Genomic DNA, 57,671 nt, shown 5'->3' with positions numbered 1-57,671 from the left:
GCCCATTTCCTGCATTTTTGCAGTGAGAGCCTCCATATGTTTGGGGATTACATTGTCAATCAATACATTTCCACGGGTTGCCGCAGCAGCAATCATATATGTGCCCGCTTGTATACGGTCAGGTATGATGGAATGACGGCAGCCATGCAGCTCCGACACACCTTCAATTCGAATCGTTTCCGTACCGGCACCTTTAATAATAGCCCCCATCGAGTTTAAAAGAGTTGCTACATCTATAATCTCAGGCTCTTTAGCCGCATTTTCGATAATTGTGGCGCCTTTGGCACGTGCAGCCGCCAGCATAATATTAATGGTAGCGCCTACGCTGCTAACATCCAAATAAATCTTAGTTCCGCGCAGTTCTTTGGCGTGCAAATGAATAGCGCCGTGCTCGTTCGTAACCGTGGCACCCAGCGCTTCGAAACCTTTGATATGCTGATCAATGGGCCGGGGTTCGAAATTGCACCCTCCTGGCAAACCGATGATCGCTTCCTTGAATCTGCCCAGCATGGCTCCCATCATATAATAAGAGGCTCGTAATTTCTTAACAGGCCCATTCGGCATAGGAATGGATTTAATGGAGGAAGGATCTATTTTCATCTGGCTACCTTCCCAGGTAACCGTTGCACCAAGTTCCTCCAGTATTTCGGAATACACCGCCACATCACTCAACAGTGGCAAATTGTCCAAAATGACTTCCGACTCTGCCAGAATGGCTGCGGGAATCAAGGCGATGGCACTGTTTTTGGCACCGCTGATGGAAACTGTACCTTGAAGCGGCCGTCCACCGGTGATCATCAATTTTTCCATAAGCTTGAGGGTCCCCCTACGTGTTTTGCAGTCGGTCAAACAATAATCTCAAATCATAAACTTTTAACTTTTTTAGTGGTGAAAATGGAAAGACACCGGCTAAGCGGTGTGCTTTCCATACCAAACTATTCAACTGTACAGATTTAAATATTTTGTGCAGCAGAACTACAGCTACAACTAAGAAATACATCTAGCCTGTGCAGACGCACGACCAGTTTGATTCATTATTACGCTTTGTTGTTGGAACCGAACTCACGAATTTTACCGATAACGGTTTGTTTAATCGCTTCACGACCTGGAGCGATGAATGTACGTGGGTCATAAGCATCCGGTTTCTCAGCAAGCACTTCACGAACCACTTTCGCAAATACGATTTGGTTCTCAGTGTTTACATTGATTTTGGAAGTTCCCAAAGAGATTGCTTTTTTAATGTCATGTGTTGGGATACCAGTACCACCGTGCAGAACGAGTGGAAGTTTGATTGCATTGCAGATCTCTTCCATTTCTTTGAATCCGAGGTTTGGCTCGCCTTTGTAAGGTCCGTGTACGGAACCCAGTGCAGGTGCCAGTGTATCGATACCTGTTTCGTTAACGATACGCAGACAGTCGTCCAGCTTAGCGTACATTACGTCGCCGACAACATCATCCTCTTGACCGCCAACCATTCCAACTTCAGCTTCAACAGAAACGCCTTTGGAATGAGCATATTCAACCACTTTTTTCGTTGTAGCAATGTTTGTGTCGATCGGGCTGTGGGAATCGTCAATCATAACGGATGTGAAACCAGCGTCGATAGCTTCTTTACATTTTTCAAAGCTGGAACCGTGGTCCAAATGGATCGCAACTGGAACGGTGATTTTCATGTCATGAATAAGACCTTCTACCATTTTAACAACAGTGTAGAATCCGCCCATGTGACGTGCTGCGCCTTCAGAAACGCCCAAGATTACTGGGGATTTTTCTTCTTCAGCAGCGCCCAAAATAGCTTGAGTCCACTCCAGGTTATTAATGTTGTATTGACCTACTGCATATTTTCCTTCGAGTGCTTTGTTCAACATGTCTTTCATAGATACCAATGGCATGGTTACAGTCCTCCTAAAGGTGTTTGGGTTTGTCTATATTTTAGCCGACATCACATACGGGCTTATTATACCACAACCCATGTTAAATACTAAACAAGCTTTTGCATATCAACACATACAAAAATCACGTTAGGACGCCGTTTTTTCATAGAATTGTATAAGGAGAGGATTTACTTTCAGTATTTCCCATAATCACAAACAAAAAACCCTGTTGTGTTAACAGAGTTCTCAACCATAGTGACTCACCTAATCACCTCTGAGTTGTTTGTTCACAGCGATCCGCATTTCGTCAATATCAAAGGGCTTGGTAAAATGCATTAGCGCACCTAGCTCCGTCGCCTCTTTAATCATGTCCAGTTCTCCATATGCTGTCATCATAATAACCTTGATATCAGGATTCATGGTTTTTAGATGCTTCAGAATTTCGAGTCCGTCCATACCTGGAATTTTCATATCGAGCAGAACCAGATCAGGTGGTTCCTTCTCAACAATTTCAAGTGCAATTTTCCCGTTCGCCGCCTGAAAGGTCTCATAACCTTCACTTCCGAACACTTCCATCAGTAAAATCCGTATTCCATTCTGGTCATCGACGATTAATACTTTCTTCTTTTCCAATGTTTTAACCTCCTAAGATCTTAAAACGAGGATCATGCAGCTATTGCCATAACAGCGTCCGATGACGTACAATATCCGTCCCATACCTAAAACTATATTCGCTCCTGCAAAAAGAAAATCCTGCTCTTATACATAATTGTGGAATATTCTTTCATAATCAGGAAGCATGGGATAAAAAAAGACCTCCCTGAGGAGGTCTTACAAGCCATAGCATTAACCTTGAAGCTGCAATGCTGCCTTTACAAATTCACGGAACAAAGGCTGTGGACGATTCGGACGGGAAGTAAATTCTGGATGGAATTGTACCGCCAGGAACCACGGATGCTCAGGGAGCTCCACAATTTCCACCAAGCGTCCATCCGGTGAAGTACCGGAAATACGAAGACCCGCTTTTTCAATAACTTCACGATATTCGTTATTGAATTCGTACCGATGACGGTGTCTTTCGTACACCAGCTCGTCGTTGTAGCAAGCCGAAGCCAGGGAACCTTCCACCAGTTTGCATGGATACAAGCCAAGACGCATCGTACCGCCCAAATCTTCGATGTCTTTTTGGTCAGGAAGCAAATCGATGACAGGATAATCAGTAGCCGGGTTAATTTCCGAGCTGTTGGCTCCTTCGAGACCAGCCAGGGAACGGGCAACCTCAATGACAGATACCTGCATACCCAGACAAATGCCGAAGAACGGAATTTTTTGCTCCCGTGCATAACGAATGGTACTAATTTTGCCTTCAATTCCGCGATCGCCGAAGCCACCCGGTACGAGAATGCCGCCAATGCCGCCCAGCATGTCAGCTACGTTCTCGTCCGTCACTTCTTCAGCGTTCACCCAACGAATTTTTACGTCTGCATTCGCATCAAATCCAGCGTGGGAAAGCGATTCAACCACACTTAAGTACGCATCATGTAACGCAACATATTTACCAACAATGGCAATCTCAACCGTTTTATCCAGCTTGCTGATTCGATCAACTAACCCTTCCCATTCGGTCATATCTGGTGCAGGTGTTGTCAGCTTGAGGTGGTTAACTACGATTTCGTCCAAGCCTTCTTCACGCAGGTTCAACGGAACCTCGTAGAGGGTTGAAGCATCGCGGCATTCTACCACTGCATTCGCATCAATATCGCAGAACAATGCAATTTTAGCCTTCATATCGGAGGACAGTTCATGCTCTGTACGGCAAACAATGACATTCGGTTGGATACCGATACTGCGCAGTTCTTTTACACTGTGCTGAGTTGGTTTGGTTTTAACCTCACCAGCAGCTTTAATATAAGGAATGAGTGTTACGTGAATGTACATCACATTCTCGCGCCCAACTTCGCTTTTGAGCTGACGAATAGCTTCCAAAAATGGCAAGCTTTCAATATCACCCACAGTACCGCCGATTTCTGTAATAATTACGTCCGAACCTGCTTCACGGCCTGCACGATACACGCGTTCCTTGATTTCGTTCGTAATATGAGGGATAACCTGCACCGTACCGCCCAAATATTCTCCGCGACGCTCTTTGCTGATTACGCTGGAATATACCTTGCCTGTTGTGACATTGCTGTTCTTGGACAGATTAATATCAATAAAGCGCTCATAGTGTCCCAAGTCAAGGTCCGTTTCCGCACCATCATCCGTTACAAACACTTCACCGTGCTGGTAAGGACTCATCGTACCCGGATCGACATTCAGGTAAGGATCAAATTTTTGGATCGTTACCTTCAGTCCCCTGTTCTTCAAAAGCCTCCCCAGTGAAGCTGCCGTAATCCCTTTGCCCAAGGAAGACACAACCCCGCCTGTCACAAAAATATACTTTGTCACTGTTCAAAACCCTCCTAGATAAGATGCAAAATTCAGGCGACATTATGATGTTATCGTAACCCGTTTGCACGGATTATCATCCATGAAGAAGGCAGCGGAATCATTTTCCATGTCCGCCGCCCTTAGCCCTCTTTCATGAGTGAAAACACCCCTATAAAAAACAAAAAAGCACTCCCGTAGTACGGGGCACTTTTATACAAAAAGCAAACATATAAGTGAATCAATCATAAGCCCAAGCAATAGTTTACCCCGTGTCCAATCCGCTGTCAAGGAAGTTATCCGTGTTAATTTGTCCATTGAACCAGATTGGAGAGAATCCACCTGAAAGCTTTAAATCAGAAGAGGTTTTCAAGAAAACGGTCATGAAAAAGGGGAGAACGCATCTCCCCTTGCAGCCTGTTCCTAACGAAGCGAATCGTCGTCTTCCGTCGACTCATCGTCGTTTTCATCTTCTGAATCTTCCTCATCACTGAGGTCTTCATCGTCTATAACTACGTCTTCATCACTATCATCATCATCTTCTTCTCCGTCGAACAGCTCATCTTCGCCATCCTCGTCTTCGCTATCTGCATCGAAGTCGTCATCAGAGTTGTATGTTTCTTCTTCCTCATGATAGTCATCTTCGTCGTCATCGTCTTCGTCGTTAATAATACGAGGACGCTTGGCGCCTGTCAGGGCATCTTCGGATTTATCTACCGGATACCAACGTTTCAAGCCCCACAGATTCGTACCGACACAGGCAAAACGCCCGTCAATGTTGATTTCAGTATATAGCTGAGCAATAACGTCATTAATTTCTTCGTCGGAAAAGCCACGCAATTTGGCGACTTCCTTCATCAGGTCACGGTAATAATACGGAGTATTGGCTGCTTTCAATACCATAAATGCCAAATCCACCATTGGAGTCTCGTGGACTTTCTCCGGGTCAATCTTCAAGTTGAGTGGGGTACTCACCTAGGGACACTTCCTCTCACACGTAATTCACAAGAACATGTTTCAGAGCATACACGATACATGCAATACTAACATATCCATTATCAAAACTAAGTAAAACCTATTTGGAAGCAAATTGCAAGTTAAAGATGGGTATCGTCATAATTTCCAGGAATATCCCTCTAAACAAGACGGCATACATAAAAAGACGGGGTTCCCCCCGTCTTCGACTGTACCCGCTCCGGGAGAACCCCCCAAAGTTGTTGCACAAGAGCTTATGCCCTCCATGTATCGTATGTGTCCACAGCCACTTTGACACGACAAGCAGGCCTATTTCCATAAAAAAGGGGCAGGTTTCCCATGCCGCAGTTGACGCTTGCTCATACAATACCTCAGCATGGCTCATCGGAGGGGGACCGTCTCAAATGGACTATCCGGATTTTTTGCAGCGTTTGCATGAGGGTATTTCGGAGCCGTCCGGCAGTGGACGGAACAAACAGATCATCACGTTCGATAAGCCTCACCAATACCGGGAATGCCTGTCCTATCTCAGGAAGCTGAAACCCGAGCTTGCGGGATTACGGCAAGTACAACCGGCCCGACTAATCCGCGCTTTAATCGCTCCGCTTTCAGGGGGAGACAGGCTGGGCAAATATCACAACGGTGTCACCGTTGAAGAAGATACCCGCATGAAGGTCCACGCTGAAACTGCTCATATACCAAAAGCAGAAAAGAACCTTTCCATGCCATGGGGAGTCAAACAGGTACGTGCATACAAGGCTTGGCCTTCCTCGACAGGGAATCGGGTCAGAATCGGTGTGATCGACACAGGAGCGGATTTTCAACATCCTGATCTTCGTCATTCTCTCGCCAGAGGTATTAATTTGCTTAACCGAACCATGCTACCCTATGACGATAACGGCCATGGTACTCATATTGCTGGAACTATCGCGGCGTCCAACTATGACGAAGGTAGGGTCGGCGTAGCACCACGGGCTTTAATTCATCCCGTAAAAGCTTTTGATCATAATGGAGCCGCCTACGTCTCCGATATCATCCTTGGTATCGACTGGTGTGTATTAAATCGTGTCGATATCATCAATATGAGCTTTGGTATGAAGTCGCGCAGCAAGGCACTACTTGATATGGTGAATAAAGCATATCATAACGGCATTGTGATTGTAGCGTCCTCGGGAAATGAGGGTAAGCGCCGAAGTATTGACTATCCAGCCCGCTATTCTCAGACGATTTCAGTGGGGGCTACCGACAAATACAGACGCATCGCGCCTTTCAGCAACCGGGGGCAATTTGTAGACGTGTACGCACCTGGCGAAAAGATCACATCCTCCTGGATCCATGGCAAGCATCACGAAATGAGCGGTACCTCTATGGCTACTTCCCATGTGACCGGAAGCATCGCACTTCTCCTTTCACTGAGGCCGGAACTGGGGCCTGGAGAAATCAAGGCGTTGCTTAAGCGTACCGCCACACCGCTCCGTCTGCGTAAAAGCGCCGGACGGAGCTCTATCTCGACCAAACTTGGAGAAGTCGATGCCTTCCGATTGATGCAGGAGGGCACAAAGTGAATGATATTGTGATGCTAAACCTCTAGTGTAGCGCCCGGCTCCAGAGAGTGAACTTTTCTGGCAGGACCTTCACATCCACTATTTCCTTCTCTTATCAACTCATCTCGTACCAGGTCGGTCTGCAGCTTCGGCGCATGAACGAGTACAACCTGTTTGCTAGGCAGCTCCTTCAGCATTTGCCGCACATCTGATAGTCCCTGATGCACCTTATAAATCAAATGCCGAGCTACGCAGCTGTCATTTTCATCCGCACGTTCCAACAGATGTTTGCCAAAAGAACCATGTGGAGCATGCCCGGTCAATATAACACTGTTGCTAATGCTTTCTCCGCTATCTTCACTCTCTCCCATGTTGCGATTATCCGATAGAAACTGATAGTACCAGCGCGCCTGTGGAGAATCCATCATGCCGTCTCTTGTTATGATAATAGCCGTTGGGTTCTGTTCCAGCAGACTCACTCGTTCCGCAGCATCACGAGGCACGAAGACCCTGTCACTGTTTAGCACATGTTTTATTCGCGCCGGGGCTTCCGGACGCAGCCATTCTTTCCAGCGGTTTAACTGTTTCAATCCCTGCCATATGTCGTGCTCTACAATTATTGCCTGTTCAGGGAATTGCTCGCTAGCCCATACGATCAGGTCCTGTCCTCTGCCAAAGGCAGGCACCGGCAACAACACATGACCTCCAGACCATAATATCCGCTCCATCTCGACCCTCAGCCGCTCCAGCTTAACAGGCTGCGGGTCTATATCCATGCCATAGGCATTGTCCATAATGGATATGTCCGCTAGATTGGGCTCTGACTTCCATTCAGGTAGGTCATGCAGCCGCTCCCCAACACCCAAGTCTGGCGCATCGGCAGCAAGAAGTTCAGATTCGCGGCTGTAATCTCCAGAAAAAAACAACCGCTTCCCTTCCATTTCTACCACATACCACACTGCACCAGCCAAATGTCCACTGCGTCCCCACATGATTCTCACACCCGGACAAGCCTCAAGCCATTCTCCTGCTGGCGCTTCATCTTCTAGATAGCGATAAGCAATGGATTGGATATCCTGTTCGTCGTATGGCAAGTCGGCTCCTCTCGATTCAACATAAGTATGCCAGGAGCGAAAATAGGAGCCTAACTGCTCAGCGGTGGCCTTGGTCGTCCAGACCTCCCCCTGGTATCCATACTTGTACAGCAAGGGGAGCGCCATGGAATGATCCTCATGTGCATGAGACAGCAATACAGTGGTCAGTCTCTTCGCCTTTTGCGGCGGAAAAACCGGATATTGTCCGGTTCCTTCCTTCTTCACGCCACAATCCAGCATGACGTGATGCTGCGTTCCTTCAAAAACATAGCAGGAGCGGCCATGTTCGCCCGCTCCTCCCCAAATCCTAAGCTTGGTCATGATCATTTCCACTTTCTTTGCGAGTTTAAGCTTTCGATTAAGATCAGCAGCAGTGTGGTCATTCCGACCGATATGACGGCCATCGCCATCCCAAGTGACACCTGTCCCTGCTCAAATTGTGCAAATATGTAGGTTGCAGATGTCTGAACGGATGGCGGCAAAATCAGCAACGATCCTACCAGCTCGCGTGAAGCGATCGTAAATGTCATCATCCAACCAGCGAGCATTCCCGGTACAATCAGCGGCAGTACAATCCGGCGGAATATGTAAGACGGTCGTCCGCCAAATACCTGTCCCGCCTGAAAAAGCCCCGTGTCCACCTGTGTAAAGGCGCTTTTGACATACTGCACCGTATAAGGAACAAACAAGATAACATACGTCAGAATGACCATGCCGTATGTGTTATACAAAGGGATCGGCATCCACGGCGAGTTCCACCACAAAATCAGGCCGACCACCATAACAATTCCCGGAACCGTATTCGGAAGCAAGCTGAATGCATCAACTGTCCGTTGGATTCTCGTGCGTGAGCCGCCAATGACAAGCGCAAACCAAGTGCCCAGCACCACAGCAAGCGTCGAAGCGCCCAAAGAGAGAAATACGCTGTTCAGGAGCGCCTCCATGCTCTCTGATCCCCAAGACAGCAGTTCCTTGTAAGAGTCGAGCGTCAAATTATCCCAGGCAAGGCCCATTCCCCTCAGCTTCATCGTCGAGGCTGAAAGAATTGAAAAATAAGGAATGCCAATGGACGCAATGAGCAACAATAGAATAAATGCAACACTCAGCCCCGTAGTCCAGCCGGATATACGGAGACGGGACGGACGCGAACCTTTACCACCTACCAGCCTATACGTAAACTTTCGGTTGATCACCGACTGCGCGTACCATATGAGCAGGCAGGCGGTTAACAGCACCGAGGCCATTGACGTCGCTTTGCCAAAGTCTATAGGCCAACTGGAAATATACTTGTGGATTTCCGAAGTCATGACCTCATACCCGATACGTCGCCCAAAGGTAGCGGGGGTACCAAACTCGGCAATCGTTTTAACGAAAATGAGCAACGCGCCCATTCCGTAAGCTGATAGCAGTAGCGGTAAAATAATTCGACGGAATCTGTATAGAAAGCTACCGCCCATTACGGCACCCGCCTCTTCCAGGCTCCCGCCTATCCTCACCAGCGCCCCGCGCAGCAGCAGGTACAGGAATGGAAACAGATGCAGGCTCATGATCATCACCATGCCACCAAGGCTGAAGAAGGACGGCGTTAAGAAATGTAGACCCGGGAACAACTGCTCCAGATATCCGTTTTTTTGCATAAACAAAATCCAGCCCATGGACCCGATATAGGGCGGGGTCATAAACGGAATCAGAAGAACAACATCCAACCAGCGCCAGTGTGCAAGACGAGTGTTGGACATGATCCAGGCTAGCGGAAGTGCAAGTACCGTCGTTCCTGCAATCACGCAGATGCCAAGCCAAATTGAACTGAATAGCACGCCTGCAAATGATGAAGCAGCTAACGTTCGAAAAGGCGCATCCCATTGGAATTTTCCATCAACATACACACTTTGGATAAAGATTTGCAGCAACGGCATCACAATCAGGAAAAGAAGCGCGATCAGAGCCAGCGTCAGACACCACGCTCTGATGTGTTTAACGGATAAGCCTCCCATCGGCTTACTTGAACATTTGCGTGAACTTCTCCGTCACGTCTGATCCGTGCTCGCCCATCCATTCCCAATTGGTCTTCAGCAATGGGATCTCGTCCAGGTTGGCACGCTTGTCGGCTTTGATATCCGTGCGGCCCGGGAGTAAGGAGGCATCTGCTACTAGTTTCTGTGCCTCGTCCGACAACAGATAGTCAATGAATGCCTTCGCATTCTGCTCATGCTGCGTTGACTTGAGAATTGCGGCAGGACGTGGGCTGATGACTGTCCCCTCTGTCGGATAGACGATATCAATCGGCTCACCTTTGGCTTTAGCCTTGTAGGTCATGTAATCGACCGCAGCGACGACTACACCTTTAGCTCCGGTAATCACGGGGTCCAGCGCTTCCTGATTGGCACCAGCCATAGCAACACCGTTAGCCTTGTACTGCTCGAACAACGTCCAGCCTCCATCGCCCTTGGCGCTCAGATATCCTGTCATAAAATCCAACGCTGAGCCGGACAGGGAGGGATCGGGAATATTAACCTGATCCTTGTACTCAGGCTTCGCCAAATCAGCCCATGAAGTTGGTGGTGTTTTCACCAGCTTCGTGTTATACGCAATGCCCAGAGCAGAAGCACTGGTACTGAAGTAGTTGCCTTCCTTATCGGACCAGTCTGGATTTAGCTTGTCTGCGTCCTTGGCATCCGGGTAAGGTAGCGTGAGTCCTTCCTTTTTCAGGCCTTGTACAGACGGAAGCGATGCCAGCACAACCACGTCCGCTACTGGATTCGTCTTCTCGGCTTCCATGCGGGCCAAAATTTTCCCTGTCGTTCCCTGGAACAACTCTACCTTAACTCCGCTCTGCGCCTCATACCCTGCTACCAACTTTTTCGCCAGTCCATCCGGGCCTGCGCTGTAGACCACCAGCTTCTGATCGGTGGATGCCGCCTCCGCTTGTCCTGCTGATCCAGTAACTTGTGCCCCATCCTTGGATGTTGTAGCTGTTCCGCAACCCGCCACAGCGAGTCCAAAAGTCAAGGTTAATGCGAGCATCGTTCCTTTTTTCCATCCTGTACGAAAAACATGCCTATTCATCATCTTGTATATACCCCTTTTCCCTATGCTTCAAGTTGGTGGATGTGTTGCGGTGATACCCAAACGTGCATTTGTTGACCTATGGGCAAGCGGCTGGAATGATATGCAGTCCATTGCTCGCCGTTCTCGGCTAGTATACGAATTTCATAACGATCGCCGACATAGCTGACATGCAGGATCTCTACTGTAAAAGCATGCTGATCTGCTTGCTCCTGTTCCCAACGCACATGTTCAGGACGAAATAGTGTCCGTTCCAACTCCAGCCAGTTGGATTTGCCAATAAACCTCGCCACCTCTGGATGAGCTGGGCAACCGTAGATCACCTCTGGTGTTCCGGTCTGCAAAATATGTCCACTTTTCATAACAACCACTTCATCAGACATGGACATGGCCTCGATCTGATCATGGGTGACATATAGGGCGGTCAGCCCCAGATCGCGCACAAGCGATAGCATCTCAATGCGCATCTCCTCCCGTAGCACCGCATCCAGCGCACTGAGCGGCTCGTCGAACAACACAAGTCGAGGCCGGATAGCAACCGCTCTTGCAAAGGCAACCCGCTGCTGCTGGCCACCGGACAGCTGATGAGGATACCGATCCTCCATCCCTGACAATCTGACCATGTCGAGCGCCTCCAGCACCACTGTCCGCAGTTCCTTGTCTCGTACGCTGGCGAACCCTTTCCCTCGCTTGCCCGCACGCAGGCCGAAGGCCACATTTTCAAACACCGTCATATGCGGCCATAACGCGAAATCCTGAAAGACCATGCCAAAGTGGCGGAGATGGGCGGGAATATCCTTTTTGCGTTCTGCCGAAAAAAGAATTTCCTCTCCCATCGTGATTGTGCCGGTATCCGGTGTCTCCAGACCAGCAATCAAGCGCAAGAGCGTTGTTTTCCCACAGCCGGACGGTCCGAGCAGTGTTGTGAATTTGCCCCGTCGTACTACCAGATTCGTCTCATGCAGCGCGGTTATTTGGCTGAAGGTTTTACTTAATCCGTGAATATATAGATCCTGATTCATCGCATTACCTGCCTGTTCTTCTGACTGACCCCAGTGTAAAACTTGAATTCGCAACCTGTGTTATTGGAAAGTTAAAACAAAATTAATTATTTCAATGAATTGTGTTAACACTCATAGATTTAATCTATATAGAGGGGATTGATGCTGCTACCCATAGTAATAAGGTGATTGTTCGATTAACCTGAAAGCGAGGCATTCTAAGTGAACTTAAGTCTTCTAAAGTTACATATTGTAGAGCTGCTGAATAAGCACCATAAAATTACCACGGTCGCCGAGCTTCTTGGCCTGAAGCAACCCACCGTTACTTTTCATATGAAAAATCTGGAGCGTGAATTCGGAGTAAAGCTGTTTGACACACGTATGGGCAAAATCATCCTGACGGATGCCGGAAATGCACTGCTGCACTATGCCAGCAAAATTAATGCACTGGCTGCTGAAGCTGAGCGAGTCGTCCGCGAGTTCGATACGCTCCAGCGGGGAAGTATACGTATTGGCGCAAGCTATGTACCCGCTACCTACTTGCTTCCTGCTGTGCTGCACCGCTTTGCCCGTGAGCATCCGGGCATTCACATCGCCTTGTCTGTGAAAACAGCGCCCGTGATCAAGGACATGCTCGCTCGCCACGAAATTGACCTCGGCATCATTTCGGCAGAGCCGTTTCAATCCCCAACGCTACTCTCAGAATCCTTGGGCGAAGATGAACTGATACTCATCTGCTCACCCACTCATCCGCTCGCCAACGAAACCGATTTGACGCCCGAGCTTATCGCTTCTTCCTCCTTCGTATTACATGGCAAGGAATCCAGCACACGCCATGTGACCGACAAATGGCTGGAACGTGGGAGTCGGCGACTTCCTTCCTATCTGGAGCTGGATTCACTGGAAGCCATCAAACAGGCGGTTATGCTGGGAGAACACATCTCTTTTGTCTCTCGCATTGCCGTTCAGTCAGAGGTTGAGCGGGGCTTACTGGTTGTAAGACCTATCCCGGGGCAGTCTGTTGAGCGGTACATCTATATGGTCAGCAACAAAGACCGTCATCGCTCGGCGCTCATTCACAGATTCACCGAATATTTGTCATGGAACCAAGATTAAATCTTACCTGTCATATAGAAATTATGTAATTTTTTAACCGGAGTCCCCTTTTGCTTTGACATACGACTGACAATACACCCGTAAAGTGTAGCGTGTAACCTATTCGGACGAACAGGAGAGGATAAAATGAAAACAGGCCTTCGTATCACCAAATTGATGTCGGTAGTAACTCTGAGTGCAGTACTGCTCGTAACAGGATGGAAAGGAGCAGAACCGGTACAAGCCGCCGCCAATGCCACACCAAGCTATGAGGTGAAGCTACTACTGGATACAGCTCAGGTCCTCAATGCGGATGGCTCATTAAAGAGTGGCATCGTGAACGAGTTTCAAATTAGAAACGATGCACAAAGATTAAGCGTCGAGTATTTTGATACAAACTCATTGCAATTAAATGACGAGGGCTGGAACGTGAGATTTCGCAAAAAAGAGGACAAAAAAAATTATGAATTAACCTACAAAAAGCGATATACGGTCACAAATGGAAATATCGACGCGGCGCTCACCCAAGCGAATAAAGAAGGGTTCAGCGCATCTGATGATAATTATGAGGCTGAGGTGGATTGGGGATACAGCAAGCAAACACTAAGCTTCTCCAATGATAAAAAAACAAACGCCTCCAAAGGATTGGCTCTGCCTTCCCCAGATCAAGCATTAAAGCAATTGCAGGATAATCTTCCGGGCAAGCTGCAAAACTGGAAAAACAGCAATTGGGGCAAACAAACCTTGGCAGACTCCAGAGTACGCGGTCCTGTACAGGTCAGTAAATACGAGGGTAGCTTTCAGGGATTGGATACCGACGTTGAAATATGGCCTATTCGCAGCGCAAACGGATCAGGTACAGAGCATATTATCGAAATCTCCTTCAAAACCTCGGATTACAGTGTTGCCGCCAGCAACCGCACCAAGCTGATGAACCTGCTGCAATCCAAAGGATGGCTGGTTCCCGCCGATTCCCTGAAAACGAATTTGGTACTGGAACGCTACTAAGCTAATCCAACATAAAAAGGAACCGAAGCGCCACCCTGTTGAGGGTGATACGAACGGTTCCTTTTATTATTAATTATATGACTACAAGGTCATTACGTTAAAGTTGCTTGCTTACATACGTTCTGGTGCAGACACGCCCACCAGCTTCAGTACGTTGGCAATCGTCGTGCGCACCGCACCAAACAACGCCAAGCGTGCCTGCGTTTGAGCGGCATCCTCTGTGATGACGCGCTCTGCCTTATAGTAGCTGTGGAACAATGAAGCCAGCTCGTAGACATAGCGAATCATACGGTGTGGTGCAAAGTTTGCAGCCGCTACCGACACTTCTTCCGGCAGCTCGCCGATTTTGCGGAGCAGATCGTATTCATGCTCAGCCGTCAGCTTGGACAAGTCGACTTCTGCCAACGGCAGCACAGCAATACCTTGCTCTTCGGCTTGACGATATACGCTGCATGCACGTGCGTGCGCATATTGTACGTAGAATACTGGATTCTCATTGGAAGTGGAAATCGCCAAATCCATGTCAAAATCCAGGTGCGAATCCATGCTGCGCATAGTGAAGAAGTAACGGATCGCGTCTACACCCACTTCTTCCATCAGATCTTCCATCGTCACGGCCTTGCCGGTACGTTTGGACATTTTTACTTTTTCCCCATTTTGGAACAAGCTGACCATTTGGGCAATCAGCACTTTAAGCTTATCTGGATCATTGCCCAGTGCTTCCATTGCTGCCTTCATCCGTGGAATGTAGCCGTGGTGATCCGCTCCCCAAATGTTGATGATCGTGTCATACCCACGAGCATATTTATCGCGATGGTAAGCGATATCTGGGGTTAGGTACGTATATGTACCGTCATTTTTGATCAAGACACGGTCTTTATCGTCACCGTACTTGGTCGTATTCAGCCATGTAGCTCCGTCCTTCTCGTAAATCTCCTCACGGTCACGCAACTCATTCAGCGCTTTAAGCACTTCACCGTTTTCATACAGCGACGTTTCGCTGAACCAGGAGTCAAAAGGTACACGGAACAGCTCCAGGTCGCGCTTAATCTTGTTCAGTTCCTTTTCCAGACCGTAGTCACGGAAATAAGCTGCGCGATCTCCCGGTTCCATGGACAACAGAGAATCGCCCTTTTCGGCCACCAGTTCCTTGGCAAACCCGATGATATCCTCACCATGGTAACCATCCTCCGGCATCTCCGCAGGCTGTCCGAGCTCCTGCAAATAACGCGCTTCAATAGAGCGGCTCATGTTGTAAATCTGGTTGCCCGCATCATTAATGTAGTATTCACGAGTTACTTTGTATCCGGCAAAATCAAGCACGTTGCAGAGAGCATCCCCTACGGCTGCACCACGTGCATGACCTAAGTGAAGGCTACCTGTCGGATTGGCGCTGACAAACTCGATTTGTACCTTTTTGCCTGCACCTTCCTGTATACGCCCGTAATCTGCCCCCTGCTCCTGCACTTGTCCAATGACTGCATACAGGTAGCTCTTGTTCAGGCGAAAGTTAATAAAGCCCGGTCCAGCGATTTCTGCACTTTCAATAGAAGCGGAAGCTAAATCCATATTCGCGATCAAATCTTCAGCGATTTGCCGTGGGTTCTTCTTTGCAATGCGGGTGAGCTGCATCGCAGCGTTGGTAGCCAAATCACCGTGTGACTTGTCCTTTGGCACCTCCAGCGTAATGGTCGGCAGCTCTTCGCGGCTCACGATTCCGGTAGCCAGCACTGCCGCTTCGATTGCTGAAGTCACCTTTTGATTAATAAGTTCCAGTGGATTGCTTGTCATGATTATTGCTCCTCCTGTATATGCAAACTGATGGCAAAATGCCCCGAGAAATCCTCAAATACGTACAGATCATAGGTCCAGCTCACATGTCCGGTGAAACCATCCATCCGAATATCGAGCTTCTGCGTATGCGCAGACATGTTCAGGTTTAAATAAGGCGAGCGGTAAAATCCAGGCAACCTGCGTCCCAGCGCAAACGACTGCTCTGATTGTACCTCACCGTGACGAATCAGTTTTAGCTCATCCGATCCGATTTTAACTGTGTTCCGTGTCGTACCGCCCTCAGGACTTTCTTGCGGCTCATCGTACCTTATATATAGATGCTTCCCACGCACGATCGCTTCTCCGGGAAGTTCCTGTACCACATCTTCTCCGTCATGATGACTATGAAGACGGATTCGGACCTTTGCATTATGTGGCATGTATTCAAACTCCATTCTATTGCTATCCTACTGTACTACTATATCCAGTTCCCGATTGCAATTCAAATGAGTTTTTACAAAAAGATGCTTTCATCCAAAAAATTCAGCTACCTTAAGTCAGCTCCATCGGATGCTTGGCTAAAACTTTCGATGAATCGAGAGGCTAGAGAAGACATGTATTTATCCTTCAGCCAGACAGCTGCCACACGCGTATGCAATTCCTCACACATAATTTCCTTAACGATTAACTGGTTATTGCTTCCGAGTGACAACGCAGACCGCGAAATCATACCGATCCCCAGCCCTTCATTAGCCCAGTGGAGCGTCGTGCGAGCATCATCGTTTTTACAAAAGAAATTTGGCTCAAAGCCATACTTCATACAAGTATCGTGGATCAATTGTTCAAAGCGGCGATATACGATGAGTGGCCTGTTCTTCAACTCAGACAATGAAATGGTCTTCTGTTCGGGGTTCCAGTCATATTCTTCTGTCATCACTGCTATCATCGGCTCAGTGGACGCATATCTACACCCTAAATCGGTAGTATTAAAAGGGGTTCTGACGATACCGACCTCGACAATTCCTTTGTTCAAAAGATCGAGAATCATGAACGTATTTCCCTCATGAATTTCAAATTTTACACCCGCATAGGTTTTATGAAATTCGGAAAGCCTGTCTTTCATCAGCGTTGCCCCAGAGGAGGAGACCGTTCCAATGGTGAGCGTACCTTTCATCCCCATGGCAAAATCGTTTATCTCTCTTGTCGTGGCATCTGTCAGCTCCAAAATCTGCTTGGCCCTGTTCTGTAAAATGATGCCAGCCTCCGTCAATTGGATACTTCGTGAGCCTCGATGCACGAGCTTTACACCAAGCTCTTCCTCCAGCTGCATGAGTTGCTGACTTAAGGGAGGCTGTGCAATTTTCAGCTTTTTGGCTGCCGCTGTAATCTGTCCGGCCTCTGCAATCGCCAAAAAATACTTGAGATGTCTCAATTCCATCATTATGGACCTCCGGTACTGATATATGTAAAACCTATACCTCTAATATATATTAAATATTATTCATATGGTTGGGGATATGCCATAATCAAACTCAGTTATGCTATTGCGGCATGAAGCTAGATACATTATTTAGGTTAGGTGATGGTTTATTTGCTGAAATTTGCTGTTTTTTTGAAACCCTATAAAAAGGAAACGATTCTTGGACCTCTGTTTAAACTAATTGAGGCCATCCTGGAACTATTGCTGCCTACTATGGTTGCTTTAATGATCAATCATGGTGTAGGTAAAGGAGACACCCATTATGTTTGGCAGATGGGTCTTTTGATGTTACTCATGACTATACTGGGCTTTGGCAGTTCATTAGTTTGTCAGTTTTACGCAGCTCGTGCCTCTCAAGGATTCGGAACTACGCTGCGCAATACGATGTTTAAGCATATTTCTTCGTTTTCTTATGCTGATCTCGATAAATTCGGTACACCCTCGCTCATCAACCGGATTACGAATGATGTCAATCAGCTGCAAACAGCTGTAGCGATGTTGATTCGTTTGGTCATTCGTGCTCCTTTTATTTGTATCGGGGCGATTATCATGTCCATGATTCTGGACTTCCGCCTTGCTTTGGTGCTGTTGGCGGCTACACCGATTCTGGCTTTGATTCTGTATGTAGTCATTACGAAGGCTTCTCCCCTGTACCGACTATACCAGAAAAAACTCGATAAAATCGCTCTGGTACTTAGCGAAAATCTTACAGGCGTACGGGTCATACGTGCATTTGCCAAAAGAGGAGCTGAACGAGTAAAGTTCAATGCCGCCTCAGATGACCTGACCCAGACTGCTATTCGTGTCGGACGTATTTCTGCTTTGCTAAGCCCCGCCACCTTGTTGGTGGTGAACGGAGCTATTATTGCTATCCTGTGGATCGGCGGCATCCATATCCAATATGGATCTCTTACACAAGGGGAGATTATTGCCTTTATTAATTATATTACGCAAATTTTACTGGCTCTGATTGTGGTAACCAATTTAATTATTTTGTTCACCAAAGCTGCCACTTCAGCAGCGCGTATTCAGGAGGTCCTAGACACGCAAGCTTCGATTTCCGACACTGCTGCTACTTCTACATCTATAGACAGGGAGGAAGCAAGTGAGCATTGCGCTGTACCAGCCATCTCTTTTGATCATGTTTCCTTTGGATACAATAAGACAGGACAACTGGCACTGAGCGATGTAGTAGTAAACATCTATCCCGGTGAAACGGTCGGCATCATTGGAGGAACAGGTTCTGGGAAATCCACCTTTGTGAATCTTATTCCCCGCTTCTATGATGCGGTAGAGGGTCGTGTGCAGGTTGATGGCATCGACGTTCGGCAATATAAGCTTGAGCAATTGCGGCAGAAAATCGGAATTGTCCCTCAGAAGGCGCTGCTGTTCACTGGTACTATAGCGGATAATATCCGTTGGGGGCATGAACATGCCACCGATGAGGAAGTCGCTCAAGCCGCAGCTATCGCACAAGCGGATGAGTTCATTTCCAACCTGCCGGAAAAATTCGATGCTCCGATCACCCGAGGGGGGCTTAATTTGTCGGGAGGACAAAAGCAGCGACTTACCATTGCCCGAGCTATTGTCGGCAATCCGCAAATTCTCATTTTGGATGACTCCTCAAGCGCACTTGATTTTGCAACCGACGCCGCCCTCCGTAAATCGCTACGGGAAAATAGCACCAGCATGACCGTCCTGTTGGTCTCGCAACGAGTAAGCAGCGTACAGCATACTGATAAAATAATTGTGTTTGATGAGGGACGGATTGTCGGTATCGGCACACATGAACAGTTGATGAGCAGCTCAGATGTATATCAGGAAATTAATCATTCCCAGCTCTCAACGCAGGAGGTAGACCAATGAGTGGCAAGGAAACCTGGAGAAGATTGTTAACCTATGTGGGTCAATATAAAACAACAACATGTTGGGTCATCGTCAGTGCAATTCTCAGCGTGCTTGCCAGTCTGATTGGACCCTACATGATTGGTCAGGCTATCGACCATATGGTGGATAAGGGAGTAGTAGACTTTAAAGGTATTGCGCAGATTCTAGCTGGATTAGGCATTGTATATGTTGTAGGCAGTCTATTTAGCTGGCTGCTCACGTATTTGACGAACCGTATTGCTTTTCAGACCGTAAATGATATGCGGCGGGAGTTATTTGATCATTTTAATATCCTTCCGTTAAGCTTTCATGACACTCATCCACAAGGAGACAGCATTAGTCGTTTTGTGAACGATATGGATGCTGTGTCGGATGGATTGCTGCAAGGCTTTTCCACATTGATTACCGGGATTATTACGATTATAGGCTCCATTGTACTCATGCTGTATATCAGTCCGATCATGACGTTGGTTGTATTGGTGTCTGCCCCGATCACATATGGCGTAGCACGGTTCATTACCACAAGATCGCAGCGTATGTTCCGCGAACAGGCCAAAATTTTAGGAAGCCTGAACGGTTATGTGGAAGAAATGATCGGCGGGCAACGGGTAGTTACCGCTTTTCATTATGAAAACCGCTCGCTTGAGGAATTTTCCGCCAGAAACGAACAATTGTATCAAGCCGGGGTGAAATCGCAGTTTTACGGATCATTGTCCAACCCCTCTACCCGATTGGTGAACAACATGACTTTTTCAGTCACCGCCATGATTGGCTGTATCTCCATTATTTTGGGTGGGATCTCAGTAGGCGGATTGTCGAGCTTTCTGATTTATACCAATTTGTTCGCCAAGCCTTTTAATGAAATTACGGGTGTGCTGACCCAGTTCCAGGCAGCTACGGCTTCTGCTCAGCGCATATTTGCTATTTTGGACTCACCGCCAGAGCAGCCCGAAAAATCGAACGCCGTACAGCTGGAGCGCAGCAAAGGCACGATTCTTTTTGATCATGTCAAATTCTCCTATAACCCGGAACGTACGCTCATTACGAACTTTAGTTTGGAGGTAAAGCCAGGCACTCGTGTGGCTATTGTCGGGCAGACCGGAGCTGGCAAAACCACACTCGTCAATCTGCTCATGCGGTTTTACGATGTGGACAGCGGCTCGATATCCATCGACGGGGTGAATATCAACGACATGAGCCGGGACAGCCTGCGGACTAACTTTGCTATGGTGCTTCAAGATACATGGCTGTTCAGCGGAACCATTCGGGACAATATCGCTTACGGGAAGCCGGAGGCCACGGACGATGAAGTCATCGCGGCTGCAACAGCTGCCAATGCGCATAGCTTCATCAAGCGACTGCCTCATGGCTACGATACGGTCATTAGCGGGTCAGGCGACAGCCTGTCGCAAGGCCAAAAACAGCTGCTTACCATCGCGAGGGTGATCCTGGTCGATCCACCTATGCTGATCCTGGATGAAGCCACCAGCAGCATAGATACCCTGACAGAAGCGCGTATCCAAAAAGCATTTATGAAAATGATTGCCGGACGCACCAGCTTTGTGATCGCCCACAGACTATCAACCATCCGTGAAGCGGATTTGATTTTATACATGAAAAACGGCGATGTCGTCGAAAGTGGTACCCATGAGGGACTGCTTGCCAGCGGTGGCCATTATGCCTCGCTCTATAACAGCCAGTTCACTACAGCTTAACACTGCGGGTTAAGGGGAAAAGTCGGTTGCTCTTATGCAATCGGCTTTTTTTGTTGTGACACAGGAAGAAACAAAGCTCAGATGCCTGCCCCCGTAGCGGTTGGATGGTCCATTTGCTCACTTTCCTGAAAATCCCTGCGGTACAACCAGCCGATCAAGATAGCAATGGTCGTCATAATCGCAGCCAACAAATACACCTGCACCATACCGAAACGGTCTGCATACCAGCCCATAAATAACAAGGACAGACCGAAAGCGAGATTTGTAATCACATCAATTCCCGCCATCACTTTGGGTAGCTGAGCTGCCGGTGCACTGGTTTGCAGCAAAGTGCGGCGAATAATCCCTGCCATTTGAACAGGTAAGCCTGATACAGCAAAAAGAATAAGTGCAGCAACGGGGATTGTATTCAGCGCAAATACAATTGTAATCAGTACATACACCAGCAACGCTCCGAGCATGTATAAAAAGCTGTTCTTTTGCAAGCGCTTGACCAAACCAACGACAATCAATCCACCCAAAATTGTGCCCGAGAAAAAGGACGCATTCATAAAGCCCCACCAGCTCGCATCCCGATGCAGCACTTGGCTGACGTACGCCAAAATAAATACGCCGAGCCAGGAGACTCCCCCAATACTATCCACACTATCGACGATCATCAGAGAACGAATACGACGGTTGTGCCAAATGATTTTCCAGCCTTCCCCAAGCTCTTTCCAATGGGAGCCTTTTTCCTTTCCCTTTGCAGGTTCTACTAGATTTGTTGAGGAATCCGAAGCTTCAAGACTTAATTCCTTCTGATCCAGCGGATCACGGATGAAGGACGTGACAGTTACAGCAACAAGATAACAACAGGATGCGATCACAAGCGTATTCAGGGAACCCAGCCAAGCCACAATAATTCCGCTCAACGCCCAGCCTGCACACTTGACCACCTGATCACTGACCGCTACCATGCCGTTGGCCCGCATTAGTCCTTCACCCGTAGCCAAACGGGGTACAAGCGCATTACGCGCGGGATTTGTCCAGCCATCCAGAAAAGACATACCAAACACCATCACAAAAATAAATAGAAACGACCTCTGCTCAGGTACGATCCACAAATAAAGCAGCAGCAGCGTAAAAATGACAAACTGCCCAAACTGGGAAAATAGCAACACGCGCGTTAGCTGAAATCGGCCAAGGACGATCGGTGCAACGAGCCCACTAAGTACTTGGGCAGACAATCGGAACAACGGAATTAAAATAGTCGTCATTAAGGAATTACTTGAACTAAACACCAATACCACTACACTCAACATGTATATGATATCTGCTACGTTGGAGATTGTCTGAGACCCCCACAGGTAATAAAAAGAGCGTCTGATCAAAAAAGTTTCCCCCTCTTTGGTACATCGCCGATTTATGTATTTCCATAACCAAACCGTCCCTGTTGACATTACAAATCTGTTAAATGTCTGGTTTTTTGTATATTCTACGCACACCCTTAAATTTCCTTCTTTTATCTTAAAAGGAAATCCAGTGTCCAGTATGCTTTTATAGCCTTTTTCAAATCTTATCCAACACAAAAAAGCGCCTATAGCGCTCTTTTCCACCCAAAAACAGGCAGCAAAGACCACTAAGGCGCTTTTTAAAATGTTTACTTCGTTAAATCTTCTACAAACTTAGGTAGTACAAACGCCGCTTTGTGTAGACGCGGACTGTAATATCGGGTGTCCATTTCTGGAATTCGGGTCTCGTCTACTTCGAGCGGATCATACTTCTTACTCCCCAACGTGAATGTCCAAAGACCACTCGGATAGGTCGGAATGTTCGCACCATACACACGCACAATCGGGAAAATTTCCTTCACATCTTTGTTGACCTTCTGAATCAGGTCTGCCTTGAACCACGGGTTATCCGTTTGAGCAACGAAAATGCCGTCTTCCTTCAACGCCTCAAAAATACCTTGGTAAAACCCGCGCTCGAACAGGGGGGCTGCCGGACCTACCGGCTCCGTCGAATCGACCATAATGACGTCGTATTCATTTTTGTGTTCAATAATGTGCATATATCCGTCATTGACTAGCACTTCTACATTAGGCTCGTCCAGCTTTCCTGCGATTTCAGGCAAATATTTTTTGGAATATTCAATCACCTTACCGTCGATCTCAACCAATACAGCCTTTTCCACTTCAGGGTGCTTGATGACCTCACGAATAACGCCGCCATCGCCACCGCCCACAACCAAAACTTTCTTCGGATTCGGATGTGTATTCAAGGCCGGATGTGCTACCATTTCGTGATACACAAATTCATCCTTAACCGTTGTCATCACCATGCCATCCAGAACAAGCATATTGCCGAATTCCTCTGTCTCGATCATAGCCAGATCCTGAAAATCTGTTTTCTCAGAGACGTAGGTTTGTTTGATTTTTGCTGTAATGCCGAAAGAGGGAGTCTGCTTCTCCGTAAACCACAAGTCCATCATTCCAACCTTCTTTCTGATCAAAGTATGTGTCCGGCAATCCGGTAGCATAAACGTTGACTTTCCTTATATCAGCAACACGCAAACGCCGAGTTTGCTATATTTATTGTACCAAACACATTGGAATTTCACACTTTTTGCATTATAAGTGATACCTGAATGGACTGCAAAAGCAATTTGAAGATTTAATCTTGTTTAAAATAGACACGTGTGTGTATCTGATGAATAGACGCTTTCGGATTGACTATACTGAGAACATCAACTATGGAAGGAGGTGGCATGATGACCGATACGACCGGGCGATCCCCCAAGCGTAAACCGCTTTGGCTTCGATGCTTTCAAGGACTGATGTCTCTCACTATTCTGACGGTCATCGCCGCCTGCATCCTGCTAGCCTATTTGTACACGACCAGCCTTCCGCTCGCGGATACGGATCGGAATTCACGACTACTCGATAGTCAGGGGCAAGTCATCGCCACTTTCTCTGCTGGAGGCAAGGAATCCATTCCGGTCCAGCTTGATCACATTTCACCCGATTTGATTGCAGCTACCCTGGCTGTGGAAGATCGGAAGTTTTACGATCATTTTGGCTTTGATTTCAAAGGTCTGGGCCGGGCGGTAATCGTTAATCTGACCCGCTGGGATATGTCGCAAGGGGCCAGCACGCTGACTCAGCAGCTTGCACGTAATCTGTACTTATCTCATGAGAAAACGTGGACGCGCAAAGCCAAGGAGGCCATTTATACCGCACAGCTTGAAATGAAGTACACCAAGAATGAGCTGCTGCAAATGTATTTGAATGAAATTTACTATGGTCACGGCGCCTATGGCATTGAAGCAGCTTCGCAAATGTATTTCGGTAAATCCGCAAAGGATCTGGATTTGGCCGAAAGTGCCCTGTTGGCGGGTATTCCGAAAGGACCGACCTACTATTCACCGTATAATCATATGAAAAATGCAAAGGATCGGCAGAAAATTGTACTGGACTCCATGGCGCTCACTGGCAAGATTACTCCGGCTGAAGCCACCAAGGCCTATGAGGAAATGCTGGCCCTGCGGCCCGAGAGCCAGCGCCGGACAGTGGAAACCGCTCCCTGGTTCCGCGATTACGTTCGCCAGCTGGCGACTCATCAACTTGGGATTAGCGAAGGGGTGCTTGAGCATGGCGGACTGAGTATTTATACCACGCTGGACATGCACATGCAGCAGGCAGCCGAGGCGGCTGTAAACGAAGGCATGAAGAACAGCAACGGACTGGAAACCGCGTTAATCTCCATGGACCCGCGCAACGGACATGTCAAGGCCATGGTCGGCGGAACGAACTATGTCGGGAATCAATATAATCATGCGCTGGCCACAACCCGGCAGCCGGGCTCAGCCTTCAAGCCGATTATGTATCTGAGCGCGCTGGATTCCGGCGAATTGACGAGTACGTCCAAGTTCGAAAGCCGACCGACGTTGTTCCACTACGATGACAACCGCAAGACCTATAAGCCCAAAAATTTTGGAGACAAATACTTGGGCGAAATAGATCTTCGGCGCGCAATTGCGGCGTCCGATAATATTTATGCCGTTAGCACCATTTTGAAGGTGGGAACGGACAAGGTCATGGACCTCGCCAGCAAAATGGGCATTACAAGCGAGCTTAAGCCCGTACCTTCGCTGGCGCTGGGCGTGTCGCCCGTCAGCCCGTTCGAGATGGCCTCGGCCTTCTCGGTCATCGGCAGCGGCGGGCAAAAGGTGGCTCCGGTGGCAGTGCTGCGCATCACCGATGCGGCCGGGCGGTCGCTGTACGAAGCGCCCCAAGCCGCGCCCGTGCAGGTGGTGAAGCCCGCCTCCGCCTATGTCCTTACACGCCTCATGGAAGGCGTGTTCGAAGAAGGCGGCACCGGCAACCGGGTCGCGAAGCTGATTAAGCGCCCGGTTGCCGGCAAGAGCGGCACGACCAACACCGATGCGTGGATGGTCGGCTTTACCCCCGAACTATCCACCGCTGTCTGGGTTGGCTATGACAAGGGCAAGGACATCAGCACACAGGATGCCCGACGGGCGGCTCCGATTTTTGCGCAATATACGGAGAAAGCGCTGGAGAATGTGCCGCCCAAAATCTTTCCTATCCCCGACGGCGTAGTCAGCGCTTATATTGATCCGGCCAGCGGCAAACTGGCTGCACCGGACAGCCCGGATAAGCGGCTGGAGGTATTCGTCAGCGGCACGGAGCCGAAGGAGACGCTGTCGGGGCAAGATAACCCACCGGCATCAACACCAACTGACCAAGCGGAGCGACAAGCCGAAAAGAAATCATGGTGGGGCAATTTTAAACGTTGGTGGATGGATTAATAGCAAAAAAAGACTGGGGGAACGCGATGAGCGCTCTCTCAGTCTTTTTATTTTCGCTTCACTTACCTCATGTACCCATTTACCTCTCTTGACAGTGCCATCAGCCATCATTCCGTTAAGCCCCGCTCTTCCCTAAAGCTGCGCTATTACCAATAACAGCTAAACGACTCAATACGGTTAGTGTCTACACCATAATAAAACCAAAAACGTCCACTCCACCGAAAACCCGCTACGGATGTCCTGCCTACAAAGACAGGGTACATCCAGAAACGCTCTCCGTTCGTCAGCCATACAAACGTGTTGCGGAACAAACAACCAAAGATGGCTCCAGGGTCAACCGCATACGCCGAAACCAGCGGCTTCGGTGGCGTAAATTGCGGTGGTGGGGAAGTTGGTGCTTGAGTTTGCTGCCCACCTTGCGGACCGAATGGCCCCTGCGGCGGTGGTGAGAACGGCTGTGGCGAAAATGGTCCTGGGCCTGGTGGCGGACCTATCGGAGATGGGAAGGAATCCTGCATATCAGGAAATTGTGGAATCGAAGGACTTGACGGCGTGAAAGGACCCGGAGTACCCGGTTGCGTTCCGAAAGGAACTTGTGGCAGTAAAGACATGTGTTTCACTCCTTGTGTTCTAGGCTGATGTATCCTATGCGGGACATCAGCCCGCGGACTGGGCGAATCCCCATATCGCCGCCAAACTCCGCCATTTCGTCCTTTTACATCAAAAATTCTTATTTCCTGATACGATTAACTCCCTTTCTGAACATGCTCCAGCTCAATTTCATGCACCATTTTAATCTCGATTCGTTTCCTTAGCTCATAATACCGTTCCAGTAGTCGGTGCTCAACCCCCAACTGTTCATTCATCCAGCCTATAATAGAGTCATCGTGATGTTCATTAGACCAGCTAAACAAATCGCTATATAGCTGACCAAATGATTCCTCATTGCTGCGAGCGAACCGGATCGGTCGGGCTGTATAGCTTAGCTTTAGTTCCAACATCTCATATAGCACGTCCAAACGGTATTCCAATGTCTGTACATCTTCTTTGGATGTATCGTAGCTTTTTATATCCTGAACAAGCTCCCTAAAGGTTAGTCCTACATGCTGCATAGCAAAATAAGACCACACACAACTGCCTGTAGCCGTTCCATGAGCCTCCCAAAACGGATTCCACAGGATAGATCGAATCGTATCCTTCTGCCCTTCTCCAAACAATGCGATTCCAGCAATAATTCCTGCATTACAGTCTACGGAAGCATGTTGCTCTCCCCAATGTACCAATCGCGGAATCATATCTTCATTCGTACATTTGAAGCTTAACAGAGGTAAGAATTCATTAAACAAATTCTGATCCAGCGCTTTTTCCAATTCAGCCGCCAGTTTCTCACGATACGGTTCGCATGGAAGATGTACCAGTCCCAAACAGGCATCCACAGACACAGCTCCATACGGTCCGTTCACCAAAGCGACGAGATCAGCAGCAGCCTCCACATAACCCAAATAACCTAGCGCATACAGCACACCGTCAGGTATATGTTCTGGGGATGCCTGATTTCGGACGTAACGCTCGTACATATCCTGCGCCAAAGTAACATCCCCGCATCTCATGATCGGCTGGAGGAGCAACCCCCGGATATAATGATGGGGATCTTCTACAAAAAGCCTATATAACTCCCACGCATCCTCCACTGTCCCATATTGGGCAACCACATCCGTATAGGCAGAAATGATGCTGGCATCCAGCTTCTTAGCTGAGCCGAACATATCCATAAGTCTTGTTGTCGCGTCCATCATCCTGTCTTTCTCCTTTCACGTGTGTACGTCTTCATGAAGCACTTCTCTAATGCTGAATATTTCTATTAAAAAAGAGGAAAGATGTTATCATCTACGATACAATCTAGGGAGTTGATCTCATGCATGATTCCAGTCCAAAAATCACAACATTTTTCATGTTCTCCGGTCAAGCAGAAGAAGCCATGCAATATTATACCTCTGTATTTAAGCCGTCTGGTATCATGAGCATTTTTCATCAGGAAGATGGGACCGTGTTACATGCCGTATTCAACCTCAAAGGGCAGACTTTTATGGCTATAGACTATAACCATCAGGACAAACACCCTTTTACCCCAGCTCTATCGCTATTCGTCACTTGTGATTCGGAAGAAGAAATCCATAGCGTGTTTGACCAGCTATCTCAGGAAGGCCGAGTTCTAATGCCCCTTGAAGCCTCTCCCGTAAGCCAACAATTTGGGTGGGTTGAAGATAAATACGGAGTCTCATGGCAATTGAACCTGGCAAAAGACTAAATTTCTTCTCTAAACGATCCAGCAGACTCTAGAAGTCTACGAAAAAACAATAGACCATGCTCCATCTTTTTTTGGTAATATTATATTTAATAGGTGCCAGTAAAAGGATGTGTGTTTATTGTATAGTGCAAATTGTGAACAATGTTTTGGTTTATGCTGTGTAGCCTTGCCTTATGCAAAATCAGCTGATTTTGCTTTTAATAAGGATGGAGGAACCCCTTGTCAAAACCTCAATGCGGATTATCGTTGTGATATTCATAAGAATCTAAGAAACAACGGCTTGCGAGGCTGTACGGTATATGATTGCTTTGGAGCAGGTCAAAAAGTTTCCCAAGTTACATACAAGGGAAAAAGCTGGCGAGACGATCCGGCAATAGCTGAGGAAATGTTCAATATATTTCCCATCATGCAACAGCTTCATGAAATGCTTTATTACCTCAATGAAGCCCTTAACTTAAAAGAAACTCAACCCATCTATACAGACTTACAAAAAGCTATGGCGAAAACCGAGCAGCTTACGGATCAAGATCCAAAATCCCTCATAAATCTTCATGTACCAACCCATAGGGCGTTAGTCAATGATTTACTTTTACAAACAAGTGAGTTAGTACGAGAAAAAGTTAAGAAAAACGTGGAGCACAATAAATATAGTAAAAAAATCAGGAGTAGAGACCTTATCGGGGCCAATTTGAGAGGCGCTAATCTTAGAGGTACCAACCTGAGAGGAGTTTTACTTATTGCTGCTGATCTGCGAGAGGCTGATCTGAGAATGACAGACTTGATCGGTACGGATTTTAGAGATGCTGATTTAAGTGGGGCTAATCTGGAAGGAAGTATCTTTCTTACACAGGCGCAATTAAATTCGGCTAAGGGCAATTGTAAAACCAAACTGCCCCCTTCTCTAAGCATTCCCGGTCATTGGCTGCATTAGAGTTTATTTTATAGTACTCTCCAAGAAAATACGTAATTAAGTAATTAATATCTCAAGACGCAATTTCCTTGATGATCATGTTCGGCATGTTCATTCTGGCATTGCCTACCTACATAAAAAAGAAATAGACCGCCCCGATCCAAGGTAACGGTCTATTGTTGGACCCTACTGCCGACTGCTCTTTAAGCAGTGGTTGTATACTGGAGTCGTGTTAGCGCACGACTCCTTTACTATTCTTACCTCAGTATAGCCCATTTTATAACGTAAATACAGCTTTTATCTTCAAGAATTTTACTGATTACTCAGCTCTTTAATGTATATTGGGCAACAAAAAGTACCTTCCATTGGATCAGGTTCAAAAATCACGTCTTTATGACTGCATCCAGATTTAAATCCCCTTATTCTTCTTCGTTTAGAAATTCCTTTAATCTCTGACTTAAGGCTGCATACTGCCCTGCATTGGTGTCCGAAAAAGCTTCCTCCCGGTTGGAGTATACATCCTGATACTGAGGAAGGCTTGAAAATTGCGACCTCGTAAAATCTATAATGTCCTCACCAATGCGGTTGTAATAGTGCCAGCCACTATCCAGCCATGTCCTCAAAATATCGCCGCCAAGCCTGTCCTGAACGACAAGCGCTGTGACACCACATTGTCCAGCCGCAGGATTATTTGCTGTCCATTTAGAACTAGACTCCAAAGACCAAGCTTGAAACAACGCCTTTTCTAATTCTAAAAAACAGTTTGCCTTCAACATGCGCCTCCCCTTTCGATTCCATTCTGCACTTATGGTGAACGTGCTTTATTTATTTCAACCCATATTCCACACTCTGTGAATCTTGGCTTCTGCTTCTTTCAGCTCTAGCAAATACACGTCGGGATTCGAAAGCTTTTTCCAGTCCTCAAACCCAAACTGCGGATCGTAATGTCGAATGAGAAGAGATAGTAAAGCTCCATGAGTTACAATGATAACCGTTTTTTCCGCCCGCTCTATAAGCTCCTGAACAAGCTGGATTCCTCGATCTACTGCTTCACGGGATGATTCCCCTCCCTCCAGCTTCAAGTCCTCGTCCAAATAGGTCTGTTCCAGCACGTCCAGCCAATGGTCCAAATGCTCATGGCTAAGTACCCGTTCTTGAAGACGTACATCAGTATACACCTGCAACTGTTTCCGTTCAGCCAAGGGCTGAATGGTTCGCACGGCCCGTTTCCACGGGCTGGACACAATATATTCCACACCTACGTTCTCCATAAAATCAACTAACTGCTCAGCTTGTCGGGTACCCTCATCGGTAAGTCGGGCATCTGGTTCCTGTCCTGTTGCTTGGGCATGTCTGACAAAATAAATTTTCTTCACGTCATCACTCCTAACTGTCACACAAATTTAAAATTCTATGTATTTACAAATAATTATTTTTGTGATATAATATAGTTTTACATATTTATTTTTCATGATACGATTCCTTTGTGTTACATCAACTCTTATGGGAGGGATTCGATGCAATTAGACAAGGGAATACACATGCTCCAGGTTTCTGCTAACATTATGGGAAGTATAGAGAGTATTCACCCCACTTTAATGTGGGACGAAGATAACATGATTTTAGTTGATACGGCTTACCCCGGGCAACTCTCACTTTTGCATGAGGCTATTCTAGGCACCGGATTAGCAATCCATAAACTTACCTTCATATTAATAACACACCAGGATCTTGATCATATCGGCAGTTTAGCAGATATAATCCGGGCTTCTTCATCCCCAGTTCAAGTATTAGCCAGTTCTATCGAAAAGCCCTATATACAGGGAGAACAACAGCTTATAAAGCTGACTCCAGAAGCAATAGATCAAGCTGTAAGCGCCATGCCCGAATCCGTTCCGGTAGAGTGGAGACACGCATTCCGGCGTACACTTGAAAATCCCCCAAAGGCTATTGTAAACTCCACCATCGTTGCCGGAGAGGAATTACCCTTCTGTGGGGGGATCGTAGTTATAGATACTGCTGGACATACACCAGGACACCTAAGTTTCTATCATAAATCCAGTCAAACCCTGATTGCAGGAGATGCTCTACGCGTGGTAAGTGGCAAATTATTGGCTCCAGACCCGCAATACTGCTGTGATTTCAATATGGCCAAAGAATCTCTTAAAAACCTGCTGCCCTATGATATTAAAAAAGTGATCTGCTTTCATGGAGGGCTGTACGGAGGCAATTGTAATCAGCGGATATCTGAAATATGTGAATCCTAGCTTTTGATCACATGGTCATACCCGATCCTTGACCAGTCAGTGAATCATCTAAAGAAAAGACTAACCAGGAATTCCTGGTTAGTCTTTTCTGAATGAGAACTAGGCCTTTAAGTGAACTCTTAATACGGGTACTTCTGAAGATGCGGATGTACCTTCCAAGATTTCCACATGACTGATCATCTCTTGCCCGTCTGGAACGATTACCGGAGTAATTACAGGCAAGCCACCCTGTTGAATCGCGTCTAGATCAAACTCCATCAGTAATTGCCCTGCTTTAATGTTATCTCCTGTTTGAACGTGAGGGTTAAACCCTTGTCCTTTGAGGGAAACTGTATTAATCCCGACATGTATCAAAATTTGTACACCGGATTCATGCTCAATGATCAGAGCATGCTTACTTTTCTCCATCACGTGAACGACCTTACCCGCGAAAGGAGCAGTCACTTTACCTTCAGTTGGATGAATAGCGATACCTTCCCCCATTGCCTTCGTGGAGAACGCAGGATCTGGAACCTCTTCAAGGGAAACCACTTTTCCTTTGATTGGTGCTACCATGTCGAATTGTTCAATACGAGGAGTCGCCTTCTTTTTCAACCATTTAAACATAACGATGCCACCTTATTTAGAGATTACATTCATAAACAGTGAATGGGACTTAACTACACATTTCAAGGAACCGGTTCCACAAAATAAATAAAAAGAAGAGTGGAAGCGATTTCTATCTGAATTATAGTGAATGCCTGTTCAGGATGTCAAGGCGCTCCTCTCCGTTTCTAAAATCACTCTATTTAAAGATACAGAAACATCTTATGACGAGCATACTTTACATCATTTCACCAAGATTGCATAATGATCAGTTGTAAAGTATGCACATTTATATTATATACTTACCTAAAGGAGAGTGTAACTTATGGGTGAAACCTGTGTTCCGTCTGGCGTGGTCCTAAAAGACACTGGCTTTGGATATACGTTGTCCTTAATAAGCGGTAAATATAAAATGATCATTATATATTGGCTTTCTGAAAATAAGGTTATGCGGCATAACGAGCTGAAACGAAGTATCGGCACCATTTCCTTCAAAACACTAAGCATTATGTTAAAAGAGCTAGAGGCAGATGGCCTTATCATACGCAAGGAATTTCCCCAGATACCTCCAAAAGTTGAATATTCATTATCTAAGCGTGGCCTTTCTCTCATTCCATTGTTAAATATGATGTGCGAGTGGGGAGAGGAAAATGGTTTGCCAGCTCTGGAGGACGGACAGCAATAGGCATTCCTATTACAGGCTGTCAATAAAACTCAAATAATCTCGTGCGCTTTTTTCCAATTCGCTTTCGGACAAACCTGGGGCATCTGCGCCAGGCTCATTTTCTGTACCATAAAAAGCAAAGAACGAACGATAATCTGCACTGCAATATAGGAAGGTTGTTTCAAAAGGGGATAGTAGATGCTCAAGTGTATAGCGATATCTTCCCTTTTCACTATAATCTTCTTTTTTAATTCCGGCAGATACAGCTAAAGCAACTTTGCGATTCTTTAATTTGTCTCCTCCATTTGAACCATAAGCCCAGCCATAAGCAAAAACATCGTCAAGCCATTTTTTAAGGAGAGGCGGACTACTAAACCAATAAACAGGGAACTGTAAAATAAGCTTACTATGCGATTCAATGAAGTGCTGCTCTTTTTCCACATCAATGTTCCCGTCAGGGTAAATCGTATGCAATTCATGTATAGTATACTTTTCTGGATATTTTTTGAGTTCTCCTACCCATTGCTTATTTATCACAGATGTTTCTATGCTTGGGTGTGTTACGATAACAAGAGTTTTCAAAGACTTATCCTCCTTGAGTATTATTTATTTTCTGAGTATAAAGCGCGCACTACAAATATGTAAGTATGCACTTTTAGTACAACTACTTACTAAAAGGTTAGTGTCAAATCAGAAAAATATTCTTTCTATACCATCACCACGATCATACGTTCATGCTGAAAGCTATTTCGCAATAAAAAAAAGCAGCCCACAGTGAACTGCACCTCCATTGTTAGTCGTGTCTAACAAATGGGGTGCAGTTCACAGATGTGGCTGCTTTTTTACAATATTATTACTGCGTTAACGCTGGGCTACCCTTCCAGCGCCTGCTTCAATTCCTCAGGCGAAGCGTCCCACCATTCCTCGTTATGCGAAATTAGCAGGCTTTTGAGCGCTGCTTTATCTTCACTGCCGAGATCATCCAGCATGAAACGACGCTTGAGCGCGTAATCCATACGGTTGACGTGATCGGCGAGGATTTTCCAGCCGCGTTTGGCTTCGTCGTCAATCAGCATCTCGCAGGCGGTGGCACCGCCGTACATACGCCCTTCGGGCGTACGATCCACGGCTACCCATACGAGCCATACTTGGCGTCCGTTCGGTACATCCTCTTTATTCGTAGAGAACTTGATCCCGCGTTCTACTTTACTTTTGGCATGCATGGCACCGATATCAATTTTCGCCTCTCCTCGGTCAATGATAACCGGAGACATGCTGTTCAGGTCGATTGAGCCTGCGCCGAAACCCTTATGTTTACTCTTGCCACTGACAATGTTCAGTGCAATCTGTTTTTTGCCGTCCGGCTGATTTTCACTCATGCGTCACTAGACCTCCATTTTCCGTCTTCACACTCATTCTACACTATAAATATTTTAACTAATAATCTCCTGAAAGCAAACATATACATGCTGTAGATGCTTGTCAACGGGAGGTATCCATTGTATGACCCCAGCACGCACTAAAATCGTTTTATTGTCTACACTAGCCCTCGGTCTCCTCGCAGGGACGTTATGGTTTGCCTGGCAGCCCCAACTGCAATCCGACCCGCAGTCCATAGGCCAACCACTATACGGGTCCCTGTCTGAGTCTGCGCTTGCCCCAAATATGGGCAAGCCTCTAGGGGCAAACATCCTGCCTGACCTGCCCAAGAACCCTCCACAGCCCGCTACAGAAATCCTCAGCAAGAGGGTGGTAGAGTACCACATTGATGTGTCTCTGGAAAAAGGACAGGTTTTGCGAGGCACTGAGACACTAACCTGGAACCATCCGGGCAAGAAAACCGTGAATGATCTGTATCTTCATCTATACCCGAATGCCTTCTCTTCCATGGAAACTACCTTTATGAAGGAATCCGGTGGAAAGCTGCGCGGAGACACCATGCCCAAAGACGGCTTTGGCTCCATGACGCTGACTGAACTAAAAACAGAAGACGGTTTATCTCTCATGCACCGCATCCAATATGTGCAGCCAGATGACGGTAACGCAGGCGACCGTTCGCTCGTGAAGGTGCGTCTACCCAAGCCGGTACGAGGTGGCGAAGAAATCACATTATATATGAAGTTTGAGGTAAAACTGCCCGCCATCTTCGCTCGTATGGGCGCGACAGATGATTTTGTAATGGCAGGACAGTGGTTCCCGAAGCTCAGCGTCTACGAGACTGCAGGACAGCGTGGACGCGCCGAGGAGGGCTGGAACCTCCACCAGTATCATGGTAACTCCGAGTTTTATGCCGATTTTGGAATTTACAGCGTACGGATTCGGGTGCCTGAAACTCATATCGTAGCAGCGACCGGATTTCCCACCCGTGGTGCCGTCCGACAGAACGGCCAAAAAATATATCAATTTTATGCCGATGATGTACACGATTTTGCCTGGTCCGCTTCACCCAACTTTGTAACCGTAGAAGAACCCTTTTCTTCTGCTGAAGTCCCTGGTGTCAAAATCAAGCTCTACCTTGACCCGTCGCACAAGGAGCTCAAAGGGCGCTATATGAGCGCAGCGAAGGCCGCCCTTTCGTACTACAGCAAATGGTACGGGCCTTATCCATATTCCACCCTATCCATCGTGGTTCCACCCAAATCAGGCAATGGAGCCGGCGGTATGGAGTATCCGACACTCATCACGGCCGCTGCTGCGGGTAATCTGAATCCTGGCTATAGTCTGGAACGGACATTAGTTCATGAGATTGGACATCAATATTTCTACGGAATGGTAGCCAATAATGAATTTGAGGAGCCGTGGCTGGATGAAGGCTTCACCTCCTATGCAGAGGAGCGGCTTATGGAGCAAGAATATGGGCTTACCCCCAACCTGCCATTACAATCGGGACAGGTAGCCTCCCCACAGCCGCTAAACCGTGAGTCATGGAAGTACGGCTCAGCTGCTGAGTACGCGCAAAATGCCTACTCTCGAGGCAAGCTGGTCCTACGGGGCATTGAACGTCAGGTGGGTATGAAAAAAATGGATCGCATTATGCGGACCTACGTCCAGACGTACCGATTCAAGCATCCGTCCTCACTGGATTTTCAACGTATCGTGGAGAGAGTCACCGGACGCTCATGGAGCCACTATTTTGAACAGTATGTATATGACGGCCAGATGGCGGACTTTTCAGTGGATCACATCACAAACCACAAGCTGGAGAATGGATATGAAGCAGTCGTGACGGTCAGCAAAAAAGGGGCGGATTACCCCAAGATCCCTGTCCAATTTACCTTCAAGGATGGTACCACGATATTCAAGGCTTGGGACGGTGCGGGCAAAAGCATAACTTTTCGGATCAAAAGTACTTCTCCCGTTTCCTATGTAACCCTTGATCCCCTATATACCATTGCACTGGAGAACAAGCATATTAACAATAGCCTAAAAGCCGAATTGGACGAAAAGCAACAAACCCGTTGGAGTATAAGTGTAACCAAGCTGTTGGAGACACTGCTTGGAAGTCTGTCATGGTGAGGTGTCTATAGATGCGGACTGTTATAAAAGAGGGCTGGGCGCTGGTGCGCATACGATTCTATATCGTTATCATTTTATTTCTGTATCGACTACTGTGGGGGGTGTTTCTCTATCGGCTGGTGCAGTCTGCCGTTATCCCGCTATTGCTCCGTTATCCTGATCAGGGTCAAAACGAGCTGGGACAGACCTTATTTTGGATGGAGAGCCAGATTGCTCTGATGGACAGCCGGGAAGTACATGTGTATTTGTGGATACTACTAGGGGCGACTGTACTACGTATACTGATCACTCCCTTCATTAGAGCCGGAATATATCAAAGTCTGCATACCGATGCGACTGAACCGCAAAGCCTGTCCTTTTTCAAGGGTATGAAACGCCATGGCATGTCGTCGCTGTTGTATTACACCATCGAGTTGGGACTGCTGCTGCTTCCCGCCTTTTGGGTAGTACCGAGACTCTACCCTATTGTAGCAGGAGCACTTCAATCTTCCTCTTATCTGCTGCATTTATTGCCCTATGTCATTGGATGGATGGCATACGGATGGTTCATTCGGCAGTGCATCCTGTATATGCAACTGGGTACTGTCGGTGGTCACGCCATACTATCGTCCCTGCTCGCCTTCTTTCGCCAGCTCCTCCCAGCTGTCGGTATATCCCTTTTGCTCGGTGCTTGTGTGCTGCTGGTCTTCGGTCTATTTGGCACCGTGGCGATGATTTGGACTGGCATGCTGGCGCTCATTCTCCAGCAATCGTATCATTTTGTTACTAGTCTGGTCAGGCTGTGGCATATCAGTTCGCAGTACAGACTATGGCATACCGATATCTCTAGTAGAAGCTAAGCCCTGCCTTTATGTTTTTTACTTCATTTCCGTCTGTCGAAAAACCTTGATTCATATTCGCGCAAACGACACATAACTGAATACTGTTAACAAGATCTGTTCCTGGGACATGAGGAGCAGATTTTTTTTGTAACTTTTTGCAATGAAACATTTGCCAAAGCCAGCCGTCTTTGTTACAATAATCGCAGTGAACTGATAGTAACAACTTTGTAATCTTTATTGTAACCTTTATCTCAAAAATAACGTTATTGTGAATACTGCTCTCCAAGGTGCACATCTTAAGTTAAGCCTAATTCCTGGCACCTAGGAAGCGGGGGAACCAGTTTGGGTGAATTGATCTCGCAACAGAGTGGTCATAGGGGAACCTTCTACCGAATCCTTAAGCTAACCTCGCAGGCATTGGAAGGGGTATATTTTTTTTGAAGAAGAAGCTAACGATCGCAGCTATGGGTCTTGCCATTGCCTTTACATCTTTTACATTCGGTGGCGGCAGTGCATATGCAGACTCTAAGATGGACCAGGTCATCCAAGATGCCAAAGGAACGAACTACAGAAGCGGAGGCACTACACTCGAGGGATTCGATTGCTCCGGCTTCACAATGTACGTATACAACAAACTGGGAATTAAACTTCCGCATCAATCTGGATCACAATTCAAAATGGGATCTTCTGTATCCCGCGATGAAATGAGACCTGGGGACCTGGTGTTCTTCAACACCACAGGAAGAGGCATTTCCCATGTAGGTATCTTCGTAGGTGAAGGGAAATTTGCCCACTCCTCGACTTCACGTGGTGTAGTAGTTAGCTCACTGAACGAAAATTATTACGCTAACCGCTATGTCGGTGCAAAAAGAATTATGAGCACAGACGCTTACCATTCTGTAGCTTCAGACATTCCTGATGACGATAACGTAGAATAACTAACGCACAGCAAGCTAACCCTAGCCGCAATTTGATTCTGGCCGGAATCGAATTGCGGTTTTTTATGTCCACAACATCAGCAATTATTATCTTTACTGACGAACTGAGACCTCAAAAGGTTTCAATTGTAGCGAACATCGTCGGTTTTACCGTCACCGCTGGGGGAGCATATGAGCAGTAATTCCTTCTTATTGAATGTATACCCGACTTAGGTATGAAATAAACACGCTTGCCATTCCTCTGCAACTTGTCTACAATCTGTTGTTAATGATTGAAGTACCTGTGTAAAGGAGGATGGAACACATGCCGGCCTCAATATCCAACTATCGGATCGTACCGATGGACGAGCATCAAGCGGCTGCAATCTGTGAGTGGCACTATGATCCACCTTATAACATATATGGTTGGCTCCCCTGGGAACAAATGAAGGCACTTGAAGTCGAATTTGGAAGTCCCACGCTTCGCCAAGAGCAATATGTTGCCGTACTGGATGAAGAGAACAAACTGACGGGATTTGCTCAATATTTTCCTATGATCGGTGTGACCCGGCTAGGTCTTGGAATGCATCCTGACAGGTGCGGACATGGCAAAGGCTCTGATTTTGTCCGTGCCATTGCAGAGGAAGCTCAACGACGCAACCCGAAGAATGAAATTGATCTAGAGGTGCTCACTTGGAATGAGCGCGCTATCCGGGCCTACAAGGCGGCTGGATTTGAGCTTACAGATACCTATGAACGCCAGACTCCTGATGGCAAAAAACCATTTTATTGTATGGTATATCGTCCCGAGCACCCAACCCAAATTCTATGATAAAAGCGCCTTCGGCATACAACCACGATGTTGTATAGCGAAGGCGCTTTTATCATCATACGACAGATCATTACAAGCTCAATGACTGCTGCGCATTTTTTCAAAAGCTTCATTATATTGTTGGGCTTCCTTAATATCCACGGCCATAATACCGCCGTCGTCCCAAGAGGTCAAACGCAGAGTCACGGTCTTATAATCAATCGTAATAAATGGATGATGATTGAATGCTTCAGATATAGCGGCAACTTCATCCACGAATGCAATCCCTTTCATAAAACTGGAAAAATTATATTTTCGAACGATCCAACGTCCTTCCTCCAGTTCCCAGCCCTCCAGTTTCTCCAGATGTGCTTCAATCTCTTCTTGTGTAAAAGGCATGTTACGAACTCCTCCCCGTTTATACGGAAGCCTTTCGACCGCTTAAATACGGCCAAAACTACGATATATTGGTGTACATATTACCACGGCCCCGTTGATAAATCCATAAGACGGACCTCAAATCAAAGGGACTGACGTCAGCTCCTCGTCCCCAATAAGTACATAGATGCGATGCTGCTCCGGCTCATAGATCACAACGCTACTCCCTACAGTGATTGTGGGCTCTGTACCCAGTGCATAAAATAAGTCTTCTGCCAAAGCTTCATTGACTTCCTGACGTCCCGCCGGGTCCAGCCTGTCCCAATCTTCTGCTTCCATCTCAAAAAATTCATAGCTATCTGGGATGCGCCCCACAGCCTCTGTCAAATCGTTCAAAATTTGTTCATACTCACGCCCATGCTTTACTCCCATGCCATTTCCTCCAATGGTTCCGCCATTCAATACATAATCACCTTATTATACCGGAAATTCGCACTTAACAAAAAAGAGAGTTTTGTCGATAAATACTATAATCCGTCTTGTAATGACGCGCTTGGGGCAAGGACGACCCCGGCGGCATGAAAGGATTCAAAATCTATTCTCATGGATGAGGTGTATCATGCAAATTTCAACCATTATCGGACTTGTGCTCGGGATTATGTCACTGGTCGTCGGGATGATCTTAAAAGGCGCTCCGGTCGTCAATTTGGTCAATAATCCCGCTGCTTACATGATTATTTTCGTCGGAACGGCAGCGAGTATATTTATGGCCTTCCCGATGGCAGAAATCAAACGGATTCCGAAGCTGTTCAAGGTTATTTTCACCGAACAAAAACTGTTAGACCGCAAAGAGCTCATCGGTACGTTTACCGAGTGGGCATCCATTACCCGTCGTGAAGGTCTGCTCGCCTTGGAATCTAAGGTAGAAGAAATCGATGATCCCTTTATGCGTGGCGGCATGCGAATGATTATTGACGGCAATGATCAAGAATTCGTACGGGACGTTCTGATGGAGGATATAAATGCTACCGAGGATCGACATCGCTCTGGCGCACTGATCTTCTCCCAAGCCGGTATGTACGCTCCAACGCTCGGGGTACTCGGTGCGGTTGTAGGTCTGATCGCCGCTCTGGCTGACCTTAGTGACATGGAAAAGCTCTCTCATGCCATTGCAGCAGCTTTCATTGCGACGTTGCTCGGTATTTTTACAGGTTATGTCCTGTGGCATCCGATGTCCAACAAGCTGAAACGGTTATCCAAAAAAGAAGTAGAGCTTAAATTAATGATGGTCGAAGGTCTGCTTTCCATTCAATCGGGGATATCGACAATTGCCATCAGTCAGAAACTGACGATCTTCCTGACTCCGACCGAACGGGCTACATTGACCCAGAAGGATGGCGATTCCAGTGAGTAAAAAGAGACATGAACCGCATGAAGAGCATGCTGACGAAAGCTGGCTGTTGCCATATTCCGACTTAATGACCCTTCTGTTGGCTCTTTTCATTGTCTTATTCGGTATGAGCTCGCTCGACGCCAAAAAATTTGAAACTATGGCTCAATCCCTGAGTTCAGCTTTTAGTGGCGGCACTGGCGTGCTGGATCACTCGGCCGCGAATCCGTCGTCACAATCCATGGATATGGGCAAAAATAAAGAACAAGTATCACAACCCTTAAAATCGAAAGCTACTTCTACCTCTGAACTGCAAAAACAGCTTGCCCAGCGGGAAGAAGAAGATTTAAAAAAGCTTAAAAAACAGATGGATCAATATATTCAAAATAACGGCCTGTCACCTCTGCTGAATACCAAGCTGAACCAATCCCAGCTGATGATCACCATTAGTGATAATGCCCTGTTTTCATCCGGGCAAGCCGAAGTAAAACCGGGAGCGAGAAAGCTGGCCAAGTCTATTTCTAGTATGCTCCAGCAGTTCCCTGGCTATGATGTTATCGTATCGGGTCATACGGATAATGTACCGATCTCCAACAGCCAGTTCCCGTCCAACTTTGATTTGAGCGCCAAGCGCTCTCTGAATTTCTTGCGTATCTTGTTGCTCAATCCAGATCTCGATCCAACCAAGTTTGTATCCATCGGTTATGGCGAGTATCGTCCATTGGCAAGCAATCAAGATGGCCAAGGACGCTCCAAAAACCGTCGTGTTGAAATATCTGTTCTCCGCAAATATCAGAACGGGACACAAGTCATCAGTCCTACCTCAAGCTCGAATGAAGGTTGATTATGCATATGTTATATGAACAAAGGCACCGCCGCATTTTTATGCAGCTGGTGCCTCTTTGTTTAGTGCTTCCTATAATCTGGACTTGTCAGATACGAGGATCATACGCTGTAGGCTATACAAAGCCCCTCTGGCATTAGCTAAGCGTATAATCGAGCATCTGGCCAAGCTCCTGCTTCTCAGCCTCTGTCAGATCACGCCAGGCACCTTTCTGAAGGGACCCCAACCGAATATTCATGATTCGCAGCCGTTGCAGTTTTTTTACTTCATAACCGAAGGCAGCACACATACGCCGGATCTGACGATTTTTCCCTTCAGTCAGGATAATACGGAATACATACTCAGATACACGCGTCACCTCACAAGGTAGCGTCCGCTGGCCGAGTATTTTCACCCCGCTGGACATGCCCTGCACAAAAGACGGTACGACAGGGCGATCCACCGTTACGATGTATTCTTTCTCATGCTTGCCTTCTGCCCGTAAAATCTTATTCACAATGTCTCCATCATTGGTAAGTAAAATGAGACCTTCCGAATCCTTATCCAGGCGTCCAATCGGGAATATCCGCTGTGGGTGCCCCACAAAATCAACAACATTGCCTCTAATATGGCTCTCGGTTGTACTTGTAATACCCACCGGCTTGTTCAATGCAATGTAGACGTGATCGGACTTCTCGCGCAGTGGCTTGCCATTCACGCGAACATCATCGCCTTCTTCCGCTTGACTACCCAGCACAGCCACTTCGCCGTTAATCGTCACGCGGCCGCTCTCTACCAGCTTGTCCGCCTCGCGGCGCGAGCAAAAACCGGTTTCGCTGATAAACTTGTTAATGCGCAACCTGTGTACCCTCCATTTCTACTAACACCCTTCCTCCTGCGCCCAGCCCGTTACTCCGGCTTGGCAATCGGAAGCTGCACCAGGGCTGTCGTTCCCTCTCCCTCTGTGCTTTCAATATCCAGTGTGCCTTTATGACTCTGTATAATACGCTGACTGACCATAAGTCCTAGTCCTGTCCCTGTTTCTTTGTTTGTGAAAAAAGGTTCTCCTAGCTTGGACAGCATTTCTGCGGGAATACCCGCTCCCTGATCCCGTATAGAGATTTTAACGCTTTCTCCCTCCAAGAACAAATGAATCGTGATGATACCACCTTTACTCATAGCCTCCATGCTATTTTTAAGTAAATTAATGAATACCTGTTTTAACTGATTTTCTTCAGCGTATACTAGGGCAGGCTCGTCCGTGACCTGAAGATTGAATACAATGCCCAGCAGATGCGCCTGACTATCTAGTAAAGAAATCACGTCGCTCACAATATAGCGAACATCCTTTTTCTGAAAATGCACTGCCTGTGGCTTCGCCAGTATTAAAAACTCGCTAACGATCAAATTAATGCGATCCAGCTCAGACATCATAATATCGTTGTGTTTCATATTCAACACTTGATTTTGCTGCTGTAGTTGGAGAAAGCCTCGTAGTGTAGTTAGCGGATTACGAATCTCATGCGCTACGCCTGCCGCCAATTGTCCGACGGTTGTCAGTTTCTCTGATCTGCGCAACAACTCCTCCATCCGGTTGCGACCCGTAATATCACGCGACACGCAGATAAACCCCAAAATTCGGCCTTCTTCATCCAGAATAGGCGACGTGCTCATACTGATCTCTACTGTACTTCCATCCTTACGCATTCTAAGGGTCTCACTTGATACGATGCTCTCTCCCTGAAGCAGGCTCTTCTTCTGAAATTCATACTCCTCCTGTTGCTGCGGAGGTACAAACTCCAGCTTACGACCAACCAATTCCTTCTTGGTCCAGCCGTACAAAGCCTCGAAGGCATGATTGACCCGAACGACGCGATCCTCTTCGTCGGTTACATGAATCGCATCCGCTGTCTGATTAATAACCGATTCCAGATGCTCCTTTACAGAACGGTTCTCCTCATACATCTGTTCCAGTCTTCTCGTGTACATCCCTAGGTTGTAGGCCATCGCATTGATGCGTTCACCCAACTGTGCAAGCTCATGACCACCCTTTATTTCTAGCCGTGTATCAAAATGACCATCAGCCATCTCGTTCACTTTCCCCAGAATCGACTGAATTGGGCGGACAAACAGACTTGCCAGCACATAGCTTCCAATGATTACAACCTCCAAAAGGACAATGGAAATAGCAATTAAGCTTATCAATTGCTTGGAAATAACAGAAGTAATCGTATCATAATTCATAACAATACGGATAACATAGGCTTCGCGGTTAGCCGGGTAAAAAGGTATGTAACTGACGAGAACCCGTTCGCCTTTGATATAGCAGTCTTGTACAATACTCTCCCCGGAGAGGATAGCTCTGGACACGGCCAAACGATCTTCCTTCACTCTCGTTAGTTGATACGTGCCAAATTGGATCGGTTTATTGTACATGTAATAGTATTTCGAATCGTTCCCGTTCTTGTCCATCGAAGCGCCACCAAAGGTTGCAGGGTTAATTCCTGTAATCTCCATGATGCGATAATCCACTTGTTGGGTTTGCTTTACGATCTCATCGGGGCTCAGGATGGTTATGAAATCTTTCACTGAAGTATCCTGAAAGGAAATTCGAATTAAGTAGTTACGTTTTTGGTCATAATAAAATCCCCATTTGTTAATCTGTGAGGAGCCTGAACCGGTGTAGTCAAATGATCCGGTCCAAAAATGATCCAGTTTCTGACCTTGCGCCATTGCAGCCTGTCCGTGCTCATATAATTGGTCAACTGCATTTTTCCAATACCCTGTCAATGGATCAGATGGCGTTACTTCTTTTGGATCCGAGGATTTAACAACCTTATACCCCTGCTCGTCTCGAATCATCAAAGAAATATTAGTATCTCTGTGGAGTGAGGCCACCTTTTGAAGCTGTTCCTGCTGAATATTTCGGATGTCAGGACCTAGCTGATTAGCAGCCAACGTGGCAGAAAGCCACAGATTATATCCGAGCTGCTTGTCAACGGCCTCCCAGCTATGCTGGGTTTGTTCGATAGCTCCTCCGATAATTTTAGCCGTCAGAACCATTTTAGTTTCACTGTCACTTCTTAGATTTTCGTGGGTCGTGTAATAATTGAGGGCGATGTTTAATAAAAGGATAAACAGGACGGACCCCGACAAAATGATCGTTATTCTGATTTTTATCGACACACTGATTTCTCACCTCTTGCCGTATGCTGGCGATTACTGGCAATTGCTAACTCAATGATACCGTAATAGCGCCTGTGATACCAGCATTTACATTTACCGGATATACATAAATACACACCTTGTGTACAGTATTGTCAATAGACGAGGGTTTGCCTACAATATAAGAAGATAATCATCCACAAGTAGTCCACAAATACACAGATTCTATTATAAACTGTGGATAAACCTGTGGACAAGTGCCGTGTTATCCACAATTTTATTCACATCATGTTAACAACGGAATATTTGTTCGTTGGATAATTCCGCGTTTTGAAAGGAGCATTTTCCCAGTGACCACCATGGATCACGCCTATTGGATGAAAGAAGCCATTCAGGAAGCGTATAAGGCAGAAATATTAGGTGAAGTCCCCATCGGGGCTGTCATCGTAAAAGATAATGAAATCATCGGTCGCGGCTACAATTTGCGCGAGACGGATGCTGACCCAACCGCACATGCAGAGATGGTTGCCATTCGTCAGGCCAGTGAGTACTTAGGCGCATGGCGCCTGCTGGATTGTAGGCTGTATGTCACTTTGGAGCCGTGTCCAATGTGCGCCGGAGCCATTGTTCAATCACGGGTTCCCCATTTGATATACGGAACTACAGATCCCAAGGCAGGCTGCGCAGGCACGCTGATGAATTTATTACAGGAGCCTCGGTTCAATCATTGTACAGAAGTAACTAGTGGTGTACTGCAGGAGGAATGCGCTTCGCTGCTAACGAACTTTTTTCGGCATCTCCGGCAAAAAAGAGCGGCAGCCAGATTGTCTCCTCCCCCATCCTTATCCTGAGGGGGAAAAGTCCAAAACACTTCATCTCATTGCTAATTCCCCATGGAAGGAGACCAACCCATGCCTATGAGCTTGTATAATACGCCTCAAGGTATCTTTTTACGGCCATTTAGCTTGGCGGATAGCAAAGCCCTTCTCGCCCTTAGGCACCGTAATAGGGATTCCCATGCACCTTATGAGCCGCTTTACGAGGATTCATTTTTCACATTAGAGAAACAGCAGGATTATATCCGTCAGAAATTGCGTCAGGCCGAAGAGGATCAAGGTTACGTGTTTGGTATCTTTCTTTTAAAGGAAGAACGGCTCATCGGTTATATCTCTATTTCCAATCTAGTACGTGGAGTTGGACAATTCGCTGATATCGGCTACATGATGGATCATCATGAACAGGGTAAAGGGCATATGACCGCAGCCTTAAAGTTGATCATACAATATGCCTTTCGTGCCTTATCTCTACATCGTCTCCAAGCGGGTACCCTTTTGTATAATGATCCCTCACAACGTGTATTAAAAAAGTGCGGCTTCCAGCCAGAAGGCATTGCTCGCAAGCTTGTACAGATTCAGGGCACATGGCAGGATCACCAGATGTTTGGACTTTTAGCTGAGGATGACGTGTGGCAGAGCTAAATGACTGCACAGGGACAACATTAACAGTAAACAAAAAACCGCCCGGCTTATGCCGAGCGGTTTTCTTACATCATATTCGAAAAAAATGATGTTATACAATCATGTCATCCCATACTTAAGGAGCAACAGTTTGCATTTTTTGTTGCAGCTGTTCCATAGTCAGGACTTGATCACCTGTTGGAATACCCACTTTAAATGCTGCTTTAGCATTGATTTTACTGTATTGCGTGTAGCCTGTTACGGACAATTTTACATTGTCTTTTGTGGCCGGATCATTCATCTCTACATTCGCATTCAGGTCTTGATACACAGGAATGTTATCCTTGTTCAAAGCTGTGTTAATGTCAAACTGTTTCACTGTCAAGTAATTTTTCAACTCATCCAGCTTTTTGCTAACTTCGCTGGTGTTGGATTGCAGTTCTTTCTTCGCTTCAGCCAGCTCTTCTTTCTTCACTTGAAGCATGCCAGCATATTCATCTTTAGACATCACATCAAGGACTTTAGGAAGCGCCTTAGTGATAAATGTATTGGTAGCTTGCTTCACATTGTCGTTCGTAATTTTGAATTGAACGACTTGTTTAGCTTCAACGCCTTGTGGCAATTTAGCGTCTTTAGGATCAATATCAAAGAAGTACGTAGCTTGATCATACTCGTTCATAATAGCAGCAATCACTTCATTCGCAAATTTCTGCGATTTTTCCTGATCCATGGCTGCAGGATTAAATTCTTGTCCTGATTGTTTAGCCAGTTCTTGTGGATCAATGATCAGGAATTTACCTACAACATCCTGTGGAAGTGGGTAAAATGGAATATTAGGAATCTTAACGTACAGTTTATCTTTAGTCATTACCATTGGAATCGTGAAGCTGGTGGAAAGATCACCTTTCAAATGAATGCCGAGCGTCATTTCAGATTGGAAAGGTTCTTTTTGGTATACACCATCCAGCGTAATATCAGCATTTTTCAGCATGCTAGTTACCATTGCACTTTGCTCACTTGGAACAGAAGCGGATGTAATGGTCAGTTCCTTAATCGTGAATTGACTTTTGGATTCATAAGAGTTCAACTTCATTGCATTAGCTGTACCGGTCGTAACAGCTTCCTTTGGTTCTAACTTCTTGCTACAACCTACCAGGGCTACCGTCAAAAGCAACACCATAGTGAGTACCAAGACGGATAACTTTTTACTCATTGTGTAGATTCTCTCCTCTCGTAATTAACCCCTTTTTTATGCTAACTAAAAAAAATACACACCTCCTATTTTAACTCATATTCTCAAACGGCGAAACACTTATTGGAAAATTTTCTTACAATAAGCACAAAGACACCCTGGCTCTCTTACCAGGGTGTCTTACACTATGCAATATATTTTAGGAGAAAGGTCTGCCTGCTTATGAGCCTTCTCTATTATGATGATCCACGTGATTCCGCTGTTTTACCTTCTTGGAACCGGATAACGGCTCTTGCTGATGACTACGCTCCCGCTTTTCGTTACTTCCACCAGAATCCTGTGCTTCGGGTACAGGAATGGCTTTAGGCTTGCCCATTTATGCATCCTCCATTCTCAGTCTATATTTGTGGTACATCAACGAATCCGTTTATTACCATTTAAAATAGGACTATAGATGGTGTAGATCTTCCGTTTTATCGTGATTTAGTGAATCCTGATGACGGCGATCATTACGATCCTGCTGCACTTGCTGTGCCTGATGACTATTAACTGGGCGTTGCTCCAAATCATCAACAATGTTAGACAGGTTTTTATCCAGACCGTTTTTGGCTTTTGTCATGTAGTCTTCCTCCTCATTCCTTCATGACCTACGAGTGCGTCAATGACTGTAATGTTTGGGCACATTGGTGAATATGCCGAGTATAATCGGACACTAACTGCTGAATGATATCTGTTCGTTCATCCACAGACTGTCCGTCCCGTTCTACATCGACTAAGCTAACCTGTACTTCCCGGGAGTCTACATAAGTACATGCAAAATCAAAGGAGTACATTTGTCGGCCTTCTACCTCGATATGGATCCGTATAGCCCGGTTGTCAGCTTCATCTGCCTGTACCTGTGATTTGTCCCCTGAATTCAAAAGAATCGGCAGTTGTTCCTGCCAGGCCTCTACCAGCTTTTGCTGATCTACTGTCATTTCTCGATTCATGCCAGCACCTCCACATCTGATAACGTGTGAAAAAAACAGGCTTTTTATACAACAAAAAAGCCATTCTTCACGATTCCTGATCATTAGTATATAAAACCTAATGTACCAGCTAGTCGTATTTGAATGGCTTGGTTTATTTTAGAATATGGCGGAGAGGATGGGATTCGGACCCATGTGGGCTTGCACCCTAACGGTTTTCAAGACCGCTACTACCTATGAAAATCCGCCGAGCCTTGGTATGACTGGGTTTGTGAAGTCTAATGCAAGAACCGCTACAACTGCTGGCCTGTCTGCAACGCTGCCGTGTCCACCTTGCCATTATCTGGAGGCAACCAGGTGCACGGAGCTGCCCCGATAGCTCATTTTTATTGCACCAAAACTATAATAACTGATTGAGCTTGCTTTCAGGCTCTTCACCATTTTCTACACGTTTTATATTGTTTATAAAGAAATCATATCTTTTTTTATGAAATTTTCGACCATCAGGCATTCCTGCTGTATGGGGAGTAAGTATCACATTACCCAGATTCCGGAGCTCACTGTCAATAGGAAGCGGTTCAGATTCAAACACATCCAGGCATGCGCCTGAAATATCCCCGTTTTTTAATGCATCAATCAAGTCTCTTTCGTTAACAATCCCGCCGCGGGCTGTATTGATAAAAAGAGCGGTATTCTTCATTTTCTTGAATGCCGCTTTGTTGATCAGTTGTTTGGTTTGTTGATTCAAGGGTACATGTACACTGACTATATCCGATGTGCTTACAAGAGTATCGAAATCCGTCATTTTCACAAAACCGTCAGATTGTACAAGAGCATTTCTCGCATAAGCCAGCACATTCATATCAAAAACCCTGCAAAATGCAGCTACTTTTTTTCCGATAGCGCCCAAACCGATAATCCCAATCGTTTTGCCTTTTAATTCACTCCCTGTATAGTCCAATTGATTTTCATCCATCCTGTTTTTCATGAAAGTATCAAGAAACGGTATGTTTTTATAATAAGACAATATCAGTGCCATTACGTGCTCGGCCACTGCCTGTGCATTCACTCCTGCAGCATTGGCCACCCAAATGCCGAGCTGTGTACAGGCAGGGACATCTACATTATCAAATCCTGCACCCGTCTGTACCAATTTTAATTTTTTTGCGATAGAAAGCAGGCTGTGATCCACTTTAATATGTTCAGGAATAATTACCTGGCAATCTTCAATATGATGCAGCATTTCTTTTCCGGGCGGGACAATTACAACATTCCAGTCTTGAGGAAAATACCTTACAATATTTGATTTCGAGGTCTCGCTAAAATAGCCAACTATGAGAATCTTCATTGCTAAACCACCTTTCATTACCTATACCATTCTTCGAAGAAAACCCGTTTGATGATCTTCATTTTATCCTTTTGAGGAAGAAGTAATTATTTCCATATTATAGACTTCATCGGCAGTAAAACCTCTTGAAAGGTCATTGATCGGTGCATTTAGGCGCTGCAGGATCGGACCATATGCCTCAAAGTTTCCAAGACGCTGCGCTACCTTACAACCAATATTACCGGCATGAATACCTGGGAATATGAAAACGTACTATAATAAAGCAACTTTATAGAGCAATGAAAAAGACTTTTGCTGTTCTTGCCGTTTCAACAGCAATCTAATTCCAGTGAAAAAACATTTGACCCCTCGTCCTTATTAAAGATAATTTTAAACATAAAGAATAATGTTGTAAAACTCAAATATTTTGTGAACTATATTAATCATTTCTATATATTGAGGAGGTATTCTATGTATTTTCCTGGGATTGAAGCGTTTTTAGCTATCGTACGGACCGAGAGTATAAGCAAAGCGGCCGAATTGCTGCACCTGTCACAAGCTACGGTGAGCTATCGGTTAAAGACATTGGAACAGGAAATGGGTGGCCTTTTGGTTGAGCGAAGAAAAGGGGCACCCAAAATCAGTCTGACCCCAAAAGGGGAAAACTTTTTTAGCATTGCGGAAAGATGGGATGCTCTCTGGAGGGAAACACAAATCTTGCAGGCTAGCGGTTCGCAGTTAAGTCTGGCAATAAGCGCTGCCGAAAGTATAAGTCAATTTGTTTTGCCTCCTGTATATAGAATGCTTAATCAGCGTACCCCGTCCATCCGACTGCAAATTCGTACGCAGCATACTCAGGAAGCTTTTGATAGTATTGAGCGGCGCGAGATGGATGTGGCGTTTGTGGTGCGAGAAATCGTGTCGCCTAGTGTCACTGTTAAACCGTTTTTTACTGAAGAAATGATGCTGTTGCGCCTGGCTGTGTCGGGGCGGCAGGCCGGAGATACTGTTGAAATGGAAGAATTGTCGGCGCAAGACGAAGTCTTCATAAATTGGAATAGAGAGTTTCAATTCAGACATGACCAGTGGTGGGACCCTCTTTGCCCGTCCCGTGTTCATCTGGACTCAGCGGGACTCATCACTACTTTTTTGAAGGACGCCAGACAATGGTCGATAGTTCCCGCTTCGATTGGCGCACATATGATGCGGATGGGAGATTTCGTTCTTCAGAAACTATCGGTATCAGTGCCTCCAAGAATATGCTATAAGGTAACTCATAAGTTTCCAAACCAAGCTTTACACGAGCCCCTTCGTATTCTTGATAACTATCTGCAAGATATATTTGGAATACAATGATCTGACCTGTCGAGATATTAGTTGCAATTGATTATAGGCCTGCAAACTGATGTATGAAAAAAATAGAGTATGCGGTGTAATAGCGTTTGAACAGCCCCTCCAGTGTCAGAATCTCAGGCGATACGCTCGCTCTCTCATCCTGCGCCACCCGAGACGTTTCCAAAACCGATGGACTCAGACGGTCGAGAAACCGCTGGGGAATGTCCAAACTATTCTTCCGCTGCCCGCGTTTACGCGGTTTGCCCCCCCGTGTTTGTATTCATAATCCTATACCTCCGTCAGATGTTTATCCAACGGTCACGAACACAAAAAAACGCACCACACCGCTATCCAACGGTAAAGTGCGTTTCAATCATACTTGCTACAAATCCTTATGCAGCAAGGAAATTATTAAACTGACGGAGAGGATGGGATTCGAACCCATGTGAGCTTGCACTCTAACGGTTTTCAAGACCGCCCCGTTATGACCGCTTCGGTACCTCTCCAGGTGGTAAATGGATAAAGCTGCTTCCCTTTTAAACATACTCAGGCGCAACAAAATTATTTTACCACAGAACTTCTAAGAATGCAACACTTACTGTTTAGGAGCAATAACCTCAATGCCTCGCATGTATGAACGCAACACTTCTGGGATCACGATGCTTCCGTCCTCTTGCTGATAGTTCTCCAAAATAGCAGCCACAGTCCGCCCTACAGCCAATCCTGAACCGTTCAGAGTATGTACAAATTCAGGCTTTGCCTTCGAATCTGGACGAAACCGGATGTTCGCACGACGCGCTTGGAAGTCTTCCGTATTTGAACAGGAAGAAATCTCACGGTACATGCCACTCTCAGGCAACCATACTTCCAGATCGTACGTTTTGGCAGACGTAAAACCCATATCTCCAGTGCAAAGTGCCAGCACGCGATATGGAAGTCCGAGCAGCTGTAAAACACGCTCAGCGTTATTCGTCATTTTCTCCAATTCCTCATAAGAGGTATCCGGGTGAACCAGCTTAAGCATCTCTACCTTATTGAACTGATGCTGACGGATCAGGCCACGGGTATCACGTCCTGCTGATCCTGCCTCCGAGCGAAAGCAAGAGCTGTATGCCACATAATATTTCGGAAGCTGCTCCGCATTCATAATCTCTTCACGGTGGTAGTTCGTTACCGGAACTTCAGCCGTAGGAATGAGATAATACTCAGTATCACGCAGCTTGAACAAATCTTCTTCAAACTTCGGAAGTTGGCCCGTTCCGTACAAACTGTCCCGATTTACAATGTATGGAGGAAGCATTTCTTCATAACCATGCTCACTGCTGTGCAGATCCATCATAAAGTTAATCAGCGCACGCTCTAATCTTGCTCCCAGTCCTTTGTAGAACGTAAAACGAGAACCCGTTACCTTGGCTGCTGCCTCAAAATCAAGGATATCTAGATCCTGAGCCAATTCCCAATGCGCTTTGGGTGTAAAAGAAAACTCGCGCGGCTCCGACCAGCGACGGATTTCTACATTATCCTCTTCCGATGCACCTACAGGTACTGTATCATTAGGAATATTCGGAATAGACATCACCAATTCATCGATCTGAACTTCCAGTTCGCGTACTTGCTCATCTAATTCTTTGATACGATCGGAGACTTGACGCATTTCTGCAATAAGATCATCCGCATTTTCCTTGTTCTTCTTCAACTTGGCTACTTCACCGGATACCACGTTCCGACGATTTTTGAGCCCTTCACTTTCCTGAAGTAACTCACGACGGCTTACATCCAGATCTGTAAAACCATTAATCAGATCCAGAGATTTCCCTCTGTTCTGCAAAGCTTTCTCAACCCGACCAAGCTCATTACGTAAAATCTTTATATCTAACACAGGTAATCCCTCCTACACTACAAACCTGACTTTCACTATTCGCGGACCATATCCACAAAATATTGATGTAACCGGTAATCGTCTGTTAACTCCGGATGGAAGGATGAAGCCAGCAAATGACCCTGACGGGCTGCCACGATCTCGCCGTTATACTCAGACAGCACATCTACTCCCGTTCCAACAGACTGTATTAATGGCGCTCGTATAAATACAGCACGAACCGGTTCGTCAATCCCTTTAATGTTCAAGTCTGTTTCAAAGCTCTCTCTTTGGCGACCAAATGCATTACGCGATACTGTAATATCCATGAGTCCCAAATGTGCTTCTTCCTGTCCTTGAATCGTTTTAGCCAGTACAATCAATCCCGCGCAAGTGCCAAATACAGGCTTGCCTTGATTGGAAAACTGACGTATAGCCTCTATGAAATCATACTTGCGCATTAGCTTACCAATAGTGGTGCTTTCACCACCGGGAATGATAAGACCGGACAGCTCATTGAGCTGTTCGATCTTCTTCACCGCTATACATTCCGCACCCGCACGCTCAACGCTACGTATATGTTCAGCTACAGCGCCTTGCAGCGACAATACACCTATTTTCATGCCGGTCCCTTCTTTCTTACCAACCACGATCCTGCATGCGCTCATGCGGTGCCAGTTTGGAAATTTCAATGCCTTTCATAGGAGTTCCCAAATTCTTGGAGACTTCTGCAATCAGCTTGTAATCCGTATAATGAGTGGTCGCTTCCACGATTGCACGTGCAAACTTCTCAGGGCTATCCGACTTGAAGATACCAGAACCTACAAAGACGCCATCAGCGCCTAAATGCATCATTAACGCGGCATCGGCAGGTGTTGCTACACCACCCGCTGCAAAATTGACCACTGGCAGTTTGCCAAGCTCATGCACTTCCAACAGCAGTTCATATGCAACTCCGAGGTTTTTCGCCTCTGCATACAGCTCGTCCTTCGACAAGTTTTGCACCTTGCGAATTTGACCATTGATAAAACGCATATGCCGAACGGCCTCAACAATATTCCCAGTCCCCGGTTCGCCCTTCGTACGGATCATAGATGCACCCTCACCAATACGACGCAGCGCTTCTCCCAGATCCTTGGCTCCACAAACAAATGGAACGGTGAACTCCCGCTTATCAATATGGAAAACTTCATCCGCAGGTGTCAGCACTTCGCTCTCATCGAGATAGTCAACACCGAGAGATTCCAGTACCTTTGCCTCTACAAAGTGACCGATACGAGCCTTAGCCATAACAGGAATAGAAACAACCTTCATAACTTCTTCCACAATCGTTGGGTCAGCCATACGAGCAACCCCACCAGCTGCACGGATATCCGAAGGCACCCGTTCAAGAGCCATTACAGCTGTAGCTCCTGCTGCCTCTGCAATTTTAGCCTGCTCAGCGTTCATGACATCCATGATTACGCCACCTTTTTGCATCTCTGCCATACCTCTTTTTACACGCGAAGTTCCCGTTTCCATGTCGTTGCCTCCTATAAGGGTTACGTTTAGATTCTAACTTAATATTTTACCGCACGAATGCCAAATACACAATCATTTCAAGCTGCAAAATAAGTAATGAAAAACAAGGTATCGCTTAGCTTCGCTTTTTTAGAAGAGGTTCTTAATTCCCTGGAACAGATCTCCGAAGAAATCACCGATTGCCCGGAAAAGCATTCGGAACCAGCCGCCCTCTTCTACTGCCGTCGTAGTAACCAGATCCACGGTTTTTGTCTGCCCTTTATCCACACCGTCTGTCTTGTACGTGTACGTAATTGTTCCGACTTTGGCCCCTTGCTTCAAAGGTGCCACCAGAGAGCTTGCTGGTGTAATATTCGTTGTAAAGGTTACCTTAGGATTGCTCGCACCCTTAGGTACGATAAAGCTTACTGCATCCTTGGTGACGATCGGTACTTCTGTTTCCGTACCTTTGGTCACTGGCACATTCTCAACACCCTTAACCATCGTCTTTGGAGCAATAACCTGCTTCACTTCAAAATTATCAAAACCATAGTTCAGCACTTTAGCTGTCTCTGTAAAACGATGAGGCTCTGAATCTGCTCCCATGACTACACTGATGAGACGCATTCCGTTGCGCTCAGCTGTACCTGTAAAACAGTTTCCAGCATTGCTCGTATGGCCCGTTTTCATTCCGTCCAAGCCGGGATAAGCAAACTTTCTAAAGTTAGTAATATTTTTGTTTGCTTCTAACATCCAATTGTAGTTAATAATTGGTGCTTTGTCAGTCGGTCGGAATTTGTAAGATTGAATTGTGGTAAACCGTGTATAATCCGGATGATCCTTTATAATGTTACTAGCTAATATCGCTGCATCTCTCGCTGTCATCACAGTTTCCCTGTCTGTGTCTGGTTGAAACCCTGTAGGCATATCCTTACGATCCAAACCAGTCGAGTTGATAAAATACGTATTTTTCATGCCCATTTTCTGAGCTGTTTCATTCATTAGTTTTACAAAGTCCTGCTCAGTTCCAGATACTCGTTCAGCAAGGGCTACTGTTGCATCATTAGCAGAACCTACCGCCATTGCAATATAAAGCTCTTCTACCGTATGTTGATCCCCTTGAGCCAAAAAAATACGTGATCCAATGCTCTTAGAAGCATTCTCGTTAACCGTAACCTTATCCGTCCACTTGAGTTTACCTTGCTTAACCTGTTCAGCCACGATGTATTCTGTCATCATTTTAGTCATACTTGCTGGTGGAAGTGGCTCATCTGGATTCATAGACAGCAGCACTTGCCCAGTGGAAGGCTCGATCAAAATGGCGGAACGTAGTGCCAGACTAGGGGGGTTAATAGAACCCGTCCCCGTAATATTGGTTGCCTGTGTTGCCGTTCCAGCTGCAAAAGTAGCCACGCTCGGATCGAAATTGCCTACCACAGGCAATGCCGACATATACATCATATTAAGCACCATGACTGCAGTCACACTCTTTTTAATCATGCTGCGTTTTTTATTCTGCTTTAAAATGTTCGCTTTCAAATGAATACAAACTCCTCTCGTACCCTAACCCGATCGCTATGAATAACGAGACGGTGGTTACAGCCTCTACTTGGCCAATGTAATTAATGTTTAAGTGTTATAAAATCCAGTTTCACTTCGTTTGCTTAGTTGTATCCTGTCATGAGCATTTTCTGCTCGAATCTTCTTTACTGGTAGGAATCGTCCAAAAGACCTACGTGTCCTAATTCGTCAATAATTTCGTCAAAAAGGCGGACACTTGTCTATTCTATCACAGGGGTATCTCTAAAAAAAGACAGGCAGAGCGAAATACGCTCTGCCTGTCGTCAAGTCTACTACAGCCGAACTTTATAGAGAGTAATTTGGTGCTTCTTTCGTAATTTGCACATCATGCGGATGGCTCTCACGCAGACCAGCGCCTGTAATACGGATAAAGCTTGTATCGTTACGAAGCTCCTCAATATTAGCTGTACCGCAATAACCCATACCAGAACGAAGACCGCCCAACAGCTGATGAACAGTGTCGGAAAGTGGTCCTTTATAAGCAACGCGTCCTTCGATGCCTTCCGGTACCAATTTCTTGTCGTCATCTTGGAAATAACGATCTTTACTACCTTGCTTCATCGCAGCCATAGAACCCATGCCACGATATACTTTAAAGCGGCGTCCTTGATAAATTTCAGATTCGCCTGGGCTTTCTTCCGTACCTGCAAAAAGACTTCCCAGCATTACCGCAGAAGCGCCTGCCGCAATGGCCTTTGTAATTTCACCGGAGTATTTAATACCACCGTCTGCAATGATCGGAATATTATATTCACGTGCTACTGTTGCACAATCATAAATTGCTGTTACTTGTGGAACACCTATCCCTGCGATTACGCGTGTTGTACAGATGGAACCTGGACCAATACCGACTTTTACGACAGATGCTCCTGCTTCAATCAATTCGCGCGTTCCGTCACCAGTAGCTACATTACCTGCTACAATCGTCAGATCAGGATAAGCTTCACGCAACTTGCGGACCGCTTCAATAATGTTAATATGATGGCCGTGAGCAGAGTCCACAACAATCATATCCACACCAGCTTTTACAAGTGCTTCAGTCCGATCAAATGTATCCTTGGAAATGCCGACAGCCGCACCGACCAGAAGACGCCCTTGTGCATCTTTCGCTGCGTTCGGAAATTGAATAGCTTTCTCAATATCTTTAATGGTGATAAGTCCTTTGAGATAATTTTCATCATCGACCAAAGGGAGCTTTTCAATTTTATGCTTTTGCAAAATGACTTCCGCTTCCTGTAAAGTCGTACCCACAGGTGCAGTTACCAGTTCTTCCTTCGTCATGACTTCACTGATTTTAAGGTTAAAATCGTGAATAAAGCGAAGATCGCGGTTAGTAATAATACCCACCAGTTTGTTTTCTTCATTTACAACAGGTACACCAGAAATACGGTATTTACCCATAACTGCTTCAGCATCGGACACCAAATGATCTGGAGTCAATGAGAATGGATTGGTGATAACACCGCTCTCCGAACGTTTAACCCGATCCACCTCTACTGCTTGCTGTTCAATCGACATATTTTTATGAATAATACCGATACCGCCCTCACGAGCCATCGCGATTGCCAACACTGCCTCAGTAACAGTATCCATACCAGCACTCATCAAAGGAATATTCAGCTTTACGTTATCACTCAAACGAGTCGCCACGCTTACTTCTTTGGGCAGAACCACCGACTTGCGAGGTACCAGCAAAACATCGTCAAAGGTAAGGCCTTCCTTACCGAATTTATCTTCCCACACCAAGATGATCCTCCTTCAAATTGTTTAGTCTGTATTGGTCTTGTTGTCTGTCCGACATGGACAAATCAAGGCTCTCTGAAAATATATTATTGCAATCTTAGCAAAGCGGTATAGGGGTGTCAAGCCTTCATCAATAGCCCTAACTTTAGTATTTCCCTGTACAAACAACTGTACTCCTACGAAGGACAACCTTTAAAAATAAGCGTTTCCAAAGGTAATAGCTATTCACAAAAGCATATCTCCTCTTTGAATGCGCAGCATAGAAGCAATTGTATAAGTGGTTTGTACCGTAATATACCAAAGAGGACCATGATCTCAATGAGATCATGGTCCTCTTTACTTGTTGCTTGGCGACGTCCTACTCTCCCAGGACCCTGCGGTCCAAGTACCATCGGCGCTGGAGGGCTTA

Annotated in this window: 56 protein-coding genes, 1 tRNA gene, 1 pseudogene and 1 riboswitch (1 of these 59 running past the window's edge); of the genes and pseudogenes, 20 read left to right on the top strand and 38 right to left on the bottom strand. The window is 46.3% G+C overall.

Annotated features, from left to right (window positions below; genetic code table 11):
• From NLX78_RS25420 to rpoE, 5 genes are all read right to left on the bottom strand, one after another.
• A protein-coding gene (locus NLX78_RS25420) for a UDP-N-acetylglucosamine 1-carboxyvinyltransferase (RefSeq protein WP_254351849.1) crosses the window boundary here: on the bottom strand, positions 1-810 show its 5' portion. The gene continues 444 nt to the left of window position 1, outside the view; the window shows 810 of its 1,254 coding nt (coding positions 1-810); it begins with the start codon at positions 808-810; its stop codon lies off the left edge, out of view.
• A 227-nt stretch (positions 811-1,037) separates the two neighbouring features.
• Positions 1,038-1,892, bottom strand: a complete 855-nt coding sequence (gene fba, locus NLX78_RS25415) for a class II fructose-1,6-bisphosphate aldolase (protein ID WP_013308219.1) — start codon at positions 1,890-1,892, stop codon at positions 1,038-1,040.
• Between the two features lie 246 nt (positions 1,893-2,138).
• Positions 2,139-2,507 (bottom strand): response regulator, encoded by a 369-nt coding sequence (locus NLX78_RS25410; RefSeq protein ID WP_013308218.1) that lies wholly within the window; start codon positions 2,505-2,507, stop codon positions 2,139-2,141.
• A gap of 213 nt (positions 2,508-2,720) precedes the next feature.
• On the bottom strand, positions 2,721-4,322 hold the full coding sequence (locus tag NLX78_RS25405; protein ID WP_013368772.1) for a CTP synthase: 1,602 nt from the start codon (positions 4,320-4,322) through the stop codon (positions 2,721-2,723).
• A gap of 402 nt (positions 4,323-4,724) precedes the next feature.
• Positions 4,725-5,276 (bottom strand): DNA-directed RNA polymerase subunit delta, encoded by a 552-nt coding sequence (gene rpoE, locus NLX78_RS25400; RefSeq protein ID WP_013308216.1) that lies wholly within the window; start codon positions 5,274-5,276, stop codon positions 4,725-4,727.
• 404 nt (positions 5,277-5,680) lie between these two features.
• Here rpoE and NLX78_RS25395 point away from each other — a divergent pair, with 404 nt between their 5' ends.
• Positions 5,681-6,841, top strand: a complete 1,161-nt coding sequence (locus NLX78_RS25395; RefSeq protein WP_250267149.1) for a S8 family peptidase — start codon at positions 5,681-5,683, stop codon at positions 6,839-6,841.
• Between the two features lie 14 nt (positions 6,842-6,855).
• Here the strand turns inward: NLX78_RS25395 and NLX78_RS25390 are convergent, their stop codons facing one another.
• Genes NLX78_RS25390 through NLX78_RS25375 form a run of 4 tightly spaced genes read right to left on the bottom strand, consistent with a single transcriptional unit; the run spans position 6,856 to position 12,002 of the window.
• Positions 6,856-8,241: an MBL fold metallo-hydrolase gene (locus NLX78_RS25390; protein WP_254351848.1), complete on the bottom strand. Its 1,386-nt coding sequence runs from the start codon at positions 8,239-8,241 to the stop codon at positions 6,856-6,858.
• Entirely contained in the window at positions 8,238-9,908 is a 1,671-nt protein-coding gene (locus tag NLX78_RS25385; RefSeq protein WP_254351847.1) for an ABC transporter permease, read from the bottom strand. The genes NLX78_RS25390 and NLX78_RS25385 overlap by 4 nt, the downstream gene beginning before the upstream one ends.
• 4 nt (positions 9,909-9,912) lie before the next feature.
• Positions 9,913-10,983, bottom strand: coding sequence for an ABC transporter substrate-binding protein (locus NLX78_RS25380; RefSeq protein WP_254351846.1), 1,071 nt, complete (start codon positions 10,981-10,983; stop codon positions 9,913-9,915).
• 20 nt (positions 10,984-11,003) lie between these two features.
• Positions 11,004-12,002, bottom strand: coding sequence for an ABC transporter ATP-binding protein (locus NLX78_RS25375; protein ID WP_254351845.1), 999 nt, complete (start codon positions 12,000-12,002; stop codon positions 11,004-11,006).
• A gap of 201 nt (positions 12,003-12,203) precedes the next feature.
• On the opposite strand from NLX78_RS25375, the gene NLX78_RS25370 reads away from it, so the two are divergent.
• The gene (locus NLX78_RS25370) at positions 12,204-13,097 is read left to right on the top strand and encodes a LysR family transcriptional regulator (protein ID WP_250259935.1); all 894 of its coding nucleotides are present in this window, start codon (positions 12,204-12,206) and stop codon (positions 13,095-13,097) included.
• Positions 13,098-13,223: 126 nt separating this feature from the next.
• The gene (locus NLX78_RS25365) at positions 13,224-14,084 is read left to right on the top strand and encodes a hypothetical protein (RefSeq protein ID WP_254351844.1); all 861 of its coding nucleotides are present in this window, start codon (positions 13,224-13,226) and stop codon (positions 14,082-14,084) included.
• Between the two features lie 111 nt (positions 14,085-14,195).
• On the opposite strand, the gene argS is transcribed toward NLX78_RS25365, so the two are convergent.
• From argS to NLX78_RS25350, 3 genes are all read right to left on the bottom strand, one after another.
• Positions 14,196-15,875, bottom strand: coding sequence for an arginine--tRNA ligase (gene argS / locus NLX78_RS25360; RefSeq protein ID WP_028542578.1), 1,680 nt, complete (start codon positions 15,873-15,875; stop codon positions 14,196-14,198).
• A 2-nt stretch (positions 15,876-15,877) separates the two neighbouring features.
• Positions 15,878-16,312, bottom strand: a complete 435-nt coding sequence (locus NLX78_RS25355; protein ID WP_081112515.1) for a YwiB family protein — start codon at positions 16,310-16,312, stop codon at positions 15,878-15,880.
• A gap of 92 nt (positions 16,313-16,404) precedes the next feature.
• Entirely contained in the window at positions 16,405-17,295 is an 891-nt protein-coding gene (locus tag NLX78_RS25350) for a LysR family transcriptional regulator (RefSeq protein WP_254351855.1), read from the bottom strand.
• 144 nt (positions 17,296-17,439) lie between these two features.
• Between NLX78_RS25350 and NLX78_RS25345 the strand changes: the two genes are divergently transcribed.
• Together NLX78_RS25345 and NLX78_RS25340 are read left to right on the top strand one after the other, a co-directional pair.
• A complete protein-coding gene (locus NLX78_RS25345; RefSeq protein ID WP_483311694.1) occupies positions 17,440-19,203 on the top strand; it encodes an ABC transporter ATP-binding protein in 1,764 nt (587 codons plus the stop codon).
• Entirely contained in the window at positions 19,200-20,939 is a 1,740-nt protein-coding gene (locus NLX78_RS25340; RefSeq protein ID WP_254351843.1) for an ABC transporter ATP-binding protein, read from the top strand. The genes NLX78_RS25345 and NLX78_RS25340 overlap by 4 nt, the downstream gene beginning before the upstream one ends.
• Before the next feature lie 77 nt (positions 20,940-21,016).
• Here the strand turns inward: NLX78_RS25340 and NLX78_RS25335 are convergent, their stop codons facing one another.
• Positions 21,017-22,309 (bottom strand): MFS transporter, encoded by a 1,293-nt coding sequence (locus NLX78_RS25335; RefSeq protein WP_250267139.1) that lies wholly within the window; start codon positions 22,307-22,309, stop codon positions 21,017-21,019.
• Positions 22,310-22,578: 269 nt separating this feature from the next.
• Positions 22,579-23,406: a polyamine aminopropyltransferase gene (gene speE, locus NLX78_RS25330; RefSeq protein ID WP_053324352.1), complete on the bottom strand. Its 828-nt coding sequence runs from the start codon at positions 23,404-23,406 to the stop codon at positions 22,579-22,581.
• 282 nt (positions 23,407-23,688) lie between these two features.
• On the opposite strand from speE, the gene NLX78_RS25325 reads away from it, so the two are divergent.
• Positions 23,689-25,746 (top strand): transglycosylase domain-containing protein, encoded by a 2,058-nt coding sequence (locus NLX78_RS25325; protein WP_254351853.1) that lies wholly within the window; start codon positions 23,689-23,691, stop codon positions 25,744-25,746.
• 146 nt (positions 25,747-25,892) lie between these two features.
• Here NLX78_RS25325 and NLX78_RS25320 read toward each other — a convergent pair whose 3' ends face one another.
• Positions 25,893-26,357: a hypothetical protein gene (locus NLX78_RS25320; RefSeq protein ID WP_061831806.1), complete on the bottom strand. Its 465-nt coding sequence runs from the start codon at positions 26,355-26,357 to the stop codon at positions 25,893-25,895.
• A 135-nt stretch (positions 26,358-26,492) separates the two neighbouring features.
• The gene (locus NLX78_RS25315; protein WP_254351842.1) at positions 26,493-27,542 is read right to left on the bottom strand and encodes a hypothetical protein; all 1,050 of its coding nucleotides are present in this window, start codon (positions 27,540-27,542) and stop codon (positions 26,493-26,495) included.
• Between the two features lie 119 nt (positions 27,543-27,661).
• Between NLX78_RS25315 and NLX78_RS25310 the strand changes: the two genes are divergently transcribed.
• The 3 genes from NLX78_RS25310 (at position 27,662) to NLX78_RS26825 (ending at position 29,113) form a co-directional block, all read left to right on the top strand.
• Entirely contained in the window at positions 27,662-28,054 is a 393-nt protein-coding gene (locus NLX78_RS25310) for a VOC family protein (protein WP_013308197.1), read from the top strand.
• 118 nt (positions 28,055-28,172) lie between these two features.
• Entirely contained in the window at positions 28,173-28,985 is an 813-nt protein-coding gene (locus NLX78_RS25305) for a pentapeptide repeat-containing protein (protein WP_069290788.1), read from the top strand.
• Between the two features lie 47 nt (positions 28,986-29,032).
• Complete coding sequence (locus NLX78_RS26825; RefSeq protein ID WP_367988787.1) at positions 29,033-29,113, top strand: putative holin-like toxin; 81 nt, start codon at positions 29,033-29,035, stop codon at positions 29,111-29,113.
• Between the two features lie 270 nt (positions 29,114-29,383).
• Here NLX78_RS26825 and NLX78_RS25300 read toward each other — a convergent pair whose 3' ends face one another.
• Together NLX78_RS25300 and NLX78_RS25295 are read right to left on the bottom strand one after the other, a co-directional pair.
• Positions 29,384-29,740: a YunG family protein gene (locus NLX78_RS25300; RefSeq protein WP_416145809.1), complete on the bottom strand. Its 357-nt coding sequence runs from the start codon at positions 29,738-29,740 to the stop codon at positions 29,384-29,386.
• A gap of 54 nt (positions 29,741-29,794) precedes the next feature.
• The gene (locus tag NLX78_RS25295) at positions 29,795-30,340 is read right to left on the bottom strand and encodes a histidine phosphatase family protein (protein WP_254351841.1); all 546 of its coding nucleotides are present in this window, start codon (positions 30,338-30,340) and stop codon (positions 29,795-29,797) included.
• 141 nt (positions 30,341-30,481) lie between these two features.
• On the opposite strand from NLX78_RS25295, the gene NLX78_RS25290 reads away from it, so the two are divergent.
• The gene (locus NLX78_RS25290) at positions 30,482-31,231 is read left to right on the top strand and encodes an MBL fold metallo-hydrolase (protein WP_254351840.1); all 750 of its coding nucleotides are present in this window, start codon (positions 30,482-30,484) and stop codon (positions 31,229-31,231) included.
• Between the two features lie 99 nt (positions 31,232-31,330).
• Here NLX78_RS25290 and NLX78_RS25285 read toward each other — a convergent pair whose 3' ends face one another.
• Positions 31,331-31,837: a PTS sugar transporter subunit IIA gene (locus tag NLX78_RS25285; protein ID WP_250259946.1), complete on the bottom strand. Its 507-nt coding sequence runs from the start codon at positions 31,835-31,837 to the stop codon at positions 31,331-31,333.
• A gap of 304 nt (positions 31,838-32,141) precedes the next feature.
• On the opposite strand from NLX78_RS25285, the gene NLX78_RS25280 reads away from it, so the two are divergent.
• Positions 32,142-32,501: a winged helix-turn-helix transcriptional regulator gene (locus tag NLX78_RS25280; RefSeq protein WP_103050231.1), complete on the top strand. Its 360-nt coding sequence runs from the start codon at positions 32,142-32,144 to the stop codon at positions 32,499-32,501.
• Between the two features lie 9 nt (positions 32,502-32,510).
• On the opposite strand, the gene NLX78_RS25275 is transcribed toward NLX78_RS25280, so the two are convergent.
• Positions 32,511-33,062, bottom strand: coding sequence for an NAD(P)H-dependent oxidoreductase (locus NLX78_RS25275; RefSeq protein WP_254351839.1), 552 nt, complete (start codon positions 33,060-33,062; stop codon positions 32,511-32,513).
• A 290-nt stretch (positions 33,063-33,352) separates the two neighbouring features.
• Complete coding sequence (locus tag NLX78_RS25270) at positions 33,353-33,859, bottom strand: YwhD family protein (RefSeq protein ID WP_013368743.1); 507 nt, start codon at positions 33,857-33,859, stop codon at positions 33,353-33,355.
• Positions 33,860-33,983: 124 nt separating this feature from the next.
• Here NLX78_RS25270 and NLX78_RS25265 point away from each other — a divergent pair, with 124 nt between their 5' ends.
• The 4 genes from NLX78_RS25265 (at position 33,984) to NLX78_RS25250 (ending at position 38,566) form a co-directional block, all read left to right on the top strand.
• The gene (locus tag NLX78_RS25265) at positions 33,984-35,996 is read left to right on the top strand and encodes a M1 family metallopeptidase (RefSeq protein ID WP_254351838.1); all 2,013 of its coding nucleotides are present in this window, start codon (positions 33,984-33,986) and stop codon (positions 35,994-35,996) included.
• Between the two features lie 11 nt (positions 35,997-36,007).
• Positions 36,008-36,835, top strand: coding sequence for a hypothetical protein (locus NLX78_RS25260; RefSeq protein WP_235306874.1), 828 nt, complete (start codon positions 36,008-36,010; stop codon positions 36,833-36,835).
• A 276-nt stretch (positions 36,836-37,111) separates the two neighbouring features.
• Positions 37,112-37,249, top strand: a riboswitch (cyclic di-AMP (ydaO/yuaA leader).
• Between the two features lie 5 nt (positions 37,250-37,254).
• On the top strand, positions 37,255-37,755 hold the full coding sequence (locus NLX78_RS25255; protein ID WP_061831815.1) for a C40 family peptidase: 501 nt from the start codon (positions 37,255-37,257) through the stop codon (positions 37,753-37,755).
• 304 nt (positions 37,756-38,059) lie between these two features.
• A complete protein-coding gene (locus NLX78_RS25250) occupies positions 38,060-38,566 on the top strand; it encodes a GNAT family N-acetyltransferase (protein ID WP_250267132.1) in 507 nt (168 codons plus the stop codon).
• Between the two features lie 78 nt (positions 38,567-38,644).
• On the opposite strand, the gene NLX78_RS25245 is transcribed toward NLX78_RS25250, so the two are convergent.
• Both NLX78_RS25245 and NLX78_RS25240 read right to left on the bottom strand, forming a co-directional pair.
• Positions 38,645-38,944: a 4a-hydroxytetrahydrobiopterin dehydratase gene (locus NLX78_RS25245; RefSeq protein ID WP_007428083.1), complete on the bottom strand. Its 300-nt coding sequence runs from the start codon at positions 38,942-38,944 to the stop codon at positions 38,645-38,647.
• 117 nt (positions 38,945-39,061) lie between these two features.
• Positions 39,062-39,355 (bottom strand): hypothetical protein, encoded by a 294-nt coding sequence (locus tag NLX78_RS25240; RefSeq protein ID WP_061831817.1) that lies wholly within the window; start codon positions 39,353-39,355, stop codon positions 39,062-39,064.
• A gap of 187 nt (positions 39,356-39,542) precedes the next feature.
• Here NLX78_RS25240 and motA point away from each other — a divergent pair, with 187 nt between their 5' ends.
• Positions 39,543-40,337 (top strand): flagellar motor stator protein MotA, encoded by a 795-nt coding sequence (motA, locus tag NLX78_RS25235; protein WP_028542601.1) that lies wholly within the window; start codon positions 39,543-39,545, stop codon positions 40,335-40,337.
• Positions 40,330-41,157 (top strand): flagellar motor protein MotB, encoded by an 828-nt coding sequence (gene motB, locus NLX78_RS25230; protein WP_254351837.1) that lies wholly within the window; start codon positions 40,330-40,332, stop codon positions 41,155-41,157. The genes motA and motB overlap by 8 nt, the downstream gene beginning before the upstream one ends.
• A 136-nt stretch (positions 41,158-41,293) precedes the next feature.
• Here the strand turns inward: motB and rluF are convergent, their stop codons facing one another.
• Positions 41,294-41,995 carry a 23S rRNA pseudouridine(2604) synthase RluF gene (gene rluF / locus NLX78_RS25225; protein WP_061831820.1) on the bottom strand — a complete coding sequence of 234 codons (702 nt, stop codon included), beginning with the start codon at positions 41,993-41,995 and terminating at the stop codon, positions 41,294-41,296.
• Positions 41,996-42,045: 50 nt separating this feature from the next.
• Positions 42,046-44,322: a PAS domain S-box protein gene (locus tag NLX78_RS25220; protein WP_254351836.1), complete on the bottom strand. Its 2,277-nt coding sequence runs from the start codon at positions 44,320-44,322 to the stop codon at positions 42,046-42,048.
• 329 nt (positions 44,323-44,651) lie between these two features.
• Here NLX78_RS25220 and tadA point away from each other — a divergent pair, with 329 nt between their 5' ends.
• Positions 44,652-45,152: a tRNA adenosine(34) deaminase TadA gene (gene tadA, locus NLX78_RS25215; protein ID WP_254351835.1), complete on the top strand. Its 501-nt coding sequence runs from the start codon at positions 44,652-44,654 to the stop codon at positions 45,150-45,152.
• A 60-nt stretch (positions 45,153-45,212) separates the two neighbouring features.
• The gene (locus NLX78_RS25210; RefSeq protein ID WP_254351834.1) at positions 45,213-45,779 is read left to right on the top strand and encodes a GNAT family N-acetyltransferase; all 567 of its coding nucleotides are present in this window, start codon (positions 45,213-45,215) and stop codon (positions 45,777-45,779) included.
• Between the two features lie 115 nt (positions 45,780-45,894).
• Here the strand turns inward: NLX78_RS25210 and NLX78_RS25205 are convergent, their stop codons facing one another.
• From NLX78_RS25205 to NLX78_RS25180, 6 genes and pseudogenes are all read right to left on the bottom strand, one after another.
• A complete protein-coding gene (locus tag NLX78_RS25205; protein WP_028542606.1) occupies positions 45,895-46,971 on the bottom strand; it encodes a hypothetical protein in 1,077 nt (358 codons plus the stop codon).
• A gap of 199 nt (positions 46,972-47,170) precedes the next feature.
• Positions 47,171-47,326, bottom strand: a complete 156-nt coding sequence (locus NLX78_RS25200; RefSeq protein ID WP_029514956.1) for a small acid-soluble spore protein P — start codon at positions 47,324-47,326, stop codon at positions 47,171-47,173.
• 72 nt (positions 47,327-47,398) lie between these two features.
• A complete protein-coding gene (locus tag NLX78_RS25195; RefSeq protein WP_007428073.1) occupies positions 47,399-47,569 on the bottom strand; it encodes a hypothetical protein in 171 nt (56 codons plus the stop codon).
• 28 nt (positions 47,570-47,597) lie between these two features.
• The gene (locus tag NLX78_RS25190) at positions 47,598-47,939 is read right to left on the bottom strand and encodes a hypothetical protein (RefSeq protein WP_029514958.1); all 342 of its coding nucleotides are present in this window, start codon (positions 47,937-47,939) and stop codon (positions 47,598-47,600) included.
• A gap of 379 nt (positions 47,940-48,318) precedes the next feature.
• Positions 48,319-49,266, bottom strand: coding sequence for an NAD(P)-dependent oxidoreductase (locus NLX78_RS25185; protein ID WP_190298372.1), 948 nt, complete (start codon positions 49,264-49,266; stop codon positions 48,319-48,321).
• A gap of 63 nt (positions 49,267-49,329) precedes the next feature.
• A pseudogene (locus NLX78_RS25180) lies at positions 49,330-49,515 on the bottom strand (phosphate acyltransferase); the annotation flags it as partial.
• Between the two features lie 201 nt (positions 49,516-49,716).
• On the opposite strand from NLX78_RS25180, the gene NLX78_RS25175 reads away from it, so the two are divergent.
• A complete protein-coding gene (locus NLX78_RS25175) occupies positions 49,717-50,601 on the top strand; it encodes a LysR family transcriptional regulator (protein WP_254351833.1) in 885 nt (294 codons plus the stop codon).
• Between the two features lie 31 nt (positions 50,602-50,632).
• Here NLX78_RS25175 and NLX78_RS25170 read toward each other — a convergent pair whose 3' ends face one another.
• The 7 genes from NLX78_RS25170 to guaB all read right to left on the bottom strand — a co-directional run bounded on the left by NLX78_RS25170 (position 50,633) and on the right by guaB (position 57,262).
• Positions 50,633-50,809: a hypothetical protein gene (locus tag NLX78_RS25170; protein ID WP_254351832.1), complete on the bottom strand. Its 177-nt coding sequence runs from the start codon at positions 50,807-50,809 to the stop codon at positions 50,633-50,635.
• Positions 50,810-51,000: 191 nt separating this feature from the next.
• A tRNA-Ser gene (locus NLX78_RS25165) sits at positions 51,001-51,086 on the bottom strand.
• Between the two features lie 89 nt (positions 51,087-51,175).
• Positions 51,176-52,459 carry a serine--tRNA ligase gene (gene serS, locus NLX78_RS25160; protein ID WP_013308176.1) on the bottom strand — a complete coding sequence of 428 codons (1,284 nt, stop codon included), beginning with the start codon at positions 52,457-52,459 and terminating at the stop codon, positions 51,176-51,178.
• Between the two features lie 35 nt (positions 52,460-52,494).
• Positions 52,495-53,061, bottom strand: a complete 567-nt coding sequence (gene pdxT, locus NLX78_RS25155; protein WP_069290775.1) for a pyridoxal 5'-phosphate synthase glutaminase subunit PdxT — start codon at positions 53,059-53,061, stop codon at positions 52,495-52,497.
• 16 nt (positions 53,062-53,077) lie between these two features.
• On the bottom strand, positions 53,078-53,959 hold the full coding sequence (gene pdxS, locus NLX78_RS25150; RefSeq protein ID WP_025720037.1) for a pyridoxal 5'-phosphate synthase lyase subunit PdxS: 882 nt from the start codon (positions 53,957-53,959) through the stop codon (positions 53,078-53,080).
• A 129-nt stretch (positions 53,960-54,088) separates the two neighbouring features.
• Entirely contained in the window at positions 54,089-55,477 is a 1,389-nt protein-coding gene (locus NLX78_RS25145; RefSeq protein WP_254351831.1) for a D-alanyl-D-alanine carboxypeptidase family protein, read from the bottom strand.
• A 327-nt stretch (positions 55,478-55,804) separates the two neighbouring features.
• Positions 55,805-57,262 carry an IMP dehydrogenase gene (guaB, locus tag NLX78_RS25140; protein WP_013308172.1) on the bottom strand — a complete coding sequence of 486 codons (1,458 nt, stop codon included), beginning with the start codon at positions 57,260-57,262 and terminating at the stop codon, positions 55,805-55,807.
• Positions 57,263-57,671: the final 409 nt, after the last annotated feature.

Origin of the sequence: Paenibacillus sp. Lou8.1 (genome assembly GCF_024213565.1) — a bacterium.
GTDB classification, from domain to species: domain Bacteria; phylum Bacillota; class Bacilli; order Paenibacillales; family Paenibacillaceae; genus Paenibacillus; species Paenibacillus polymyxa_B.
Note: the sequence above shows the minus strand (reverse complement) of the source record. Positions and strands in the feature narration are given on the sequence as shown.

What these genes read in the sequence shown, in the direction of transcription:
- fba (WP_013308219.1), bottom strand. Translation starts at nt 1,892, where the DNA reads ATGCCATTGGTATCTATGAAAGACATGTTGAACAAAGCACTCGAAGGA.
- NLX78_RS25395 (WP_250267149.1), top strand. Translation starts at nt 5,681, where the DNA reads ATGGACTATCCGGATTTTTTGCAGCGTTTGCATGAGGGTATTTCGGAG.
- NLX78_RS25390 (WP_254351848.1), bottom strand. Translation starts at nt 8,241, where the DNA reads ATGATCATGACCAAGCTTAGGATTTGGGGAGGAGCGGGCGAACATGGC.
- NLX78_RS25385 (WP_254351847.1), bottom strand. Translation starts at nt 9,908, where the DNA reads ATGGGAGGCTTATCCGTTAAACACATCAGAGCGTGGTGTCTGACGCTG.
- NLX78_RS25380 (WP_254351846.1), bottom strand. Translation starts at nt 10,983, where the DNA reads ATGATGAATAGGCATGTTTTTCGTACAGGATGGAAAAAAGGAACGATG.
- NLX78_RS25375 (WP_254351845.1), bottom strand. Translation starts at nt 12,002, where the DNA reads ATGAATCAGGATCTATATATTCACGGATTAAGTAAAACCTTCAGCCAA.
- NLX78_RS25365 (WP_254351844.1), top strand. Translation starts at nt 13,224, where the DNA reads ATGAAAACAGGCCTTCGTATCACCAAATTGATGTCGGTAGTAACTCTG.
- argS (WP_028542578.1), bottom strand. Translation starts at nt 15,875, where the DNA reads ATGACAAGCAATCCACTGGAACTTATTAATCAAAAGGTGACTTCAGCA.
- NLX78_RS25355 (WP_081112515.1), bottom strand. Translation starts at nt 16,312, where the DNA reads ATGGAGTTTGAATACATGCCACATAATGCAAAGGTCCGAATCCGTCTT.
- NLX78_RS25350 (WP_254351855.1), bottom strand. Translation starts at nt 17,295, where the DNA reads ATGGAATTGAGACATCTCAAGTATTTTTTGGCGATTGCAGAGGCCGGA.
- NLX78_RS25345 (WP_483311694.1), top strand. Translation starts at nt 17,440, where the DNA reads ATGGTTTATTTGCTGAAATTTGCTGTTTTTTTGAAACCCTATAAAAAG.
- NLX78_RS25340 (WP_254351843.1), top strand. Translation starts at nt 19,200, where the DNA reads ATGAGTGGCAAGGAAACCTGGAGAAGATTGTTAACCTATGTGGGTCAA.
- speE (WP_053324352.1), bottom strand. Translation starts at nt 23,406, where the DNA reads ATGGACTTGTGGTTTACGGAGAAGCAGACTCCCTCTTTCGGCATTACA.
- NLX78_RS25325 (WP_254351853.1), top strand. Translation starts at nt 23,689, where the DNA reads ATGACCGATACGACCGGGCGATCCCCCAAGCGTAAACCGCTTTGGCTT.
- NLX78_RS25320 (WP_061831806.1), bottom strand. Translation starts at nt 26,357, where the DNA reads ATGTCTTTACTGCCACAAGTTCCTTTCGGAACGCAACCGGGTACTCCG.
- NLX78_RS25315 (WP_254351842.1), bottom strand. Translation starts at nt 27,542, where the DNA reads ATGATGGACGCGACAACAAGACTTATGGATATGTTCGGCTCAGCTAAG.
- NLX78_RS25310 (WP_013308197.1), top strand. Translation starts at nt 27,662, where the DNA reads ATGCATGATTCCAGTCCAAAAATCACAACATTTTTCATGTTCTCCGGT.
- NLX78_RS25300 (WP_416145809.1), bottom strand. Translation starts at nt 29,740, where the DNA reads ATGTTGAAGGCAAACTGTTTTTTAGAATTAGAAAAGGCGTTGTTTCAA.
- NLX78_RS25290 (WP_254351840.1), top strand. Translation starts at nt 30,482, where the DNA reads ATGCAATTAGACAAGGGAATACACATGCTCCAGGTTTCTGCTAACATT.
- NLX78_RS25285 (WP_250259946.1), bottom strand. Translation starts at nt 31,837, where the DNA reads ATGTTTAAATGGTTGAAAAAGAAGGCGACTCCTCGTATTGAACAATTC.
- NLX78_RS25280 (WP_103050231.1), top strand. Translation starts at nt 32,142, where the DNA reads ATGGGTGAAACCTGTGTTCCGTCTGGCGTGGTCCTAAAAGACACTGGC.
- NLX78_RS25270 (WP_013368743.1), bottom strand. Translation starts at nt 33,859, where the DNA reads ATGAGTGAAAATCAGCCGGACGGCAAAAAACAGATTGCACTGAACATT.
- NLX78_RS25265 (WP_254351838.1), top strand. Translation starts at nt 33,984, where the DNA reads ATGACCCCAGCACGCACTAAAATCGTTTTATTGTCTACACTAGCCCTC.
- NLX78_RS25260 (WP_235306874.1), top strand. Translation starts at nt 36,008, where the DNA reads ATGCGGACTGTTATAAAAGAGGGCTGGGCGCTGGTGCGCATACGATTC.
- NLX78_RS25250 (WP_250267132.1), top strand. Translation starts at nt 38,060, where the DNA reads ATGCCGGCCTCAATATCCAACTATCGGATCGTACCGATGGACGAGCAT.
- NLX78_RS25245 (WP_007428083.1), bottom strand. Translation starts at nt 38,944, where the DNA reads ATGCCTTTTACACAAGAAGAGATTGAAGCACATCTGGAGAAACTGGAG.
- NLX78_RS25240 (WP_061831817.1), bottom strand. Translation starts at nt 39,355, where the DNA reads ATGGGAGTAAAGCATGGGCGTGAGTATGAACAAATTTTGAACGATTTG.
- motA (WP_028542601.1), top strand. Translation starts at nt 39,543, where the DNA reads ATGCAAATTTCAACCATTATCGGACTTGTGCTCGGGATTATGTCACTG.
- NLX78_RS25210 (WP_254351834.1), top strand. Translation starts at nt 45,213, where the DNA reads ATGCCTATGAGCTTGTATAATACGCCTCAAGGTATCTTTTTACGGCCA.
- NLX78_RS25205 (WP_028542606.1), bottom strand. Translation starts at nt 46,971, where the DNA reads ATGAGTAAAAAGTTATCCGTCTTGGTACTCACTATGGTGTTGCTTTTG.
- NLX78_RS25200 (WP_029514956.1), bottom strand. Translation starts at nt 47,326, where the DNA reads ATGGGCAAGCCTAAAGCCATTCCTGTACCCGAAGCACAGGATTCTGGT.
- NLX78_RS25195 (WP_007428073.1), bottom strand. Translation starts at nt 47,569, where the DNA reads ATGACAAAAGCCAAAAACGGTCTGGATAAAAACCTGTCTAACATTGTT.
- NLX78_RS25190 (WP_029514958.1), bottom strand. Translation starts at nt 47,939, where the DNA reads ATGAATCGAGAAATGACAGTAGATCAGCAAAAGCTGGTAGAGGCCTGG.
- NLX78_RS25185 (WP_190298372.1), bottom strand. Translation starts at nt 49,266, where the DNA reads ATGAAGATTCTCATAGTTGGCTATTTTAGCGAGACCTCGAAATCAAAT.
- NLX78_RS25175 (WP_254351833.1), top strand. Translation starts at nt 49,717, where the DNA reads ATGTATTTTCCTGGGATTGAAGCGTTTTTAGCTATCGTACGGACCGAG.
- pdxT (WP_069290775.1), bottom strand. Translation starts at nt 53,061, where the DNA reads ATGAAAATAGGTGTATTGTCGCTGCAAGGCGCTGTAGCTGAACATATA.
- pdxS (WP_025720037.1), bottom strand. Translation starts at nt 53,959, where the DNA reads ATGGAAACGGGAACTTCGCGTGTAAAAAGAGGTATGGCAGAGATGCAA.